The 51,319-nt window shown below is 63.4% G+C and carries 52 protein-coding genes and 1 pseudogene (1 of these 53 running past the window's edge); 27 read left to right on the plus strand and 26 right to left on the minus strand.

Going from position 1 to position 51,319, the window contains the following annotated elements:
• From J2W49_RS22035 to J2W49_RS22075, 9 genes are all read left to right on the plus strand, one after another.
• Positions 1-307: the 3' portion of an MMPL family transporter gene (locus J2W49_RS22035; RefSeq protein WP_310321202.1), read on the plus strand. The gene continues 2,027 nt to the left of window position 1, outside the view; the window shows 307 of its 2,334 coding nt (coding positions 2,028-2,334); its start codon lies off the left edge, out of view; its stop codon occupies positions 305-307.
• The gene (locus tag J2W49_RS22040; RefSeq protein ID WP_310321204.1) at positions 304-957 is read left to right on the plus strand and encodes an alpha/beta hydrolase; all 654 of its coding nucleotides are present in this window, start codon (positions 304-306) and stop codon (positions 955-957) included. The genes J2W49_RS22035 and J2W49_RS22040 overlap by 4 nt, the downstream gene beginning before the upstream one ends.
• Positions 958-959: 2 nt before the next feature.
• Positions 960-1,760: a polysaccharide deacetylase family protein gene (locus J2W49_RS22045; protein ID WP_310321207.1), complete on the plus strand. Its 801-nt coding sequence runs from the start codon at positions 960-962 to the stop codon at positions 1,758-1,760.
• Positions 1,757-2,494, plus strand: coding sequence for a class I SAM-dependent methyltransferase (locus tag J2W49_RS22050; protein ID WP_310321208.1), 738 nt, complete (start codon positions 1,757-1,759; stop codon positions 2,492-2,494). The genes J2W49_RS22045 and J2W49_RS22050 overlap by 4 nt, the downstream gene beginning before the upstream one ends.
• Positions 2,495-2,521: 27 nt before the next feature.
• Complete coding sequence (locus J2W49_RS22055) at positions 2,522-3,712, plus strand: beta-ketoacyl-[acyl-carrier-protein] synthase family protein (RefSeq protein ID WP_310321210.1); 1,191 nt, start codon at positions 2,522-2,524, stop codon at positions 3,710-3,712.
• Positions 3,709-4,518, plus strand: a complete 810-nt coding sequence (locus J2W49_RS22060) for a beta-ketoacyl synthase chain length factor (RefSeq protein WP_310321213.1) — start codon at positions 3,709-3,711, stop codon at positions 4,516-4,518. The genes J2W49_RS22055 and J2W49_RS22060 overlap by 4 nt, the downstream gene beginning before the upstream one ends.
• Positions 4,515-4,994, plus strand: coding sequence for a hotdog family protein (locus J2W49_RS22065; RefSeq protein ID WP_473092266.1), 480 nt, complete (start codon positions 4,515-4,517; stop codon positions 4,992-4,994). Before J2W49_RS22060 ends, J2W49_RS22065 begins: the two co-directional genes overlap by 4 nt.
• Positions 4,991-5,710: a 3-oxoacyl-ACP reductase FabG gene (gene fabG / locus J2W49_RS22070; protein WP_310321215.1), complete on the plus strand. Its 720-nt coding sequence runs from the start codon at positions 4,991-4,993 to the stop codon at positions 5,708-5,710. Before J2W49_RS22065 ends, fabG begins: the two co-directional genes overlap by 4 nt.
• 89 nt (positions 5,711-5,799) lie before the next feature.
• Positions 5,800-6,288: a hypothetical protein gene (locus J2W49_RS22075; protein WP_310321217.1), complete on the plus strand. Its 489-nt coding sequence runs from the start codon at positions 5,800-5,802 to the stop codon at positions 6,286-6,288.
• Positions 6,289-6,436: 148 nt separating this feature from the next.
• Here J2W49_RS22075 and J2W49_RS22080 read toward each other — a convergent pair whose 3' ends face one another.
• Complete coding sequence (locus tag J2W49_RS22080; RefSeq protein WP_310321219.1) at positions 6,437-7,996, minus strand: ATP-dependent nuclease; 1,560 nt, start codon at positions 7,994-7,996, stop codon at positions 6,437-6,439.
• A 378-nt stretch (positions 7,997-8,374) separates the two neighbouring features.
• Here J2W49_RS22080 and J2W49_RS25780 point away from each other — a divergent pair, with 378 nt between their 5' ends.
• The 3 genes from J2W49_RS25780 (at position 8,375) to J2W49_RS22095 (ending at position 10,777) form a co-directional block, all read left to right on the plus strand.
• On the plus strand, positions 8,375-8,788 hold the full coding sequence (locus J2W49_RS25780) for an ankyrin repeat domain-containing protein (protein ID WP_405001069.1): 414 nt from the start codon (positions 8,375-8,377) through the stop codon (positions 8,786-8,788).
• A gap of 721 nt (positions 8,789-9,509) precedes the next feature.
• Complete coding sequence (locus J2W49_RS22090; RefSeq protein WP_310321223.1) at positions 9,510-9,905, plus strand: hypothetical protein; 396 nt, start codon at positions 9,510-9,512, stop codon at positions 9,903-9,905.
• 164 nt (positions 9,906-10,069) lie between these two features.
• The gene (locus J2W49_RS22095) at positions 10,070-10,777 is read left to right on the plus strand and encodes a tetratricopeptide repeat protein (RefSeq protein ID WP_310321225.1); all 708 of its coding nucleotides are present in this window, start codon (positions 10,070-10,072) and stop codon (positions 10,775-10,777) included.
• Between the two features lie 145 nt (positions 10,778-10,922).
• Here J2W49_RS22095 and ybeY read toward each other — a convergent pair whose 3' ends face one another.
• Genes ybeY through J2W49_RS22110 form a run of 3 tightly spaced genes read right to left on the minus strand, consistent with a single transcriptional unit; the run spans position 10,923 to position 12,886 of the window.
• Positions 10,923-11,384, minus strand: a complete 462-nt coding sequence (gene ybeY, locus J2W49_RS22100) for an rRNA maturation RNase YbeY (RefSeq protein ID WP_310321228.1) — start codon at positions 11,382-11,384, stop codon at positions 10,923-10,925.
• A 19-nt stretch (positions 11,385-11,403) separates the two neighbouring features.
• Complete coding sequence (locus J2W49_RS22105) at positions 11,404-11,865, minus strand: MliC family protein (protein ID WP_310321231.1); 462 nt, start codon at positions 11,863-11,865, stop codon at positions 11,404-11,406.
• Positions 11,866-11,899: 34 nt separating this feature from the next.
• Positions 11,900-12,886: a PhoH family protein gene (locus J2W49_RS22110; protein ID WP_310321234.1), complete on the minus strand. Its 987-nt coding sequence runs from the start codon at positions 12,884-12,886 to the stop codon at positions 11,900-11,902.
• Positions 12,887-12,972: 86 nt separating this feature from the next.
• Here J2W49_RS22110 and ruvA point away from each other — a divergent pair, with 86 nt between their 5' ends.
• The 12 genes and pseudogenes from ruvA (at position 12,973) to J2W49_RS22170 (ending at position 23,646) form a co-directional block, all read left to right on the plus strand.
• Positions 12,973-13,551 (plus strand): Holliday junction branch migration protein RuvA, encoded by a 579-nt coding sequence (ruvA, locus tag J2W49_RS22115; protein WP_310321236.1) that lies wholly within the window; start codon positions 12,973-12,975, stop codon positions 13,549-13,551.
• Between the two features lie 57 nt (positions 13,552-13,608).
• Positions 13,609-14,772, plus strand: coding sequence for an AAA family ATPase (locus tag J2W49_RS22120; RefSeq protein WP_310321238.1), 1,164 nt, complete (start codon positions 13,609-13,611; stop codon positions 14,770-14,772).
• Positions 14,769-15,392, plus strand: coding sequence for a hypothetical protein (locus J2W49_RS22125; protein ID WP_310321240.1), 624 nt, complete (start codon positions 14,769-14,771; stop codon positions 15,390-15,392). Before J2W49_RS22120 ends, J2W49_RS22125 begins: the two co-directional genes overlap by 4 nt.
• Positions 15,393-15,407: 15 nt before the next feature.
• Positions 15,408-15,515: pseudogene (locus J2W49_RS22130) on the plus strand (Holliday junction branch migration DNA helicase RuvB); the annotation flags it as partial.
• A gap of 88 nt (positions 15,516-15,603) precedes the next feature.
• Positions 15,604-16,452 (plus strand): VOC family protein, encoded by an 849-nt coding sequence (locus J2W49_RS22135; protein WP_310321243.1) that lies wholly within the window; start codon positions 15,604-15,606, stop codon positions 16,450-16,452.
• 16 nt (positions 16,453-16,468) lie between these two features.
• Positions 16,469-17,527 carry a Holliday junction branch migration DNA helicase RuvB gene (gene ruvB, locus J2W49_RS22140; protein ID WP_310321245.1) on the plus strand — a complete coding sequence of 353 codons (1,059 nt, stop codon included), beginning with the start codon at positions 16,469-16,471 and terminating at the stop codon, positions 17,525-17,527.
• Positions 17,524-18,843, plus strand: a complete 1,320-nt coding sequence (locus J2W49_RS22145) for an efflux RND transporter periplasmic adaptor subunit (RefSeq protein ID WP_310321249.1) — start codon at positions 17,524-17,526, stop codon at positions 18,841-18,843. The genes ruvB and J2W49_RS22145 overlap by 4 nt, the downstream gene beginning before the upstream one ends.
• 6 nt (positions 18,844-18,849) lie before the next feature.
• Positions 18,850-20,076: an ABC transporter permease gene (locus tag J2W49_RS22150; protein WP_310321251.1), complete on the plus strand. Its 1,227-nt coding sequence runs from the start codon at positions 18,850-18,852 to the stop codon at positions 20,074-20,076.
• Positions 20,077-20,092: 16 nt separating this feature from the next.
• A complete protein-coding gene (locus J2W49_RS22155) occupies positions 20,093-20,815 on the plus strand; it encodes an ABC transporter ATP-binding protein (protein WP_310321254.1) in 723 nt (240 codons plus the stop codon).
• 84 nt (positions 20,816-20,899) lie between these two features.
• Positions 20,900-22,051 (plus strand): SPFH domain-containing protein, encoded by a 1,152-nt coding sequence (locus J2W49_RS22160; RefSeq protein ID WP_310321257.1) that lies wholly within the window; start codon positions 20,900-20,902, stop codon positions 22,049-22,051.
• A gap of 21 nt (positions 22,052-22,072) precedes the next feature.
• Entirely contained in the window at positions 22,073-23,383 is a 1,311-nt protein-coding gene (locus J2W49_RS22165) for a TFIIB-type zinc ribbon-containing protein (RefSeq protein WP_310321259.1), read from the plus strand.
• A complete protein-coding gene (locus J2W49_RS22170; protein ID WP_310321262.1) occupies positions 23,380-23,646 on the plus strand; it encodes a hypothetical protein in 267 nt (88 codons plus the stop codon). Before J2W49_RS22165 ends, J2W49_RS22170 begins: the two co-directional genes overlap by 4 nt.
• A 17-nt stretch (positions 23,647-23,663) precedes the next feature.
• Here the strand turns inward: J2W49_RS22170 and J2W49_RS22175 are convergent, their stop codons facing one another.
• Positions 23,664-24,242 carry an NADPH-dependent FMN reductase gene (locus J2W49_RS22175; protein WP_310321264.1) on the minus strand — a complete coding sequence of 193 codons (579 nt, stop codon included), beginning with the start codon at positions 24,240-24,242 and terminating at the stop codon, positions 23,664-23,666.
• The gene (locus J2W49_RS22180; RefSeq protein WP_310321266.1) at positions 24,235-25,023 is read right to left on the minus strand and encodes an antibiotic biosynthesis monooxygenase; all 789 of its coding nucleotides are present in this window, start codon (positions 25,021-25,023) and stop codon (positions 24,235-24,237) included. The genes J2W49_RS22175 and J2W49_RS22180 overlap by 8 nt, the downstream gene beginning before the upstream one ends.
• Before the next feature lie 99 nt (positions 25,024-25,122).
• On the opposite strand from J2W49_RS22180, the gene soxR reads away from it, so the two are divergent.
• Positions 25,123-25,560, plus strand: coding sequence for a redox-sensitive transcriptional activator SoxR (soxR, locus tag J2W49_RS22185; protein WP_310321268.1), 438 nt, complete (start codon positions 25,123-25,125; stop codon positions 25,558-25,560).
• Positions 25,561-25,710: 150 nt separating this feature from the next.
• Here the strand turns inward: soxR and J2W49_RS22190 are convergent, their stop codons facing one another.
• From J2W49_RS22190 to J2W49_RS22210, 5 genes are all read right to left on the minus strand, one after another.
• Entirely contained in the window at positions 25,711-26,163 is a 453-nt protein-coding gene (locus J2W49_RS22190) for an SRPBCC family protein (RefSeq protein ID WP_310321271.1), read from the minus strand.
• Complete coding sequence (locus J2W49_RS22195; RefSeq protein WP_310321274.1) at positions 26,160-26,531, minus strand: ArsR/SmtB family transcription factor; 372 nt, start codon at positions 26,529-26,531, stop codon at positions 26,160-26,162. Before J2W49_RS22195 ends, J2W49_RS22190 begins: the two co-directional genes overlap by 4 nt.
• 86 nt (positions 26,532-26,617) lie before the next feature.
• Entirely contained in the window at positions 26,618-27,418 is an 801-nt protein-coding gene (locus J2W49_RS22200; protein WP_310321277.1) for an ABC transporter ATP-binding protein, read from the minus strand.
• Complete coding sequence (locus tag J2W49_RS22205) at positions 27,411-28,478, minus strand: FecCD family ABC transporter permease (protein WP_310321280.1); 1,068 nt, start codon at positions 28,476-28,478, stop codon at positions 27,411-27,413. The genes J2W49_RS22200 and J2W49_RS22205 overlap by 8 nt, the downstream gene beginning before the upstream one ends.
• On the minus strand, positions 28,475-29,578 hold the full coding sequence (locus J2W49_RS22210) for an ABC transporter substrate-binding protein (RefSeq protein WP_310321283.1): 1,104 nt from the start codon (positions 29,576-29,578) through the stop codon (positions 28,475-28,477). The genes J2W49_RS22205 and J2W49_RS22210 overlap by 4 nt, the downstream gene beginning before the upstream one ends.
• 380 nt (positions 29,579-29,958) lie before the next feature.
• Between J2W49_RS22210 and J2W49_RS22215 the strand changes: the two genes are divergently transcribed.
• On the plus strand, positions 29,959-31,212 hold the full coding sequence (locus J2W49_RS22215) for an amidohydrolase (RefSeq protein ID WP_310321285.1): 1,254 nt from the start codon (positions 29,959-29,961) through the stop codon (positions 31,210-31,212).
• Here the strand turns inward: J2W49_RS22215 and J2W49_RS22220 are convergent.
• The 13 genes from J2W49_RS22220 to J2W49_RS22280 all read right to left on the minus strand — a co-directional run bounded on the left by J2W49_RS22220 (position 31,184) and on the right by J2W49_RS22280 (position 47,043).
• Positions 31,184-31,684 (minus strand): Lrp/AsnC family transcriptional regulator, encoded by a 501-nt coding sequence (locus J2W49_RS22220; protein ID WP_310321288.1) that lies wholly within the window; start codon positions 31,682-31,684, stop codon positions 31,184-31,186. The genes J2W49_RS22215 and J2W49_RS22220 overlap by 29 nt on opposite strands.
• Positions 31,685-31,859: 175 nt before the next feature.
• Positions 31,860-33,212 (minus strand): aspartate aminotransferase family protein, encoded by a 1,353-nt coding sequence (locus J2W49_RS22225; RefSeq protein ID WP_310321291.1) that lies wholly within the window; start codon positions 33,210-33,212, stop codon positions 31,860-31,862.
• Positions 33,209-34,315 (minus strand): phosphotransferase, encoded by a 1,107-nt coding sequence (locus J2W49_RS22230; protein ID WP_310321294.1) that lies wholly within the window; start codon positions 34,313-34,315, stop codon positions 33,209-33,211. Before J2W49_RS22230 ends, J2W49_RS22225 begins: the two co-directional genes overlap by 4 nt.
• Positions 34,315-34,980, minus strand: a complete 666-nt coding sequence (locus J2W49_RS22235) for a haloacid dehalogenase type II (RefSeq protein ID WP_310321296.1) — start codon at positions 34,978-34,980, stop codon at positions 34,315-34,317. Before J2W49_RS22235 ends, J2W49_RS22230 begins: the two co-directional genes overlap by 1 nt.
• A gap of 292 nt (positions 34,981-35,272) precedes the next feature.
• Positions 35,273-37,276 carry a 4-oxalomesaconate tautomerase gene (locus tag J2W49_RS22240; RefSeq protein WP_405001065.1) on the minus strand — a complete coding sequence of 668 codons (2,004 nt, stop codon included), beginning with the start codon at positions 37,274-37,276 and terminating at the stop codon, positions 35,273-35,275.
• 163 nt (positions 37,277-37,439) lie between these two features.
• The gene (locus J2W49_RS22245; protein WP_310321301.1) at positions 37,440-38,354 is read right to left on the minus strand and encodes a porin; all 915 of its coding nucleotides are present in this window, start codon (positions 38,352-38,354) and stop codon (positions 37,440-37,442) included.
• 132 nt (positions 38,355-38,486) lie between these two features.
• Complete coding sequence (locus tag J2W49_RS22250) at positions 38,487-39,440, minus strand: LysR substrate-binding domain-containing protein (protein WP_310321305.1); 954 nt, start codon at positions 39,438-39,440, stop codon at positions 38,487-38,489.
• A 53-nt stretch (positions 39,441-39,493) separates the two neighbouring features.
• The gene (pcaB, locus tag J2W49_RS22255; protein WP_310321307.1) at positions 39,494-40,846 is read right to left on the minus strand and encodes a 3-carboxy-cis,cis-muconate cycloisomerase; all 1,353 of its coding nucleotides are present in this window, start codon (positions 40,844-40,846) and stop codon (positions 39,494-39,496) included.
• 24 nt (positions 40,847-40,870) lie between these two features.
• Positions 40,871-41,692 carry an HpcH/HpaI aldolase/citrate lyase family protein gene (locus tag J2W49_RS22260; protein ID WP_310321309.1) on the minus strand — a complete coding sequence of 274 codons (822 nt, stop codon included), beginning with the start codon at positions 41,690-41,692 and terminating at the stop codon, positions 40,871-40,873.
• A complete protein-coding gene (locus J2W49_RS22265; RefSeq protein WP_310321311.1) occupies positions 41,689-42,870 on the minus strand; it encodes a CaiB/BaiF CoA transferase family protein in 1,182 nt (393 codons plus the stop codon). Before J2W49_RS22265 ends, J2W49_RS22260 begins: the two co-directional genes overlap by 4 nt.
• A gap of 10 nt (positions 42,871-42,880) precedes the next feature.
• Positions 42,881-43,738, minus strand: coding sequence for an HTD2 family dehydratase (locus J2W49_RS22270; RefSeq protein WP_310321313.1), 858 nt, complete (start codon positions 43,736-43,738; stop codon positions 42,881-42,883).
• A gap of 51 nt (positions 43,739-43,789) precedes the next feature.
• Positions 43,790-45,805 carry a tripartite tricarboxylate transporter permease gene (locus tag J2W49_RS22275; RefSeq protein WP_310321314.1) on the minus strand — a complete coding sequence of 672 codons (2,016 nt, stop codon included), beginning with the start codon at positions 45,803-45,805 and terminating at the stop codon, positions 43,790-43,792.
• A gap of 125 nt (positions 45,806-45,930) precedes the next feature.
• Positions 45,931-47,043: a Bug family tripartite tricarboxylate transporter substrate binding protein gene (locus J2W49_RS22280; RefSeq protein WP_310321316.1), complete on the minus strand. Its 1,113-nt coding sequence runs from the start codon at positions 47,041-47,043 to the stop codon at positions 45,931-45,933.
• A 207-nt stretch (positions 47,044-47,250) separates the two neighbouring features.
• On the opposite strand from J2W49_RS22280, the gene J2W49_RS22285 reads away from it, so the two are divergent.
• Positions 47,251-48,153: a LysR family transcriptional regulator gene (locus J2W49_RS22285; RefSeq protein ID WP_310321318.1), complete on the plus strand. Its 903-nt coding sequence runs from the start codon at positions 47,251-47,253 to the stop codon at positions 48,151-48,153.
• Positions 48,154-48,208: 55 nt separating this feature from the next.
• Here the strand turns inward: J2W49_RS22285 and J2W49_RS22290 are convergent, their stop codons facing one another.
• Positions 48,209-48,703 carry an Lrp/AsnC family transcriptional regulator gene (locus J2W49_RS22290; protein ID WP_310321320.1) on the minus strand — a complete coding sequence of 165 codons (495 nt, stop codon included), beginning with the start codon at positions 48,701-48,703 and terminating at the stop codon, positions 48,209-48,211.
• 105 nt (positions 48,704-48,808) lie between these two features.
• Complete coding sequence (locus J2W49_RS22295) at positions 48,809-50,212, minus strand: aspartate aminotransferase family protein (RefSeq protein WP_310321322.1); 1,404 nt, start codon at positions 50,210-50,212, stop codon at positions 48,809-48,811.
• Between the last annotated feature and the right edge of the window lie 1,107 nt (positions 50,213-51,319).

Raw genomic sequence — 51,319 nt, forward strand, 5'->3', positions numbered from 1 at the left:
GCTGGCCATCGTGTTCGTGATCGCCGGCCTGCAGCTGGCGGGCGAAACCCTGCACCTGCTGCACCTGGTGGGCCTGCTGCTGGTGGTGGCCGTGGGCTCCAACTACGGCCTGTTTTTTGACCGCGCTGAAGGGCAGGCCGATCTGGAACCCTCGACCGTGGCGGCCATGGGCGTGGCCAACCTGACCACCACGCTGGGCTTCGGCGTGCTGGGCTTCTCCACCGTGCCGGTGCTGCACGCCATGGGCGTGACGGTGGGGCCGGGGGCCGTGCTGGTCCTGTTGCTCGCGGCGATGTTCAAGCGATGACGCAACCCCTGCGCTGTCTTCGCGCCGAACGCGGCGCTGCCGACCTGCTGGTGTTGCTGCCGGGCGCCTACATGCGGCCCGAAGACTTTGTGGAGGCGGGGTTCTTTGCCGAGGTGGAACGGCGCGACCTGGCCCTGGACCTGTGTGCCGTGGCGGTCGACATGGCCACGGTGTCCGACGGTCGTGCCGCTGAGGCGGTGCGCCAGCAGTTGCTGGCGCCTGCCCGCCAGTCGCACGAGCGCGTCTGGCTGGGTGGCATTTCGCTGGGTGGCTTGATGACGCTGGAGATCACCGCCGGCCATCCGGACCTGGTCGATGGCCTGTGCCTGATTGCGCCTTACCCCGGCAGCCGGCTGGTCACCAACGCCATTGCGAGCGCTGGCGGCATCGACAACTGGGCCCCTACCGCAGAGGCGCTGCGCGACCCTGATGCGCGCGTGTGGCACTGGCTGAAGGCGCCACCACCCGATCGCCCAGTGTTCGTGGGCCATGGCCGACAAGACCGTTTCGCCGAAGGCATGGCGCAGATTGCCGAGCGCTTCCTGCCAGCCTCAAGGCACGAAGTGGAAGGCGATCACGACTGGCCGGCCTGGCGCGCTTTGTGGTCGCGCTTTCTGGACACCGGGCATTTCGCCACCCGGAGCCACTGACCATGACCACCCGCTGGAACCCATCCCCCTTCATGAAAGCCAGCTTTGCGCTGCACGGCGCGGCCGCGCTGGGCACGCTTGCGGTGCCGGCCGCATGGCCCTGGGCGCTGGGCGCGCTGGTGCTCAACCACGCGGCCCTCACCACCGCCGGGCTGTTGCCGCGCACCACCTTGCTCGGCCCCAACCTAACCCGCTTGCCGGAAGCAGCCGCCGCGCGGCGCGAAGTGGCCATCACCATCGACGACGGTCCCGACCCGGACACCACACCGCGCGTGCTCGACCTGCTGGACGCAGCCGGCGCCAAGGCCAGCTTCTTCTGTATCGGCTGGCGCGCGCGCGAGAACCCCGCGCTGTGCCGCGAGATCGTGCGCCGTGGCCACAGCGTGGAGAACCATGGCGACGCGCATTCGTGGGCCTTTTCGCTTTACGGCTACGGCCGCTTGATGGCCGACATCGCCGCCGCTCAGGCCACGCTGTCCGACATCACCGGCCAGGCACCGCGTTTCTTCCGCGCCACCGCCGGGCTGCGCAACCCCATTCTTGATCCGGTGCTCAGCCAGCTGGACCTGCGCCTCTCGGCCTGGACGCGCCGCGCTTTTGATACCCGCACCGGCGACCCCGCCCTGGTGCATGCGCGGCTGGTGCACGGCCTGGGGCCGGGCGACATTCTGCTGCTGCACGACGGCCATGGCGCGCGCGACGCCGATGGCCAACCCGTGATCCTGGCCGCGCTGCCGCGCCTGCTGGGCACACTGAAAGCACACAACCTCACCACCACCACCCTGCCACAAGCCTGCCCATGAGCGACTCCGTGTCTGAAAACACCTTCCTGAAACGCCTGCTCGATGACGCCACCCGACCCTTCCTGGGCGGTGGCCGCTTTGCCTACCACTACGCACGCGGCAAGCTCGGCGGCGACCCCATCTTTCGCGAACTGCTGCGCCAGGGCCTGCTGCCCGAGCGCGGTCGTTTTCTCGACCTGGGTTGCGGCCAGGGCAGCCTGTTTTCCTGGCTGCTGTCTGCCCGTGCGCTGTTTGAAAAAGGCCACTGGCCCACCGGCTGGCCCACACCGCCCATGCCTGATCAGTTGCGTGGCGTGGAGTTGATGCAGAAAGACGTGGAGCGCGCCGCCCGCGCCTTCGGTGTGGACCACCCGGTGGTGCGGGTGGAGCAGGGCGATATGTGCCGCACCGACTTCGGCAAGGTCGACCTGGTCACCATCCTCGACGCGCTGCATTACTTTGACCACGCCGGCCAGGAAGACGTGCTGCGCCGCATCCACGCCGCGCTGCCGCCCGGCGGGCTGTTCCTCACCCGCATTGGCGACGTGAGCGCCGGCCTGCCGTACCACATCAGCAACTGGGTCGACCATGTGGTCACCTTCGCCCGTGGCCACCGCCTGCCCAAGTTGTACGCCCGCCCACTGGCCGACTGGCGCACACTGCTGCAACGAGTAGGCTTCGAGGTCACGTCGCAGAACATGAGCGGCGAAAAACCCTTTGCCAATGTGATGCTGGTGTGCCGGGTACCGTCCTGACGCGACACCCATAAAAACGGAGACCCCATGACCCCGGTGCAACTCACCGCCTACACGGCCACCACCTGCCTGGGGCAAGGCCTGGCCGCCACCCGCGCGGCCCTGCGTGAAGACCGCAGCGCCCTGGCACCCTGCGCCTTTGAGTCGGTGAAGCTCGACACCTGGATCGGCGAAGTGGCCGGCGTGGACGAGCAGGTGTTGCCCAGTCATGTGGCCGAGTACGACTGCCGCAACAACCGCCTCGCCCTCATGGGGCTGGAGGCCGACGGCTTCGCAGACAAGGTGCGCGAGGCCGCTGCCCGCTACGGCAAGGCCCGCGTGGGCGTGTTCCTGGGCACCAGCACCTCCGGCATCCTGCAGACCGAACTCGCCTACCGAAAGCGCGACGCTGACACCGGCGCCCTGCCGGACGACTTCAACTACCGCACCACCCACAACGCCTTCTCGGTCGCCGAATTCACGCGCGACTACTTTGGCCTCGAAGGCATGGCCATGGCCATCTCCACCGCGTGCTCGTCCAGCGCCAAGGTGTTCGCCGCCGCGCAGCGCCAGCTCGCGCTGGGCACCATCGACGCAGCCGTGGTGGGCGGTGTGGACACGCTGTGCCTCACCACGCTCTACGGCTTTGCCTCGCTGGGGCTCACATCGGTCCAGCCTTGCCACCCGTACGACGCCGCGCGTGACGGCATCTCCATCGGCGAAGCCGCCGCCTTCGCTCTGCTGGAACGCGCCGACGCCCCCGCACCCGGCACCGTGCTGCTGCTGGGCGCCGGTGAGTCCAGCGACGCGTACCACATGTCATCCCCGCACCCGGAAGGCCTGGGGGCTGAACTGGCCATGAGCGCCGCCCTGCGCGCCGCCGGCCTGCAAGCCAGCGACATCGACTACATCAACCTGCACGGCACCGCCACCCCGGCCAACGACACGGCCGAAGGCCAAGCCGTGGCCCGTTTGTTCGGCGACCGCGTGCCGTGTTCGTCCACCAAAGGCGCCACCGGCCACACACTGGGCGCCGCCGGCGCGGTGGAAGCCGTGGTGTGCGCCCTGGCCCTGACCGACGGCTTTTTGCCCGGCAGTCCCGGCACCGCTTCGTTGGACCCGTCCATTCCCCTGCAGTACGTGACTCAAGGCCGCAACGCCACCGTGCGCCACGCGCTCACCAATTCTTTCGGCTTCGGCGGCAGCAACTGCGCCCTGGTGTTCGGTATCGCGCCATGAACCAAGCAGCTTCCCAAACCCTCACCGCCTGGATCGACGGCATCGGCCTCATCGCCCCCGGCCTGCCCGACTGGGCCACCGCCAGCGCAGTGCTGCGCGGTGAACAGGCGCTGGTGGCCGCACCCACCGTGCTGCCCGTGCCCACCAGCCTGCCGTCGGCCGAGCGCCGGCGCGCCAGCCGCGTCATCAAGCTCACGCTGGGCGTGGGGCTGGAAGCCGTGGCCCATGCCCAGGCCAATGTGTCCACCCTGGCCACCGTGTTTTCTGCGTCGGGCGCCGACGGCCACAACTGCCACGCCATTTGTGAACAGCTCGCCACCAACGACCGCCAGATCTCGCCCACCCGGTTTCACAATTCCGTGCACAACGCCGCCGCCGGCTACTGGGGCATTGCCACCCGCGCCATGGCACCGTGCCAGGTGCTGTGCGCCTTCGACGCCAGCTTCGGCGCCGGCCTGATCGACGCGCTGGGCCAGGTGGTGCTGGACCGCCAACCCACCCTGCTCATCGCCTACGACAGTGAATACCCCGAACCGCTGCGCGCCAAGCGCGACACGCCCGACTGCGGCGGCGTGGCCCTGCTGCTCAGCCCTGAACGCGGCCCGCACTCGCTGGCATGCATCCAGGTGTCGCCCACCACCACCGCTACGCAGACCATGGGTGAACCCACCCTGGAAACCCTGCGGCAACAGATCCCGGCGCTGCGTGCGTTGCCCCTGCTGCGCGCCCTGGCTAAAGGGTCAACAGAAACCGTGGTTCTGGACTACCTGGCCCCCATGCAACTGCAGGTGGAGGTGAGCCTGTGAGCGCTGTTGTTCCCGGCCAAGTGATTGACCACGCCGGCATCGCCGCGCGCATCCCGCACCATGGCAGCATGTGTTTGTTGGACACCGTGCAGTCCTGGTCGGAAGCCGCCATTGAATGCCGCGCCGTGAGCCACACCGACCCCACCAACCCCCTGCGCTCAAACGACCAACTGGGCGCCGCCCACGGCATCGAATACGCCGCACAGGCCATGGCGGTGCACGGCGCGCTGCTGGCCGGCGTGGAAGGCCCCCCGCGCCAGGGCTACCTCACCAGCGTGCGCGGCGTGAGCCTGCACGTGACCCGGCTCGACGACCTGCCCGGTGAGCTAGATGTGCGGGCCGAACGCCTCTCTGGCGACGACCGCAACATCCTCTACCAGTTCTCCGTCAGCCACCAGGGCCGCTGCCTGCTCGAAGGCCGCGCCGCCGTGGTGATCGACGCCAGCGCCCTCGCGCAGAAGGAACCCCTTAAATGAAACGCGCCCTCGTCACCGGCGGCAGCGGCGGCATTGGTGCTGCCATCTGCCGCCGCCTGGCCGTTGACGGCCGCCACGTCGTCGTGCACGCCAACAGCGGCCTGGGCCGCGCCCAGGCCGTGGTCAATGAAATAGTGGCCGCAGGCGGCAGCGCCGAAGCCGTGGCCTTCGACATCACCAACCGCGAAGCCACCCAGGCCGCGCTCGATGCCATTCTGGCCAGCGGCCCCATTCAGATCCTGGTGAACAACGCCGGCATCCACGAAGACGCAGTCTTCCCCGGCATGAACGGCGGCCAGTGGGACCGCGTGGTCGACGTGTCACTCAACGGCTTCTTCAACGTCACCCAACCCCTCACCATGCCCATGATGCGCACCCGCTGGGGCCGCATCATCAGCATCACCTCAGTGGCCGCCGTCACCGGCAACCGGGGGCAGGTGAACTATTCGGCCGCCAAGGGCGCGCTGCACGCCGCCTCCAAGTCCCTGGCCCTGGAACTCGCCAGCCGCGGCGTCACCGTCAACGCCGTGGCCCCCGGCATCATCGCCACCGGCATGATCGAAGGTGCCTTCAACGCTGAGGCCATCAAGAAGGTCGTGCCCATGCAACGGGCGGGGCAGCCGGAAGAGGTGGCGAATCTGGTGGCTTTCCTGGCTTCTGATGAAGCGGCCTACATTTCGGGGCAGGTGATTTCGATCAATGGGGGGATGATTTGATTTTGTGTACCGCGCGCCAGAGGTGTTCGATCACAAGATAATCGCGAATTCCCCCAGTTTTAATCAACGGATATATTCTGGAGCTTCAAATGAGTGAGGTCTTTGCCGAGCTTTCTAGACCCGTCTGGTGGGTCAGCGTTGTGGCAGCAGGGATCGCGATTAACCTATTGTCTTCATACTTGAAAGGTGCGGTAGACGGGGTTTTTTCCAGCACATCATCATGGTGGAGGCGAAGATCTAGCGCCCGCCAACGTGCTTGGGCATCGCGGGTTGAACGCTTGGCTTCGAGTGAAAAAGAGAGAAATTGGGCTGCTGCCTCCGAGGTTCGAAATCGACTTCAGTCAATTCACTTACTGCTTCTGTCTATGATCGCGATTCTCTTGCCGGCATTCGCAAACACCTCTGGTTTTGTTTTTTCGAATATTGCGTACTTTTTCGTTCTGGGGTTCAGTTCGATAATCTTCTTTATGTCATTTCTCGCTTTTCGCCAAGCGGCCGAAACGGCTGCTGTATTGCGCGCTGCAGGTCGCAAAGAGGGCCTTATCGATACGGATGACGCGTTGGCGACGAGAGACTGATCAATGGTGGTTCATGGGAGAAAGTGTTTGTCCGGTCTTGCGCGTCGGTGATAAGTCTACCCTTTGTACGTCAGACCAACAGCTAGTTCTGATCCCGCTCTCACATAGAAAAAATGAGTATGTATGGTGACCTAAGCGGCGCTTACGTTTATCGATCTAGAGCTAAATTTACAGACGCAAGTATGTGTGTTAAGTCATCTTGAAAATGGGTACATATGACTGTCGAAAAATGAGCTAAGCACTGATCCTGTTCAAGGCCTAGATGCTTTGCCATCTCATGAAATTCATTGTGTTTGCCTGCTTGGAGGCCATATTCAAGGATATCAACTAATTCCCCTGCATCAGCAGATAGAACGGCTGAGAGGGGTGCGATAGCCTCGGAGGCTTTTTGTAGGAGCCAAGCTTCTGGCCAGGTGTCTCCCGGTAGATAGCATATTCTGTCACTTATCCATTGATCGAAATCAGGGCGAGGATTCTCAGTCATTTTTGTGGCGTGACTCTTGATGTCAGCCTCTTTGGCGCGCTGATCTCCATCAAAAACGGCCAAAACAGATCTTCTATCTTTGCGAACATAGCATGCCGCCAATTGACGCGCAAGTGCATTGGCGGATCCTACGACAGTAAATTTGGTTCTGGCTCTTACTGCTGAGGGAAGTGTTTGCATCAATATGGATTTGGCGACGTCATCTTCAAGGAAAATTTCAAGCTCGTTTCCGTGGATTGCACTTAGTTTGGTAAATGCAAATTCGGGAGATATGCCTTGAGTTACTTTGGTTTTTCCTGCTACTGATTCGACGTAAAACCTTGCTTCTGGTGGGAGCTGGTCAAAAATCTCTTTTGAGTGAGTGGTGCAAATTATTTGCGTGTGGGTTTCTAGGCATACCTCTTTTAGTTTGTCAACCAGCTTTCTTTGTGCCTCGGCATGTAAGCCAAGCTCGATTTCATCGAGGACAAGGAGAGCGCCGTCTCCTGCAGAATAGATCGCAGAGAAGATTTCAAAAAGCGCATTCTCTCCAGCTCCCATGTTGAATCCGGAATAGACTATGCCCCCAACTTTGACTACAGGAAGGCTGTACTTGGAGTGTTCTAGAAATCTGAAATCGTCGTAGTTTTTTCCAAGAATATATCCAACTATATCCTTCACTTTACCTTCCCAGCCTTTTGGTTTTATATCTTTAAAAGACCTGGCGTACGATTTCGACTGACTTCGCTCGGCGTGCGGTACAATCCTTTCGATGCCGAGAAAAACTACTGTCCTATTGACTCTTAAGTCATAGTCGTTCCATTTTCCTCCTGCGTTTTTCTTTCGCGATTGAATGCCGATTCCAATTCCTTCGGGAAAGGCTGTAGATTTTTTCCAATTGTTATATGCAATGGTATAGTTTATGACCAGCCCCTGAGGGGGAATCTCCTCAGAATGTTGGATAAAAAAATCCGAAAATGTGTAGTATGGAAGTTTTCTTTTTGGTAGCTTGTAATAGCTGGCTCGGCCGTGGTAGGCGCAGCAAGCAAGCGCAAGTATTGTGGATTTTCCGGCGCCGTTTTTTCCGGCAATTGCTGTGATTGGGTATTCGAAGACAATTTTTAATGAGTTTAATCCTCTAAGTCTGCCGCTTGAAAATACTATTGACTTCAGAAGAGCTTTCGTCATATCCGTCGAAAACCAAAGTCGGAGCTTCTTGTCTTTCTGGCTTTCTCTGTATTTCATTCGAAGGTTATGTGATGCATCTTTGAAGGGAGGCGGGAGGAGTCGCTATGGCACTGATCGCTCCCCGACAGGTCCGTGCGAAACGACCGCAGTGTTTGCGAAATGTCGGTTTCGGTGAAAATTTGTAATGAGCTCCAGTTTCGCGACTCTTTGGCGCGGGGTCTTCATCAGTTTGGGGGATGCGCTTACTGGGTGTAGGGAGCAGAGCTTGGCTTTTTTGCTAAGCCAGTGCAAGCGGCTGCCTACGAGTGTTGGCGGTCAGGTAGCGCCGCCACGGTGTTTACACCCTGCGCTACATTGCACATACCGCACAACATCACTCTGTCTGTGAAGTTCCTTGCAGTTTGCTGCCCACAGTTGAGTTCCAATGCCATCCCTATGACGTCAGTTCCTCTCACCGCAAACGAAGGAGCGCCGGAGTCAGCGCTCCACGCAGTCGCATGGGCTGGAGACGTTGAGGAAGCGAAGAAGCTGATTGAGGCAGGCGCGGATGTGAATTGGTCCGACGCTGCGGGTGAGACGGCCTTGTTTGGAGCTGCGGCTTGGGGACACTCTGAGATGGTCGCGTTCCTTCTTTCCTGCGGCGCGGAATGCAACCGACGCGAAAAAACTGGATACACCCCCCTGCATTGGGCTGCGAGTCACGGCAACGTTGCGACCATCGAAATCCTCCTTGCTGCAGGTGCCGAACGGGACGCCGTCGATGATCGTGGCCGACGCCCCATCGACGTAGCACGCGCAAGTGGCAAAGGGGCACACGTGGTGTCCCTCAGGGTGAAAGGTGGAGCATGAGGCATCACTTGGCAATAGACACGGGCGTCCGATGCCGTGCATTCACACGCCTACGATCCGCCGGGCATTTCTAACCGATCAATTTCTTGTCAGGTGCCGCAGAAACACCCATGAGACCATCCCGTCGCACTTTACTCATTTTGTTCGGCCTCTACATAGGTGCCGGTCTCGTTCTGCCATTCCTAACTCAAGCCCGGCATGGTGAATTCCTTATGCAGTTCGGGCTAGGCATCCCCACAGCCGCCGCCATCTACATTTGGTGCCGCCAAGAGGCACTAGAAAGAGGCGCCATTCCGCCAGGGAGGTCTGCGTTGTGGGCAGCGCTTCTATCTCCGATCTTCGTACCGGTCTATTTCTTCAGAACTCGACCCGCTGGTTCTGCATTCAAGTCGAGTGCAAAGGCATATGGCTACTACATTGGCATATCCATTCTCATGTTGGTTGCCGCAGTGCTGGTGAGTCTTGCACGCAGTATGTAGCTCTTTGCGTGAACTCTCCACGCAGCAAGTCTCGTGCTTTTTATGGTGCTGTTCATGCCATAGTTTTTTACCGCGCGAGATAACATTCATAGGCAAGCCTTTCCTCACAAACATCCCGACCATGCGCATAAGCACTTGTCAATGGAACTCACGTCTGCACATCAGGGCTGGCTGGTCGCGGCTATCTCAGTGCCCACGTCAATCTTTCGGAACGTGCCGATGCCGACGAGTCCGACAATACTTTGAACCTTGTAGCTATCGAGACTCATGAAGAAGAGTCGATCTATCTCGACTGGCCGACGGTGGTGCTTGCGGAGGGTGACATCGTCACGCTCAAGTTGCTCCCTGACGGCGAAACGTCCGAGCCGGTCTCTACACGAGCGGGTTCCGAGTCTCCAGAGAACTTGCTGACAGACGTGCTGCTCGCGCAAGAACTCGTCTCCGCTTGTGCGCGCTTTGACACCGACCTTCTTGCTATCCTCAGCAAAGCCAAGACTGCGGAGCCACCAGAAGAGCACGCGAAGTTACTCCGTACTGTTGCTGATGTCGCTGCTCATCTCGGCGACAAGGTTCTTTATCCTGTTTATCGTCGCCATCCTTCTCTCATCCCTGAGCAGTTGCGCGGCGAAATACTGTGAGGCTATGCCGCTTCAGATGAGGGGTGGTGAGGTCGGGCCCAGCCTTTTCCCGGTCCCAGTAAAAGCAAGACTTGGTCCCCGCGTCACTCTTCTCTTCATTGGCTGAGATTGCGGGGTATTCTGCATTTTGCTGTTTAAGCCAAAAAGCGAACGCTTCGTCACCCATGGAAATCATCACCCGAAAACATTGGTCAAGCCTCAACTCATGTGCCGAGAATGGCGACCCAGAGGCTCAATGGGAGGTCGGCTACTTCCACCAGTCTGGCGTAAGAGAAAAATCCGGGAACGTCTTAGCCGCGTCGAGCCTTGCCACGGCAATGAAGTGGTATCAAGCGTCCGCTGCTCAGGGAAATGCTCGGGCTCAATGTGCATTGAGCACAATTCTGAGTTCCGGTGAAGAAATCGACCGAGACTTTCCGCTGGCAATCGACTGGGCTAAAAAGGCGGCTGCACAAGGCGATTCATCGGCTGCATTCAACCTTGCGACCATTTACCGAGACATGGGAAAACCGAAGCTGGCGTACCGTTGGTACCAACGTGCTGGCACCATGGGTGAGACGGATGCATTCTTGCAAATCGGCTTGTGCCACTTCTTTGGTTTCGGTACCAAGCAGGATTTTGACTCCGCACTGGCGGCTTTTGAGCACATCATCACTTGCGACCCGGCCACCTCCTGCCAACGCTCGAAGGAGAATGCGCGGTACTGGATTTCTGTGCTCCGTCTCGTCCGTGGACCGGGAACAAAGAAGACCATTGAGCAAGTTCGGTCGCTCCTTGAGATTGCGAATGCTGACGAAGATCACGAGCAAGCCAATGAACTTCTCAACCTTATCGGGAAGAGCCGCTATCTCACTACCCTCTCGAACTGCTGACGAGATGACAGGGGGTGAAAATGGAAAATGTCCGTAAACATATCCGTTTATGTCCATTTTCTGTCTGTTTCTCTCCGCAGGGACTCTCCCCAAGGCGCGATGGCAGGACCGGTGAGGCAGAAACTGCGGTCGACCATGCTGGCGCTCAACCCCGCCCGTAAGGATCCGCCACCCCCAGCCCAGCCAGAATCTCCGTCTCCCGCGCCTCCATCGCCTCGGCATCTTCCTCCCCCGTCTCATGGTCCCACCCCTGCGCATGCAGGGTGCCATGCACCAGCAGGTGTGCATAGTGGTCGGCCAGTGACTTCTTCAGCTCTTTGGCTTCGCGCGCCACCACCGGCGCACACAGCACCAGGTCGGCCATGACCATGGGTTCGGTGGCGTAGTCGAAGGTGAGCACGTTGGTGGCGTAGTCCTTGCCGCGGTAGTCGCGGTTCAGGGCCTGGCCTTCTTCGGCGTCGACGATGCGCACGGTGATTTCGGCGTCTGCTTCCAGTGCGTGGCGGATGCAGCGAATCACCTTGTGGCGGGGCAGGGCGGCGCGGTGCAAGGCAGCGTCTGGCAGGTCGCCGAACTGGAGGGACAGGCTGAGGGCGGGCAGGGGCATAGATAGGGTCAGGGTGCGCTCAAGGCGTCGGCAAGGCGCGGCAGTCGCTCAGCAGCACCTGTTCCTTGGCGGTGTGGTCGGCGGCCATGAAGGCCAGAAACCCTTCGCTGCCTTTGGTGTGCCAGCGCAGGCTGTGCTGTTCGTCCAGTGCCACATAGCGCGCGCCGGAAGCGGTGGGCCGGTTCTGCAGCAGGGCGGTTCGGCCGTTGTGGTGCAAAGCAGCAAGCGCCAGATTCTCTGGCAGGTTGAGGTAGACCACATCCAGCTCGGTGCCACCTGTGCAGCGGAAGCGCACGGTCTGGGTGGAGAAATCCGGGCCCACGATCAGGGGGGTGCCGGTAAGGGCGCTGGGGTCTGCCTTCTTCTCGGCTGGCATGGCGGGCGCAGTGTCCAGCGGGACCTTGCCGGTGCCTGCGCACGCGCTCAGGGTGAGCAGCAGTGCAGCCAAAGCGGGCAAACGAAGTGACGTGGGCAGGTGCATGGGAATGGGTCTCAGTGGCGGAGCGTTGGCGGGATCAAGTGGCGCCCGTGGATTTGCGCGCAGCACGGCGCGGGGCAGGTGCCGCGTCTTCGGCAGCACCACGTGCGTCGTAGGCATCCACAATGCGTGCCACCAGCGGGTGGCGCACCACGTCGGCGCTGGTGAGGCGGTTGAATGCGATGCCGTTCACGCGTTTGAGCACGCGCTCGGCGTCGATCAGGCCGCTCAGTTCGGTGCGCGGCAGGTCGATCTGGCTCACGTCGCCGGTGACCACGGCCTTGCTGCCGAAGCCGATGCGGGTGAGGAACATCTTCATCTGCTCCACCGTGGTGTTCTGCGCTTCGTCGAGGATCACGAACGAGTGGTTCAGCGTGCGCCCACGCATGAAGGCCAGTGGCGCAATCTCGATCTGCTGGCGTTCGAAGGCCTTCTGCACCTTGTCGAAACCCATTAGCTCGTACAGCGCGTCGTACAGCGGGCGCAGGTACGGGTCCACCTTTTGGCCCAGGTCGCCCGGCAGAAAGCCGAGCTTTTCGCCGGCTTCCACGGCCGGTCGGGTGAGCACGATCTTTTGCACCGCGCTGCGCTCGAGCGCGTCCACCGCGCAGGCCACGGCCAGGTACGTCTTGCCGGTGCCGGCCGGGCCAATGCCGAAGGTGATGTCGTGCATGGCCATGTTTTCCAGGTAGCGCGCCTGGTTGGGCGTGCGCCCGCGCACCTCGCCGCGCCGCGTCTGCATGGCAATGGCGTCTTCGCCACCGGGCAAGGCGGTGTCGCCGCTGAGCATCAGCTGCACCTGCTCGGCCGGGATCGGCTTTTTCGCCATCTCATACAGCGCCTGCAAGGTTTCCAGCGCCTGGGTGGCCTTGGGCTTGGTGCCTTCGATGCGGAACTGCTCGAACCGGTGCGCCACCTTCACGTTCAAGGCCGCCTCGATGCTGCGGATGTGGCTGTCCATGGGGCCGCACAGGTGCCCCATGCGGACGTTGTCGGGCGGCGAGAAGGTGTGTCTGAGAATCAAACCGATAATCCGTGAGCGTGAAGGCAAGCGGTGTTCCGACGCTGCATGTGCCAGACTGGCGCGATCGAAACCCGAGGAAAGACCCGATGATAGGCAAGTTGACCGGCGCATTGCTGGAAAAAAGCCCTCCCCAGATCCTGATCGACTGCCACGGCGTGGGTTACGAGGTCGATGTGCCCATGAGCACCTTCTACAACCTGCCCGCCACGGGCGAAAAAGTGTCGCTTCTTACCCACTTCGTGGTGCGGGAAGACGCGCAGATTCTTTACGGCTTTGGCACCGCGCCGGAGCGCGAGGCCTTCCGCCAGCTCATCAAGATCTCAGGCATCGGCCCGCGCACCGCGCTGTCGGTGCTCTCCGGCATGAGCGTGGCCGACCTGGCCCAGGCCGTGACCGCCCAGGAAGCCGGCCGCATCGTCAAGGTGCCCGGCATCGGCAAAAAGACCGCAGAGCGCCTGCTGCTGGAACTCAAGGGCAAACTGGGCGCCGACCTGAACCTCCCCGGCGCCGGCCCGGCCCAGAGCGAGGTGCAGAGCGACATCCAGCAGGCGCTGATGGCATTGGGATACAGCGAGAAGGATGCAGCTGCTGCGCTCAAGCCCCTGCCGGCTGACGTGGGGGTGAGTGAAGGCATCAAGCTGGCGTTGAAAGCATTGGCGAAGTGAGTACAAGTTTGGCGACGACTTGAAAGTCGCTGAATCGCAATTGATGAGGAACCCGACATGTTGATCACCCGGCTAAGGCTTAAGAACTGGCGAAACTTTCGCGATGTGGATGTCGCGCTTGGATCGAGGGGCTACGTGATTGGCGCCAATGCATCAGGCAAATCCAACCTGCTCGATGTTTTCCGGTTTTTGAGAACGATCGCCCAGAGTGAAGGAGGCGGCCTGCAGAAGGCATTGAAGGACCGGGGGGGCCTAAGCAAGCTGCGCAGCTTGCACGCCCGGAAGGACTCCGAAGTCCGAATTGAGGTGGATGTGTCTGGATCGTCATCGGATGCCGTGCCGCAGTGGCGCTACATCCTGGCATTTCAGTCAGGGGGAAGAAAGACCCCAGGCGTTCTGATTCAACAAGAAGCTGTATTCCGGGATGGGGTTGAGCTCTTCAGTCGGCCGCTGGAAATCGATAGAGCCGATGAGGTTCGCCTCACTCAAACTTACCTGGAGCAAATCAACAGCAACGCGGATTTTCGTGAGCTGGCCGACTTCCTGGCTGCCACCACCTACATGCATCTGGTGCCGCAGCTTCTCAAGCACAGCGACGAGATCAGTGGCCGGATCATCGAAAACGATCCCTTTGGACAGGGTCTGTTGCACAGAATCGCCAAGACCAACGAGAAAACACAGAAGGCGCGATTGAGCCGAATCCAGAAGGCACTGGAAGTGGCTGTGCCCCAATTTTCAGAGTTGCATTTCGAGCAGGACGCCGTGACAGGTGTGCCCCACCTGAAGGCCAACTTCAAGCATTGGCGGGTGCATGGCTCTTGGCAGCGAGAGGATCAATTTTCGGATGGGACGCTCCGATTGATTGGTTTTTTGTGGGCACTGCAAGAGGGCGATGGTCTTTTGCTTTTGGAAGAGCCAGAGCTTTCTCTCAACGACGCGATCACTCAGCACATCCCCCTGATGATTGACCGAGTGCTCAGGCTTCGAAAAAAGGGCGGGCCTCTGAGACAGGTGCTCAGCACCACGCACAGCGAAACGTTGATTTCGTCAGTATCAGACCCGCAGTCCATATTGTTGTTGGAGCCGGGTGAAAACGGGACGACAGTGCGAACTGCTGATGAACAAGAACGCCAGGAAATGGAGCATGGGTTGAACCCGGCAGAAGTACTGCTGCCTAAGACGCGGCCTTCCAACATCGAACAGATGGGTCTGTTCTCGTGAAACGGATGCTGGTGGTAGGAGAAGACGAGCTGAGTTGTTCCCTGGGTCAGCAGCTCGTGGCGCAAGTCTTGCCAGAGTGGGCGCTTTCTAGGGCCCCGATCAACAAGAGGGGCGTCACAAAGCTCATACCTGAGCTCCACAGGTTTGTCGAGCAGTCCCGCTTTCAACCTGTGCTGTGCATTGCCGACACTGATCGGATGTGCCCAGTGCAATGGCTGAAAAAATGGTCGCCCAAAGTCTCGCATGAACGGTTTTTTCTGAGGTTGGCAGTGCCCGAGGCTGAAAGCTGGGTGCTCGCAGATCGCAAAGGAGTGTCCGAATTCTTTAAGGTATCTGCTGCGCAGATCAAAGCCGACCCCGAGCAACTCGATGATCCCAAACGAGAAGTACTGCGTTTAGCGCTGAAGTCCAAGGTGCGTCGATTGCGCGATGAGATGGTGTCGACAATGGACATCACCAAGACCGGTTCTGGGTACAACGTTCACCTGAGTACGTTGGTTCGCGAAAACTGGCAAGCCATGAGGGCTTCCGAGCGATCATCCAGTCTGGAACGTGCCATTCGCCGTTTGACGGAGTTTGGCGACGCTCACCGAGCACCTACCGAACGGCCCCGAAAATGACAACCCGACCTTGAAATGAGCATCCAGACCGACGATTTCGCCCCCGCGCCGCGCATGGTGTCTGCCGCGCCGGCTTCGCCCAAGGAAGAGGCGATCGAGCGGGCGCTGCGGCCCAAGCTGCTGGCGGCCCCGTGCTGGAAAAGCCCAAGGACCTGGCGGCTGAGGTGGGTGTGAGTGAAGGCATCAAGCTGGCGTTGAACGCATTGGCGAAATGAGTGGCGCCCCGGGTATCCAGTCGATCTGTCGTTCGATCGACCATGTCATGCTGCGAACAGAAAACACGGAGCCTCTGTTTTCGCTGCTCGCCGAAACCCTTTGCCTCCCGGTCACGTGGCCACTGCAGCACAGCGAATTCGCCAGCTTTGCCTGGGTTCATGTCGGCAACACGCATCTGGAGATTTGGGCGGCCAAGAACAATGCCGACTTGCCGGCAGGCTGTCGTTTGCCCTTGATCCATGGTCTGGCGCTGGAGCCTGATGAACTGGTGTTCAGCATTGCCGAACTGGAGCGACAGGGGATGGCCTGCAAGCAGCCTCGTCCGTTTCAGACGGTCAATGCCGATGGTCGATCGGTCACGAACTTCACCAACGTCGTGGTTCTGGACCTGTCATCACCGGCCTGCTGCAACTTCTTCTGTGACTGGGGCACGGAGGCCAGCATTGTTCCCTGGGCCACAGGCATTCGCACCAGGGAGCGCCACGAAGTGGAGCAGCGCCGGTTTGCAGAAGTGGGGGGTGGGCCGCTGGGTGTTGTTCGATTGGCGCGCGTGGGGATGACCTGTCCCGACGTTGAAAGAACGACGGGGCATTGGCGCACAATTGCTCAGATTGCTGCAAACGAGCCTCTGAAGATCGACGGCGTCGCGTTCGATGTGTGGCCTGGCGATCGGCACCAGATCGACAGCCTGAGCCTTGAAGTGCGCTCTTTGCCTGAAGCTCGGGCGTTTCTGGAACAGCGGGGTCTTCTTGGACGTGAGACTCCCCAGGACCTGACGCTCTCCGAGCGAGCAACGGGAGGCCTGGTTTTCCATTTGGTCGAGGCCGTAGCAGCCACGAATTGAAACTGACGATTGACCCATGAGCATCCAGACCGACGACTTCGCCCCCGCGCCGCGCATGGTGTCCGCTGCGCCGGCTTCGCCCAAAGAAGAGGCGATCGAGCGGGCGCTGCGGCCCAAGCTGCTGGACGAATACGTGGGCCAGACCAAGGTGCGCGAGCAGCTGGAGATCTTCATTGGCGCAGCCAAGATGCGCAGCGAGGCGCTGGACCATGTGCTGCTGTTTGGCCCGCCCGGGCTGGGAAAGACCACGCTCTCCCACATCATTGCGCAGGAACTGGGCGTGAACCTGCGCCAGACCAGCGGCCCCGTGCTGGAAAAACCCAAGGACCTGGCCGCGCTGCTGACCAACCTGGAACCCAACGACGTGCTGTTCATCGACGAGATCCACCGGCTGAGCCCGGTCGTCGAAGAAATCCTGTACCCGGCGCTGGAGGACTACCAGATCGACATCATGATCGGCGAAGGCCCGGCGGCGCGCAGCATCAAGCTGGACCTGCAGCCCTTCACCCTGGTGGGCGCGACCACGCGCGCCGGCATGCTCACCAACCCGCTGCGCGACCGCTTCGGCATCGTGGCGCGGCTGGAGTTCTACACCTCTGAAGAACTCGCGCGCATCGTCAAGCGCAGCGCCGGTTTGCTCAACGCACCCATGGATGCCGAAGGCGGCTTCGAGATCGCTCGCCGTTCGCGTGGCACACCGCGCATCGCCAACCGCCTGCTGCGCCGCGTGCGCGACTTCGCCGACGTGAAGGGCAGCGGCACCATCACCCAAGACATCGCCAACCGCGCCCTGGCCATGCTCGACGTGGACCCGCAGGGCTTCGACCTGATGGACCGCAAGCTGCTGGAAGCCGTGATCCACCGCTTTGACGGCGGGCCGGTGGGGCTGGACAACATCGCAGCCAGCATCGGCGAGGAGCGCGACACGATTGAAGACGTGATCGAGCCGTATCTGATTCAGCAGGGTTTTCTGCAGCGCACGCCGCGCGGGCGCATCGCCACGCTGGCGGCCTACCGCCACCTGGGCGTGGTGCCGCCCAAAACCGACAGCGGTCTTTTTGAGCCAGAGCTGTGACCCGTGTCACGACCGACCCCAGGAAGCGCCTCTGGCTGGGCGTTGCCTTCTGGGTGGTGGTCGTGGTGGGCGGCTACGCCGCCTGGTTCTTCCTGCGGGCACCGGTGGTGGAGTCCGTCACCGTGCAGGCCGCACCGCTGGTGCGCACGCTGCAGTTCTCTGCCCGGGTGGCCGCGCTGTCGCGTGTGGATGTGGGCAGCACCATCACCGGGCGCGTGGCCCAGGTGCGGGTGGACGAGGGCGCTACGGTGCAGCAGGGCGACGTGTTGTTGCAGCTGGAATCCGACGAGCTGGACGCCGCGCTGGCCCAGGCAGAGGCCGCAGAAAAGCAGGCCCAGGCGCGGCTGGCCGGCCTGCGCAGCACCGGCCGCGTGGCGGCCTCTGCGGCCACGGCCCAGGCGGCGGCCAACCTGCGCGCGGCGGCGGCCGAGCTGGCCCGCACCGAACAGCTGGTGGCGCAGGGTTTCCTGAGTGCGGCGCGGCTGGACGACGCGCGACGCGCGGTGGCGGTGGCGCAGGCCCAGCAGGACAGCGCGCAGGCGCAAGGCCAAGCCATCGGTGAGAGTGGTTCTGACCTGGTGCAGGCACAAGCGCAGCTGGCGGTGGCACAGGCGGCCACCGCGGCGGCGCGGGCGCGCCGGGCCCAGGCGAGCGTGCGCGCACCGGCCGACGCGCGCGTGCTGGCGCGCGACGTAGAGCCCGGCCAGATCGTGCAACCCGGCCGGGCGTTGCTGACGCTGGCGCTGGCCGGCCCCACGCAGCTGAGCGCGCAGGTGGACGAACGTTTTCTGGACCAGTTGCGCCCAGACCAGGTGGCGGCTGTGGTGGCCGACGCGTTTCCTGCGCAGCGCTTCATGGCCCGGGTATTGACCATCGCGCCGGCCGTTGACGCCCAACGCGGTGCCATCGAGGTGCACTTTGCGCTCGAGCAGGCCGCGCCGGCCTACCTGCGCGAAGACATGACGCTTTCAGTGGAGGTGGAAACGGCCCGACGCGACAGCACCCTGGTGCTGCCGCTGGCGGCGCTGCGCGAAGACCTGCCCGCTGCAGACGGTGATCCCCCGGACACGGTTCGTGTGCTGGTGCAGTCGCAGGGCCGCACCGAGGCGCGCACCGTGCGCCTGGGGTTGCGCAATCTGGCGATGGTGGAGGTACTGGAAGGTCTGGCCGAGGGTGACGAGGTGCTGGTGGGGGGCGAGGTGAAGGAAGGCCAGCGCGTGCGCACGCGGCCCATGAGCGCAAGCACCGCTCGACGTGGCGCAGCGGCCGAAGGGCTGGACGTCGGATCGGCCCTCACCAACGCCATGGGGCGCTGAGCGCGCATGACCACCCTGCTCGGCTTTGAACTCCGGGTGGCCCTGCGCTTCCTGCGTGAAGGCCGCATGCAGACCCTGCTGATCATGGTGGGCGTGGCCGCGGGCGTGGCGGTGATCGCCTACATCTCGGCGCTCATCAGTGGCCTGCAGACCAACACCTTGAACAAGACCCTGGGCGCGCAGGCGCACATCACGCTCAGCTCACCCGACGACGTGGTCACGCCAGCCGCTGCACGCCAGCCCGGCACCACCGCGCTGACCGAAACCCAGCCACGCGTCCAGCGCCTGCGCTCGGTGGCGAACTGGCAGGCCCTGCTGCCGCTGCTGGAAGCGCTGCCAGACATTGCGGCCGTCTCGCCCATGGTGTCGGGGGGTGGGCTGGCCCTGCGCGGCGAGGCCACGCAGGCGATCGCGCTCATGGGCGTGGAGCTGGACCGCTACGACCGCATCGTGGGCCTGCGCGGCAAGGTGGTCAGTGGGGTGGCCCGGCTGGCACCCGGCGAAGCCATCGTGGGTCGCGAACTGGCGGCTGATCTGGGCGTGCGCGTGGGTGATCGCCTGACCGTGCAGACCGCGCTGGTGAGCGAGCCGGTGCGCGTGACCGCCCTGGTGGACCTGGGCGTGCGCGATCTGAACCGCCGCACCGTGATCGTGCCGCTGCGCGCCGCACAAAGCCTGTTGGGCTTGCCGGGCGGAGCCACAACCATCGACCTCACGGTGCGCGACGTGTGGACGGCGCAGGCGCTGGCCGACGACCTGCGCCGACGCTTCCCCTACCAGGTGGAAAGCTGGCAGGAGAGCAACGCGCAACTGGTCTCGGCACTCAACGCGCAGTCGGTCAGCACCAGCCTGATCCGCGGCGTGGTGCTGGTGGTCGTGGTGCTGGGCATTGCCAGCGTGCTGGTGGTGTCGGTGGTGCAGAAGGGCCGCGAGATCGGCATTCTGCGCGCCATGGGCGCCACGCGAGGGCAGGTGCTGCGGGTGTTTCTGCTGCAGGGCGCGGTGGTGGGGGCGGTGGGGTCGGTCGCGGGGCTGGCGCTGGCGGTGTTGCTGATCTGGCTCTTTACCAACTTCGTGCGTGGGTCCGACGGCCTGCCCTTGTTCAACATCACGCTGCAGCCCGCGCTGGCGTTGCGCATCGCGCTGCTGGCCACGGTGTGCGGCGTGCTGGCGGCCATGGCACCGGCCAGGCGCGCGGCCGCGCTGGACCCGGCGCAGGCCATCCGCATCTGACGGTGTACCGTTTGAAATGACCGACGCCACACCACAGCCCCTGATCGAACTTGACGGCCTGCGCAAGACCTATAACGCCGGCCTGCCCGCCGAGGCCGAGGTGCTACACGGTGTCTCCTTGCGGGTGAACGTGGGTGAATTCATCGCGCTGATGGGGCCATCGGGTTCCGGCAAGAGCACGCTGCTCAACATCCTGGGCCTGCTCGAACGCATGACATCGGGCAGCTATCGCCTTCAGGGCGAGCCGGTGCAAGATCTGGACGACACCGAACTCACGCTGCGCCGCCGCCACCTGCTGGGCTTCGTGTTCCAGTTCCACCACCTGCTGCCCGCGTTCTCCGCACTGGAAAACGTGACCATGCCCTTCCTCATGACTCACGGGCATGTGAACGATAAACAACTTGCGCATGCGCGCGAACTGCTGGACGCGGTGGGTCTGTCGCAGGCGATGAAAAAGCGGCCGTCTGAACTCTCAGGCGGCATGCAGCAGCGGGTGGCTATCGCGCGCGCACTGGTGATGTCGCCCCCGCTGGTGCTGGCCGACGAACCCACCGGCAACCTGGACACCGCTTCTTCCGACGAGGTGTTTGTGCTGCTGCGGCGCATGCACGCCGAGCGCGGGGTGTCGTTCGTGGTGGTCACCCACGATTCGCGGCTGGCGGCGCGGTGTGACCGGTTGGTGGAACTCGTGGATGGGCGGATTGCGCGGGATGAGGTGACGCCACCGTCTGGTGTTTGAGATTGCCAACCAGACCGTTCTGGGCGGTATAGTCTGGCGGCTGTGGCAGGCACGGTAGCCCGCCAGGAATCATGGAGAAATGTCATGGGTCTTGTTCAGGCAGTGGCGGGTTCGATTGGCGGCACGCTGGCCGATCAGTGGAAGGATTTCTACACCGTACCGGCCGGATTGCCGGCCACGGCGGCCTTGTTTGCGGCCGTGCCACAGGGAACCAACGCCGGTCGTGGCTCGAACACCAAGGGTTCCTCGAACATCATCACCAACGGATCGAAGATCGTGGTCCCCGAAGGCTATGGGCTGCTGCTGTTTCAAGATGGGGCGATCACAGGCTTCGCTGCCGAGCCAGGCGGGTACGAATGGCGATCGGACGATCTCAATTCCAAGTCGATCTTCGCGGGCGATGGTCTTGTCGACCCGCTGATCAAGCAGAGCTGGGAGCGTTTCAAGTTCGGCGGCCAGCCGGGTTCGCAACAGGCCGCGTTCTTCGTCTCGCTGAAGGAGTTGCCGAACAATCGCTTTGGCACGCAATCCGAGATCTACTGGGACGACGGTTTCCTGAACACCCAGGTGGGCGCGGTGACCCGCGGCTCCTACACGCTGAAGATCGTCGATCCGATCCTGTTCGTGAAGCATTTCGTGCCGGCCGCCTACCTGCAGGCCGGCAGGGTGTTTGATTTCACCGATCTCGACAACGACGCTGCCAGCCAGCTCTTCAACGAAGTCGTGGGTTCGCTCGCCCCGGCTTTCAGCCTGTACACGAACGACCCCGGCAAGGGCAATCGCATCACCAAGCTGCAGCAGGATTCGGTGGGTTTTGCCCAGAGCCTGTCCGCTGCGGTGGAGAGCGCCTACCAGTGGAAGTCCGATCGCGGGCTGGCCATCGTCAAGACCGCCATCGTGTCCATCGAATACGACGCGAACACGCGCGAACTGCTCACCAAAGTGCAGCGTGCCGATGCGCTGGCCGGTGCGCGGGGCAATTCCAACCTGCAGGCCAGTGTGGCTTCGGGCATTGAATCGGCGGGCGAAACCGGCGGCTCGGCGGGTGTGATGGGCCTGGGCATGGCCACCGGCATGCTGGGTGGCATTGGCAGCTTGCAGCAGCCTGTGGCACCGGCCGCGCCGGTAGCGGACGACCCGATTGCCAAGCTGAAGAAGGCCAAGGAAATGCTCGATCTGGGCCTGATCACGCAGGCCGATTACGACGCGGTCAAAGCCAAAGCGCTGGGCCTGTAAGCAGCGGGCGGAGCAGACGGCTTGAGCAATTCGCGCGTTCCTTCGACGGAGCCTCAGAAAATCGGTCCGGGCTCGCCGCAGGAGGTGCCACCGGCGCCGGGCAGCTTCCCGATCGACCCGGCGACCCTGCCCGAAGCGATCCGGGACGAGCTGCTGGCGCCCGATCCGGTCGCCATCGACACGTCGGCCGAAAAGCTCAAGGATGGCCTGAACCGCTGCCCGAAATGTGGCGCCACCGACATCCGGCACAAGCCCGGCACCGACCTGCTGATCTGCCTGTACTGCCGCCACGAATGGCACGGCGAGCGGGTGGAGGAGGCGTTCGGGTTCGGCGAAGGCATCGACCAGCTCAGGGACACGGTGGTGGCATCCGGTGCCCGGGACATCGCAGCCGATGCCGCCAGCCTGATGAGCTTCAAGTGCGCGGGGTGCGGGGCCGAGGTGACGGTCAACACCGAAAGCACCATGACAGCGCGCTGTCACTGGTGCCGACACGTGTTTGGGGTGAACGAACAGGTGGCCAACGGCGCGGTGCCTGACGCCATTCTTCCTTTCCGAGTCAAGAAAGACGACGCGGTCGCACGCATCCGCCAGTTCGTGGACAAACGGCGTTTGTTCGCACTGAAGGCGTTCAAGGACGAGTTCACGCCCGACAACGTCACCTGCGTGTACCTGCCGTACATGATCGTGGATGCCAATGCGAGCGCCGATGTGGCCGGGCAGGGCGAGATCGAGACGCGCCGCTACACACGCGGCAGCGGCAAGGACAAAAAGACCTATTACGACGCCGATGTGTACCAAGTGCAGCGCCATGTGGATTTCACCGTGGACGACCTGCCGCTGGAGTCCTCCGCCCATCGCCGCAATCTGGATGTGCGCAGCAACACCAACAACATCATCAACACCATCCTGCCGTTCGACACCAAGAACGCGGTGAAATGGAACGCGTCGTACCTGATCGGTGTCACGTCGGAGAAGCGCAGCATGGATGTGGCGCACCTGCGCCCGCACGTGGAAGACCAGTTGCTGTCGATCGCCCGTGCGCAGATCGTGTCATCGGTGAACCGCTACGACCGCGGCGTGCGCTGGGAGCAGGAGCAGCTCAGCGTGCACGGCACGCGCTGGGTGTCGATGTACCTGCCCGTGTGGCTGTATTCGTACCACCAGCAGGGCAAGAACGGTGGCCTGCTGCACTACATCGCGGTGAACGGCCGAACCGGCGAGACCATGGGCAGCGTGCCCGTGCAACAGTGGAAGCTGCTGACGGCTGCCCTCGCCGTCGGCACCTTTCTTGAAGCCATTGCACTCTGGATCATAGGGAATTCGGCATGAACGACGACGGCGGACTGTGGCTGCTGCTGTTGGGTCCGGCCGGTGCCACCGCCCTGTACTGGGCCTTGTACCGGTACTACCGCAACACCGACAAATCGCATGCCTTTGAACACGAAACCGACGTGAAGGCCGAGCCTGTGACCGGTTCAGACCGGAAGGTCAACGAGGTGAAGGGCACGCAACAGCCGCGCATCTCTGGCGACAACGTGCGTGACTACCGCAAGCGTGTGCGGCGCATCGAGAGCCCTGACCAGGCCCGATAGGGTGGACTGCCAGGGGCTCAAGCCGAGGTTTGGTATGGCCGTTTCAATCGGGCTTCGCGCAACGCTTCGCTCCACCATGCCAGTCGATCGAGCAATGTTTTTGCGCGCTTTGCCCAGGCTTGGGCCTGCACGGGTACATGATCACCTCCAAAGGCCTCCCAGGCGTTGGTGAAGCTGACCGCATCGCGCACCGTGGTCGCATGGACCTCGGCAAACACCTGCCGCAGTTGTTCGATCGCCCGGGAACCGCCCGAGGCACCACCGTAGGAAACGAAGCCGACCGGCTTGGCGTGCCACTCCTCCTGATACCAGTCGATGGCCGTCTTGAGCGCGGCAGGGTAGCCGTGGTTGTATTCGGGCGTGACCACCACGAAGGCGTCGGCGGCGCGCAGGCGGGCACCGAGGTGTGTCACGGCGGGGGGCTCCTTTTCAGTGAAGGCTTCCGGCAGGCCAGCCTCGGCCAGATCCACCAGGTCAATGTCCATGTCGCCCCGCTGCGTGGCCTGCTGGATCAACCATTGCGCCACGGTGGGGCCGAAACGGCCTTCGCGCGTGCTGCCGATGATGACGGCGATGCGATGTGCACGCTCATGCATGGGGAACCTCCGTGCGGCGAGTGCTCGCCTGACTGGCTGCGCCGATGACGTGCGGGAGACGGAAGCGCTGCAGGCCTCTTTGTGTGATGCCAGGCATGGTGCGCACGCGGTGCCAGGCAGAAGACTCGTGCTGGGCGATGCCTGTTCCACCGGCCATGGCCTGGAGATGCGCTGCTTCGCTTTCCCATTGCGCGATGTTGGCGATCCGGCCATCGTCACAGACATGGAAATGCGCCGCGATCAAGCCGGGTACGCGGTCGCCTTCCAGAGCGGCGCACACGGCATCGATCCACGACTGCTGCAGTGCTGCGGTTGCCGCCTCCACGCGCACCACCACGAAACAGCCGGTGGGGGCAGGCGATGGCTGCGCAAGGTGGCTGCGGTACAGCTTGAAGCGACCCAGGCCGTCGCGCACGATGCCGGGGACTTCGGTGTCGATCAGGTCAACGCGGGCATCGCGATGACGTGCCACAAACGCTTCGAACGCTGCGTCCTCGGTCCAGCGTGAGTGGTGCAGCAGCGTGGTGCCATCGATGGACGGGAAGACGTGGTATGACCGCAGACCGTCCGGCCAGGGGCGCTCGTCCCAGGCGCGTTCGATGGCCTGCAGGACAGCCCATTGTCGCGATTGAGTCTGCACTCCCCATTCGCTGATCATGGTGCTGCCGGTTTCGGCAGGGTCGAAGCGGGGCAGCCCGGACTCCTGATGGAGGCTGCGAGGCGCCGGGAACGGTCCGGCACGGGGGGCGAGGGCGGCTGGGGGAGTGGTTGGGGGATTCATGAAAGGCTTCTCCTTGAGTGGGCGGTAAATACCGGCAACACAGATGCTAGAAGTTCAAGTTAACTTGAAGTCAAGCCCCCAATGCGATAAGGTGCCCCCATGTCACCCTTGATCACCATTTCCGAGGTGTCCCGCCGCAGCGGGGTGCCGGCTTCTGCGCTGCGGTTCTATGAAGACCGAGGCTTGATCAGCTCCGAACGCAGCGGCGCAGGGCATCGGCGCTACCCGCGCGCCGTGCTGCGGCGGGTCGCCTTCATCGTCTTTGCGCAACGGGTGGGTCTGTCGCTGGAAGAGATTGGCGCGGAACTGGCGCGGCTCCCGCCGAACACGGCGCTCAAAGCGGAGGACTGGGCCGTGCTGTCCAGCAACTGGGCCAACCGCATAGAGGCGCGCATCGCCGAGCTGGAGCGGCTGAAATCCGGCCTGACGGATTGCATTGGCTGCGGATGCCTGTCTCTGGAACATTGCAAACTGGTCAATCCCGAGGACCGGGCGGCGCGCTATGGGCCCGGGCCGGTGCGCTGGATCACGGCATAAATTGCGCAAGGTCATGGTGGCCTCGCTGGTATCAACTCCCCCTGGAAGAAGCAGGGCTTCGGGCCATGATCGTGGGCGATGCTGAACTGGCGGTAGACGCGGCTTTGTTGCGGCGCGCTCTCCCATCTTTTGCCAGACGCCGTCAATGGGTCAGGGCCGGGTCTCAGTCAGCGCCGCGTCGAGGCTTGCAAGGATCTGCGTCCAGCCCTGGCGTGCACGGTCGGCGTAGTCCTTCCACTCGGGTTGCATCTCTGCGGTGAGACGCAGCGTGCAACCGCCATCGCTTTCTGGCGTGATCTCGATGGTCACGATGTCGAAGGTCGGCGATGCGGCCGGAATGCCGAAGGTGAACACCAGCCGTTGTGGCCGCACAATGACAAGGTATTCCCCGGTGTGCTCCACATCGCCGTCGGGTCGCCGGTCGGTCAGCACGAACTGCCCACCGACGCGCGGGTCGATGTCGCAGCGCACCATCTCACCGGTTTCCGTCGAGAACAAAAATCGGCTCGCCAGGCGCACGTCGAGCCAGGCATCGAACACCCTCTCGGCCGATTGGCGGAATCGGTGATGAACAATGATGTCGAGACGGTCTTCGGTTTTCATGGTCGACGAGCTCCTTTGGTTGGCTGGGTTGAACTTGCGTCCTCCTCGTCCAGCAGCGCCTGCATACGCTGCAAGCTGCCCAACCAGAAGCGTTGGCGCGACTGAAGCCAGTCCGATGCCTCTGCCAGCGGCCGCGGCTCAAGACGAAGGAGATGTTCGCGGCCGAAGCGGCGGCGCGTGACGAGGCCGGCGCGCTCCAGGATGCGAATGTGTTTGGACACGGAGTTGAGCGAGATGTCAAACGGCGCAGCCACGTCGGTCACACGAGCCTCGCCGGTGGACAATCGCGCCAGTATGGCGCGGCGAGTCTCGTCGGCCAGGGCGACGAACAGGTCGTCGAGTCGGTCTGCGGTCAACGCGTTTTTCATTCACCTATTTTGGTGAATATTCGATGGCGCGTCAACAACAGCCGTTTTTTCTTAGGTCGGCCGTCGGAACTTCTTACCCTCTCAGTTCACCTGCTTGCCAGCGCCGGGTGTGGTTCCATGCGTGTTGCGCGCAAGGTGCGCACATAGGGCAGGCCATCCAGATCGTGGAGCACATCCACCGGCACGTGGTACAGGCGGTGGACGAGTTCGCTGCTCAGCACCTGGGCCGGGGGGCCGAAAGCCTGCAGGCGTCCATCGCCGAGCACAATCAGCTGGTCGGCAAACTGCGCCGCCAGGTTCAGGTCGTGCAGCACGGCCACGCTGATCCACCCTTGGGCCGCCGTCTGCGCCTGAAGGTGCTCCATGAGCTGCATCTGGTGCTTCAGGTCGAGCGCGCTGACGGGCTCATCCAGCAGCATCAGCTGCGGCTGGCGCAGCAGCACCTGGGCAAACAGCACCATCTGGCGCTGGCCGCCGCTGAGCGTGTGCACCGGGCGGTCGGCCAGGTGGGCGATGTCCAGTGCCTGCAAGGCCGCCAGCGCGGCGTCCAGATCGTCGTCCGACAGGCGCATGGACAGCCGCTGCAAGCGCCCCAGCACCACCACTTCGAGCGCACTCAGGTCCAGATCCAGCTGGGTGTTCTGCGGCATGTAGCCAATGCCTTGCCGCCACGCCGACAAGCTGTGCGGCTTCATCGGTGTTCCACGCAATTGCACCCTCCCTTGAGCCAGCGGCAGCTCACCAAACAGGGCACGCAGCAGGCTGGTCTTGCCGGTGCCGTTGGGGCCGATGATCACGTGCAGCTGCCCGGCGCGCAGCTGCAGGTTCAGCCCTTCGACCAGGGTCAGATCGCCGATGCGCAGGGTCAGGTCGTCCAGCTCAAGCATGGCGGCGCTTTCGGTTGCCCAGGATGAGCCAGATCATGAACGGGACTCCGATCAGCGCCGTCACGATGCCGATGGGAAACAGCGCGCCTGGCACGATGGACTTGGACAGCACGGAAGCGACAGAAAGCATCAGCGCGCCGCACAGCGCCGATTGCGGAATCAGGAACCGCTGGTCTTCGCCGACCTGCATGCGCGCGATGTGCGGCGACACCAAGCCGATGAAGCCGATGATGCCCACGAAGCTGACGGCGGTGGCGGTCATCAGCGCGACCAGCACCAGGGTTCTCAGACGCAGCCGGGTGACGTTCACACCCAGGCTGCGAGCGCGTGCTTCGCCCAGTCGCAGGCAGGTCAGCTGCCAGGCGTCGCGGTGCAGCAAGAGTGCGCACGCCAGGGTCACGCCGGCGGTGATCGCCAGCATCGGCCAGGTGGTGCGCATCAGACTGCCGAACAGCCAGAAGATGATCTGCTGGTTCAATTCGGGGGAAGAAAGGAACTGCAGCAGCGACAGCAGCGACTGGAACAAAAACAGCAGCGCGATGCCGGCCAGGATGAGGGTCTGGCTGTTGACATGGCGCATCAGCGCCAGCCCGAACAGAAAGCTGGCCGCCAGCATGCAGAAGACAAAGGCGCTGAGGGGAATGGCCACCAGGGACGGCAAGCCCAGGCCGCCGGTCACCAGCGCCAGTGCCGCACCGAAACCGGCCGCCGCCGCCAGCCCCAGCGTATAGGGGCTGGCCAGGGGGTTGTCCAGCAGGGTCTGCATCTGCACCCCGCCGAGCCCCAGCGCCGCCCCCACCACCAGCGCCATGAGCGCGATCGGCAAGCGCATGTCCATCACGATGGCGCGCGTCGTCGGGTCCGCCGCCGCAGGCGCCACCAACGTGCGCAGCACGTCGCCCAGCGCCAGCAGCGAAGGGCCGGTGGCCACGTCCAGCGTCAGGCTGCACAGGCTCAGGCCGACGAACAGGGCCAGCCAGCGCCACCGCAGCGCCTCGCGCCGACGTTGGCGTTGCAGAACATGGACGCCCGACTCAGGCGCGGCGGTGGTGTCGGTCATTGCCCGTTCAGCACGAAGGTGCCGCTGGCCGGGATGGGCAGGTAGCGGCGGTAGAAGTCGCGGTAGGTGGCGCCGGGATCAATGTCGGCAAACAGCGTTGGGTACAGCGCCTTGGCCAGGTACTGCAGCTGCGCCGCATCCAGGATGCTGCGCGTGGCGCCGTGGTAGACGCCGTGCAGGCGGCCGTCCTGGACCGCGGGCAGGCCGCTCCATCCCTTGCGCTGGGCGAAGCCTCGCAGGCGCCGGCGGGCCTCGTCGCCGGGCACGCCGAAGCCCATCTGCATGGCGTCGGGCTGGCTCACGCTTTCATAGCCTGCGATGAACACCACCTGCGGTTTCGAGACCAGCAACTGCTCGGGGTTGATTGGCCCCCAGTCCTTGATGAAAGGCGCGGCCACGTTGTCGCCTCCGACCAGATCGACCATGGCGCCCCACATGTTCTTTCCGTAGGTGTAGCTGTGTTCGGCAGGCCCCTTGTCGCCCAGTTCGATGTACGTGCGCGGGCGAGGCAGCTTCGCCTGGGCGACGCGCTGCTGAATGGTCTGCACGATCTGCTGGTAGCCATCCGCAATGCGCTGCGCGCGCGCCGTTTCGCCGGTGATCTGGCCCAGCACCTTGGTGCTGGCCAGGTGGCGCTCCAGGGTCTGCGCGTTGTAGTCCACCACCACCACCGGAATGCCGGCGGCTTCCAGGCGGGGGATTTCAGACGCCAGCGCCTTGAATTGCCAGTCGGCCAGGACTGCCACGTCCGGCTTCGTGGCCAGCGCCTTCTCCAGCGAAAAGCTCTGGAACTGCACGCTGCCCACGTCGACCACGTCGCGCAGCGTGGGCCGCGCGGCTGCATACGCTTCCCATACCGCAGGCCGCGACTTGACGAACCAGCCGAGTGACAGTCCCACCAGGCGCTCGAAGGCCTGGTCGCCGCCCACGGCCAGATAGTCCTCGAGGTAGAACCCCAGCAGCACCCGCTTGGCCGGCAGCTCTAGCGTGACCTTGCGGCCCAGCACGTCTTCGATGGTGCTGGGCGCGGCCCAGGCACTGAGCGCGCTCAGCGCGAGGGCGGCGGTCAGCGCCAGCTTTTTCCAGGGTGTGTGAGTCATTCGCATTTCCAGCGTGAAGCTGCCCTTGATGTCTTCGAGCCTTCCGAAGCCGGCCGGCCCAGACGGGTGTGGGCGATTCGCATCAACATTCCTTTGGTAGACCGGAAAGATCCCGGCGAAATGCACGATCTTACATGCGAATGATTCGCATAACATGTATCGCTGTGTCGCAAAACCTGCAAGCGCTTGCCATGGCGCTGGGCAAAAGAAGCATCTGCTTTTCCCTGCCATCAGAACCACATTTGCTGTGGCTGCGCAGCATACAAAAAGCGCCTGCGCGAAGGTGTTTGCTCCTAATCTTGCTTCATGCTTGCCCCTTGCATTCCCCCATCCCATGCCTTTTCACGGCTCAGGCCTTGTGCCTTCATGAAGGAGGGGTCATGACCTCATGCGGTATCAGTGGGATGAAGAACGTCTCACCCGCCACCATCGCCGCGCCTGTGTCCGACCTGCTTCCGGACCTGATTGCCCTGCGCCGCGACCTGCATGCCCATCCCGAGCTTGCCTTTGAAGAGCGACGCACCGCCGGCATTGTGGCCAGCGGGCTGCGATTGCTGGGTCTTGAGGTGCAAGAGGGCGTGGGAGGGACCGGGGTGGTGGGCACGCTGCGGTGTGGCAAGGGCAGCAGCAGCGTGGGCCTGAGGGCCGACATGGACGCCCTGCCCATGGTGGAACTGGGTCAGCGCGCCTACGCCAGCCGTTCGCCTGGCAAGCACCACGGCTGCGGGCATGACGGCCACACCAGCATGCTCATGGGCGCCGCACGGCACCTGGTGCGCAGCCACCGGGCGCTGGGGTTGGAAGGCACCGTGCATTTCATTTTCCAGCCCGCAGAAGAGGGCAAGGGTGGCGCGGCCCGCATGATCGAGGACGGGCTCTTCGAGCGCTTTCCCTGCGACAGCGTTTATGCCCTGCACAACTGGCCCGACCTGCCTCTCGGCCATGCACAAACCCGCCCCGGTTCCATCATGGCGGCGGCCGACCGGTTCGACATCACTGTGCGAGGCAAAGGCGGCCACGCCGCGCAACCCCACCACACGCCCGACGCGATCCTGGCCGCCAGCCAGCTGGTCACCCAGCTCAACACCATCGTGGCCCGGCGCATCGACCCGGGCGAGTCGGCCGTGCTGTCGGTCACGCGCATCGAAGGCGGCCACAGCCACAACGTGCTGCCCGCCGAGGTGCAGATCACCGGCACGGTGCGCAGCTTCGACCCCGCCGCGCAAGACCGTATCGAAGCCGCCCTGCATGCCGCTGCCCAAGGCGTGGCCTTGGCCAGCGGCACCGAGGTGCAGGTGGACTACTTGCGCTATTACCCCGCCACCATCAACACGGCGGCAGAGGCCAGGCTGGCGCTTGAAGCCGCCCAGGCGGTCGGTCTGCAGGCCCAGGTCGCGCCGCGCGCCGCGTTCACCTCGGAAGACTTTGCCTTCATGCTGCAGCGCAAGCCGGGTGCCTACTTGTGGCTGGGCCAGGGCCGCGCCGACCCCGGTCCCGAGGGCGAACGCGCCCTGCATCACCCCTGCTACGACTTCAACGACGACGCACTGCCGCTGGGCGTGCGCTGGTTCTGCGAAGTGGCAGCGCGTGCACTCGCCGGCGCCATCACGCCCACCGCTTCTGCGCCGCGATGATGCTCAGCGGGTACTCGCGCCGGTCCAGCGGCTGGCGCAGGACGATCCGGCAGGCGAAGCGCTCGATGCCGATGTCGTCTTCCAGCATCCTGTCCATCAGCGCCTGGAAGTAGCCGACGCCGGGCGCCACGATCTTCAGCAGGTAGTCGTAGCCGCCGCTGACGTTGTAGCACTCGATGATTTCCTTGTACTTTTCGGCGCCTTGCTCGAACAGGCGAAAATCAGGCGGCCGGTGACTGCCAAGGGTGATCTCCGCGAACACGATGACGTGTTCGCCCAGCATGTTCAGCGCGATGTCGGCACCGAAGCCCCGGATCAGCCCAATCTCTTGCAGCCGCCGGGTGCGCAGCAGACACGGGCTGGCGCTCAGGCCCACCGCATCGGCCAGATCGACGTTCGAGCAACGGCCTTCGCGCTGGAGATGCACGAGGATCCTGAAGTCGATTCGGTCGAGAGAAACGGCAGCGCTCATCGGGCCATCCTACTGCTGGATGCGTCTAGGGCGACGCTGAACAAGTCTCACGTGGCGTGCGCATCCCGCCTGCGGGCGGTCTGCTGCGTTGCAAATCCTCGCGATACCGCCCGGTATCGCTGTGGTTTGCGCCTTGCATCCCATCCCGCAGCCGGGCGCGCACATCCACGAAGACTTATTCAGCGTCGCCCCAACGCGCCTCGGTGAGCGATTGGTCCAGCACATCGATCACCATGCCGGCCTGCTCGGCCGACAGCACCAGCGGCGGACGGATCTTGAGCACGTTGTGGCCCTGGGCGCAGGCGCTGAGCAGCACGCCTTTGTCGCGCATCAGGTTGACCACCTTGCTGGTCAGGCCGCGGTCCGCCGCCCGCGTGGTGCGGTCCGACACGAGTTCGACGCCCACGAAGAGCCCCGCGCCCCGCACATCGCCAATGGCCTCGTGCTTGGCTTTGAGTCCGGCGATGCCGTCGAGCAGCAGCTTGCCGACCTGGGCGGCATGTGGCATCAGCTGTTCCCGTTCAATGGTCTCCAGCACCGCCAGGGCCGCTGCGCAAGAGACGGTGTTGCCGGCGAAGGTGTTGAAGTAGCGCGAGTATTCGCCGAACTCCGCCAGGGCGTCGGCGGTGGCGAGCAGACCGGCGATGGGCTGGCCGTTGCCCATGGGCTTGCCCAGGGTGACGATGTCGGGCATCAGGCCGTGGCGCTGGAAGCCCCACATGTGTTCGCCGGTGCGGCCAAAGCCGGGCTGCACCTCGTCGGCGATGAACAGGCCACCAGCGCGTTGGATCGCTTCCACCGCGCCCTTCAGGAAGCCTGCGGGTTCGGGCAGGATGCCGTCGCTGGTGAAGAGCGAATCGACGATCAGGGCCGCTGGCTTGATGCCGTGGCGCTGCAGGTCGGCGATGGCCGCCTCCACGTCGCGCGTGAAGCGCTCACCCAGGTCGGCGCCTTCGGCGTGGTACTGGCGGGGCGCCGCCACCAGGCGAACGTGCGGGCCAAGGTCGACCGTCGGGCCCAGCGACGGCGAGAACTGCGACACCGCGTCGGTGATGCCGTGGTAGGCCGTGTCGGTGACGATCACGCCCGTGCCACCGGTGCGCACCTTGGCGATGCGGTAGGCCAGGTCATTGGCCTCGCTGCCGGTGCAGGTCAGCATCAGGTGGGCCAGGTCCGTGCCGGGCACGCTGGCGAGCAGGCGCTCGGCCAGCTCCAGGATGGTGTCGTGCAGGTAGCGCGTGTTGGTCGCGAGCGTCTGCACCTGACGGCAGATGGCTTCCGCCACAGCGGGGTGGCAGTGCCCGAGCGAGGTGACGTTGTTGTACGCGTCCAGGTAGCGGCGACCTTGCGGGTCGATCAGCCATGCGCCTTCGCCACGCACGATGTGCAGCGGGTGTTCGTACATCAGCCGGTAGGCCGGGCCAAGCAAGGCATTGCGCCGCGCGATCATGGCCTCGGTGGCGGGTTCGATGTTGGCGCGCCCGGGAATGTAGGCGTTGACCATGTTGAAGTCTGCGGTGGTTTTCATGAGGAAATTCCGTTTCTGTTGGGAGTCAATAGACGATCGCGCGCTTCGTGCCGCGGGATGTCCGCCATCTGCGACAGCGCCTCCCATGCCGCAGGGTTGTGACGCATGATGTACGCCCGGTTTTCGGGGTAGCGCAGCGCGCGCCATTCCGAGATCAGGGCGGTGATGAGGTGGCGCGTGACCATGAGGTCGGCGACGATCTCCTGCTCCGGCTCGGTCAGCTGCAGCACGGCCTGGTAGGCGCCGACGAACTGCGACGGTCCCTCGAACGGGTCGGCGTTGCCGGTCATGTGGAAGGCGGCCGCGGTGGCTACCTCGCCCACCAGCGGCGCATGGAGCATGTCGCCGAAGTCGATGATCCCCGTGATGCGCGCCTGGTCGTCCGGTGCCACCAGCACGTTGTAGAAGTGGTAGTCGTTGTGGATCACCTGCGCCCTCAAGGACGCGAGGCGTGGCAGCACGTGGACGATGAAGCGCTTCATGAACGACTGAGCCAGTGCGCGCCGTGGCCCTTCGGGCAAGCTGTCGAGTTGCACAGTGAGCCGGTGCGCGGCCGACACGTTCCACAGCAGCTCGTGCTTGGCCGCAGGGTGCGTGAAATCTTGCAAGGCAAGGTTCAGTTCAGCCAGTGTCCGGCCCATCGCCACGCGCTGCGCAGCGGTGCGCGGCGTCTCCCGGATCTGAGTGCCTTCCAGGTAGGTGAGCATGCGCACCGACGTGCGGGCACCGTCGGCGAGCACCACAGTCTCACGCGTTCGACCATCCAGCGTGCGCACCACGCGGGGTACCGGCTGGCCGGGCGATGTGCGGGCGATGTGCTCCAGGGCGGCGATCTGGAATTCGACCAGCGGCACCGGCTCGGAGGGGTTGCTGATCTTGAACACGTAGCGCGTGCCATCGGCGGTTTCTACGGCGCAGTTCTGGTCACGTTCGCCAGCCAGCGGTTTGATGATGCTGCCGTCGATGCCGTAGAGGCGCGCCACCAGCGCCTGCACCTCGGCCGGAGCGAGATTGGGCGCTGCGGTGCTCAGCTCCGCAGCCTCGTTCGGGCCTTCCGGTGCCGCCGCCCCGGGTGGACCACGGTGTGCATCGGGGCTGAACATCACAGACCCAGCAGAGCCGGCAGTTGACGAACGTCGGTCAGACGGCTCACGCCGTAGTTGGTCGACGTGGGCTCGTGACCCCGGTCGATGAAGGCCTTGGCCATGAAGCCCAGGTCGGAGGCCGTCATCAGGTCGTAACGGAAGCTGGACGAGACATGCATCATCTGTTCGGGCCCACAGCCGAGCTGGTCGAACATGTACTCGAAGGTCTGCATGCGCGGCTTGTAGGCGCGCGCTTCCTCGGCGGTGTAGACCTTGTGGAACGGTGCCTTGAGGTGCGCGACGCTGTGGGGAATGAGATCCACCATCGAGTTCGACAGGATCACCAGCGGCACATGCGGCGCGATGGCTTCCAGCACTTCCACCACGTTCGGATGGGGCTGAAAGGTTGGCACGGCCGCGTACAGAGCGGCCGCGTCCGATGCCAGGCACTCGATGCCATGCTTCTTGCACGCGCGCTGAATGGAGTTCTCCACCACGTCGTAAAACGGCTTCCAGTCGCCCAGTACCTCGTCGAGGCGATAGGCACGGAAGCTGTCCAGGAAAGCCGGCATCCGCTCGGCCGGTACACGGTCCTTGAACAAGACCTTTGCCGTCGGACCCATCTCGAAGTTGATGAGGGTGCCGTAGCAATCGAAGCTGATAAATCTTGGTGTAAATATCATGGACTGACCCACTGCGTTAAGGTGGATCAAGTCTAGGATGAGCATGCCTGAAAGCGATGCTATATCGCATCGGAATCCAAGCAGTTTCTTGGTCATTCCACGGGGCCCGCAGCATTTTTTTTGTGCTGTTGGGGGGCGCCGGACCGACGCCTGGACCACAAAGACCTTTCTTCGGTATTCCTGGGTGGGTCACTCACCAGCAGTGCCCACAGGTCAGAACAAGGTGTCGCTCGCAGGGATCTTCGCCGGCTCCCGGGCCCTGGATTTCTGGCCTCGAAAGAGGCTCAGCCTCTCAGTCCATGCTTAGGTCGGGTCGCAGACCGGCCTGACGCACCACACCCTGCCAGCGTTCTCCTTCCGCCATCAGCAGATCGTGCAGCTGGCCGGGGGTGGAAGTCTGCACCTGGGCACCATCGGCTTCCATGCGAGCCACAATCTCTGGATCCTTCAACACGCTGTTGAGTGCAGAATTCAGTTGCCTCACTACAGTGGGGGAGGTCTTGGCCGGCGCAAACAAGGCATACCACTGCGTCATCACCACGCCAGACACACCTGCCTCCTGCAGCGTGGGAACATCGGGAAGGCTGGGCAAGCGATCCGATCCGGCAACTGCCAGCGCCTTCAGGCGTCCGCAGCGCAGATACGGCAGTGCCGTGAACAGGCTGGGGAACATCAATTGCATGAACCCATTGGCCACCTCGGCAATCGCAGGGGCAGCGCCTGAGAAATCCATCCGCTGCAGCCGGGAGCCGGTCTGCAGACGGAACAGCTCGGCCGCGAAGTGTGGCACCGTGCCCTCACCAGCCGATGCGTAGCTCAGCGGTTCACTCGACTCACGCAGCAAACGCACCAGGTCCTGAACGCTGTCCACTTTCAGGGAGGCTGGCACCACAAGCAGCGTGGGCGAATAGCCGATCAGGCCAATCGGCGAGAAGTCGGCCACCGGGTCGTAGCGCAATTTCTGCAGAGCAGGGTTGATGCCATGGGTGGCGATATAGCCAAACATCAGCGTGTGGCCGTCAGGCTGGGCTGCGGCCACATACTCGCAAGCGATGCTGCCATTGGCACCAGCCCGGTTGTCCACCACCACTGACTGACCGAGCAGTGGACCGAGCTTTCGCATGAGGGTTCGCGCCATGGTGTCGTTACCACCACCTGCACTGGTGGGAACGATCACGTGTACGTCGCGCTGAGGGTAGTGCCGCGAAATCATCAGCTCTGGTATGGCCTCGGTTGCAGCAGGTGCGGGAGGAAACACATATCCGGGGAGATGCAAGATGCCCTGCATGATCTTTCGCGCCGTGCGCACCAACGATGCTCTCTGCACGGTAGCCGCGTCACCCATGCCATCAAGCTCAACCTCTACATCAATCTGCCCGGCTGGGTGCAGGACAACAAGCGGATGGCGCCCCGGCACCCGAGCTTCGCCACTGGCCACGGTACCTGGGAGTGCAAAGGCGGTAGCGACGCCAATGGCGCCGGTGACAGCGTGTGAGGCGTGACATCTATGCGGAGTGAAATAGCGTGAGGTGATGCTGTTGGGTGTATCCCCTGCGCTGACCAGAACCGGCTTGGGGATCACACTGCCCGAGACGTCGCCCAACCCCATGCGCTCCCCGACTTGCAAGCGCAAGAACTCGATCCGTTCAAGAAGCCAGGCATTTGCGTCGAGTTCTGCTGGACGCTCCCGGCCAGTCAGACCCAGATCGGCGGCTCGCAGGATCATCAATGGCATCGCCGCATCAATGCACGTCACATCCAGACCGTCGATTTGGTCAATGCGGCGCCCCGTAGGAAACAGCTGACCTGTCACCGCACCCCATGCATCCAGAAAGTTCAGGAGCACGGGCGCCGCTGTACCCGCCACCCCATCGATTCGGGCGTCACCGTCGTATGTCACCTTGCCGCCAGGCGTACACACAGCAACCTCAATTTTCGATCCGGTATTGACGTTGTAGATCCGAACCGTCGTGATGCCATCTTGTGCCGGCAGCAAACCTTGATCGAGAGCGAACGGGGCAACCCCCGACAACATGTTTCCGCAGTTGGGGCGGGTATCCACCGACTGGTGACCCACGCCCACTTGGGCAAACAGATAGTCCAGGTCGCAGTCCGGTTGCGACGAGCGCGACACGATGGCCACCTTGCTGTTGAGCGTGCTGCCACCACCCAACCCATCGAGCTGCAGAGGATCCGATGCACCAATGGCACCGATCAAGGCGTGATCTCTAGGTCCGTCTCCCTCCGGCAGCCAGTCGCGCAAAAAGAACGGGCCGCGTGAAGTGCCGGCTCTCATGAGAACGCAAGGAATGGACAAGGTCATGGCGGAATCAAGAACTCAATTACCAGAAGGAGCACGCTGATGTCTGGCACAGACAGGCATTGCGGTCTGCACCAACAGAAAAAAGGAGGTCTCCAGTGGAGACCTCAACCATGAAGAAACAAACCTCCCTGGAAACTCAGAAGTTGTGACGGACGCCAAACATGGTCGCGTTCACGTCCGTGGGTGCCTTGCCCTTGCCGTTGCGGGTATGGGCGGCATAGAGAAAGGTGCGCTTGGACAATGGATAGCGCCCCTCCAGCAGAAGGTCTGTGTCTTTGTTCTCTGTGTCGCGGGCTGCATCGACGATCACCAGGATGGGGCCCGTGTTCACGGACGCTCCAAGCGTGAACCCCTTTCCCCGACCTGCATCGGTCACATCGTGGTAGCTCGCTGCGAGCTTGACGGTGCCGAAGTTGTAAGACACGCCCACCACCTGGTTGCTTCCTTTGTCCCTCAGCTTGTTGTAGGAAAGCCCCCCGGACCATGGACCATTCTTGTAGATGAGGTTCAAGTCCATCTTGCCGACGCCCTCGTTGTCACCCTTCAATACATGACCGAGCGTGACCGTAAACCCTCCCATGCTGGGGGAGGTGTAGCTGATCTCGTCGCTGTTGCGGGCGTTCAGACCCGCGTACTGAAACTGGCTGCTCACCACGTTGTAGTTCGCGGCGCTGGTGAGTTCCCAGGCACGAACACCCCAGTAGCTGGGCGTCAGCGTACGGCCAAACTTGAGTGCACCAAACCCACCAGCGATTGAGAGATTGGACGCGCGAATGAACCCACCGCTGCCCGTCCCGGTGGTGGGATCGAGTTGAGCCTCCAGATTGAATGAGGCTTTCAATCCACCCCCCAGATCCTCCGTGCCGCGCAGGCCCCAACGACTGCTGCCATTCGTCAACGGCGCGCCACCCGCAAGTTCAACCGGCTTTCCGGTCGCCTTTGCCAAGGAGATGTCGACGACACCATAGAGCACAGATGTGGACTGCGCATAGGCGAGACCTGCTGTACCCAGTGGGACAAAGGCGAAAAGGGCGACGGATAGTTTTTTCATTCTGTAGGTCTCCATAAGGTTAGGAACTGCGAAACACCGGACAACAAAGGGCTGTCTCGCGCGGTGCGTGGTCATTCTGGTGGGGCTGTGACGCAAGGAAAAGCAATCATTTGCCACGGTGTCCATCGCGTTTCAAGAAACCAGCGCCAGACTCCCACCGAACGGCTGCTGCGGGCAGTCGTCCAGCAAGTGATTGAGCAACTTACGAGCAGCGTGCGGTAGCGTCTCTGTCGCGCGGACACAAATGACGAACTGCTGAAGCGCCCAGGCATCGGACAAGGGAACCAGGGTCAGCCCGAGCTGCTGCGCATGCCCACGCGAAGCCTCCATGGGCAAAATTGCGAGGGATTGTGTGCCTCTCAAGAGCCGCAGCGCCGCGTGGTAGCTCACCACTTGAATGCGGCAAGCTGGATCCCGTCCCAAAGAGACCGCATGCTCATGCATCATGGCTTGCATGGATGGCGTGTTGTTTGAACTCATGGTTAACCCGACCCGTTCAAACATCAAGGTCTGTTCAAACCATATTTCGCTGGAGGCGGCGAGCGGATGCTCGGGATCCATTGCGACCGCGAAGTGGTCGTGGCGGAAGGGAAATGTCTGCAACCCCCTCGTGGGCACAAATGAACGGCTGATGCCGATTTCAGCCATCCCGTCTTCAATGCCTCGAACCACCTCTGCACTGCGACGCTCTTCCAGGCTCACTGTGATACCCGGCTGCGCTCGGGCGAAATCCTGGATGATCTCTGGAACAAATTCAGCCATGGCGGACACGTTGACCAGCAGACGCACATGTCCGCGTTCGCCTTCACGGTAGTCGACCAGTTCCGCCTGTAGCTCCTGCAGGCTTCGCAAAATCTGCCGTGCATGACGCAGCAACGCGCTGCCAGCGGGCGTCGGTCTCACGCCGCGCTGGCTCCGGTACAGCAAAGGCGTACCCGTCCATTGCTCCATCTCGGCAATCCGCTTGCTGATCGCGGAAGCAGCAATGCACTCCCGCTCTGCGGCCGCGACTATGGTTCCGTGGTCACAAGCCGCGACAAACAGCCGCAGACTGACCGGGTCCACTCGTGCGTTAAGGCCAATCATTTCTTGCGGTCTCAGTGTAAGACTGCTCAGTCGCCACCCGGTGCCAGCGTTGTTCAGCTGCGCTGGCGCGCAGCCAGAACGCGGTCCACCATCACGCCGGCCTTCCCCAGGTGGTTCTCCGGGTTGCACAGCGCTTCGAGCTGGGTCCGGTTGACGTGGCGGTTGATCTCCGGGTGCGCTTCGAGCACGCCGATCAGCGGCCGGTTTTCGGCCAGCGCCTGACGGCACAGGTCGTACACCAGGTCGTGGGCGTACTCGCGGCCGAGGTAAGGCCCCAGGCCCATCATCACGGCTTCGGACATGACCAGCCCGTGGGTGATGTCCATGTTGGCGCGCATGCGGGTGGCGTCCACCTCCAGGCCCTGCAGCACGAACTTGGTCTGTTTGAGCGCGCCCGACATGAGGCAGAAGATCTCGGGCAGTGACACCCATTCGATTTCCCAGGGGCCGGTGGATCGCTCGTGGTCGGCCACCATCGCATCCATCAGCGCAGCGGCGTGCTGGCGGGCGACGGAGATGTTGGCGTGGATGTAGAGACAGGAGATCGGGTTGCGCTTCTGCGGCATGGTGCTCGAAGACCCTCGGCCCGGCGCGAAGGGCTCGAACACCTCGCCCACCTCGGTCTGCATCATGAGCTTGACGTCCATGGCGATCTTGCCCAGCGAGCCGCCCACCAGACCCAGAAACGCCCCCACCTCGGCGATGGTGTCGCGCACGGTGTGCCAGGAGATCAGGGGTTGCGCCAGGCCCAGCTCCTTCATGAGCGCGGCCTGGGTTTCCATCGCACCCTTTTCCAGCGACGACAGCGTGCCCGAGGCACCACCGAACTCGCCCATGAGCACGCGCGGCTTGAGTTGCTGCAGGCGCTCGCGGTGGCGTTCGATGCCGGCCAGGATGCTCGCCATCTTGTAGCCGAAGGTGATGGGTGTGGCCTGCTGCAGGTTGGAGCGCCCGATGACGGGGGTGTCGCGGTACTTCTGTGCCAGCGACGCCAATGCGTCTGAAATGTCTTTCAGGTCCTGCTCGACCAGTGCCAGCCCTTCGCGCATCTGCAGCACCGCGGCCGTGTCGGTGATGTCCTGCGTGGTCGCGCCCCAGTGGCAGTACTCGCCCAGGCGGTCGCGGCAGTTGGCGTTGATCTGGTTGACCACCGCGATGATCGGATAGCCGATCTGCTCGGTCTTGGCCTTGAGCTGGTCCCAGTCGATCATGGACAGCTCGCAATGCTGGACGATCTCGTCGGCGGCTTCCTGGGGGATGATGCCCAGCTCGCCCTGGACCTTGGCCAGCGCGCGTTCGATGTCCAGGTACTTGGCGGTGCGGTTCTCGTCCGACCAGACCTGGCGCATGCGCGCGTCGCTGAAGATGTCGCCGAAGATGCGCGAATCGATGATGGTGGCAGCCATGGTGTTCCTCGGTAAAGCTGGGGTTCAGATGGGAAGGCCCGCCAGGGCCAGAATGCGTTGGGCGCGCAGCGCCACGGGCTTGTCGACCATGCGGCCGTCGACCTGTATGGCGCCCTGGCTGTTCGCGGCCTGCCAGGCGCTGTGCACGCGCGATGCCCAGGCCAGCGTCTGGGCATCGGGCCGCATGGCTTCGCGCACCACGCCCACCTGGGTGGGGTGAATGCACAGCTTGGCGCCGAAGCCCAGGCCGCGCGCGTGCAGCAGGTCGGCGGTCACGCGTTCGGCGTCCAGCTCGGGTGTGACGCCAGCCACCGGGGCCGGCAGCTCTGCGGCCCGCGATGCCATGGCGATGGCCGTGGCGGCCGCGTCGAGCGCGAAGCCAGGACCGGGCAGGTCAAGGTCCAGCAAGTAGTCGATGGAGCCGAAGGCCAGGCGCGAGACATGGGGTGCAAGGGCAATCTCGTTCAGGCCCATCACGCCGCGCACGGTCTCGATCAAGGGCAGGACCCGAGCGCTGGGGGCGATCCGTGCATGAACGGTGGCGATCTGAACCGCCGACTCGCACTTGGACAACATCACCTCGTCCACCGCGTGTACAGACAGCCATGCCAGGTCGTCGGCGTGCCATGGGCTGAGGGCATCGTTGATGCGCACCATCACCCGGCTGTGCTCGGTGGCCGAAAGCTGCGGCAGCCACGCGCCCAGGGCGTTCCTCGCCGAGGCCTTGTCCGCGGGCGCCACCGCGTCCTCCAGGTCGACGATGACCCGGTCCGCGGCACTCGCCAGCGCCTTGGCAAACCGCTCGGGGCGGTTGCCGGGCACAAACAGGTAGGTGGCCGGGATCACAAGGCCCCCGCTTCGCGCAAGGTCTGGATCTGCGCGGCGCCGTAGCCGAGCTTGCCCAGAATGCTGTCGGTGTGCTGACCCAGTGCGGGCACGGCCTCCATGCGCGGCGCACCCTGGCTCCAGGACCCCGGGGGCAACAGGGCAGGGACCGAACCGACCGAGGTGTCCACCTGGGTCCAGCGCTGGCGCGCCTGCAACTGAGGGTGGGCCCAGACCTCGGCCATGGTGTTGACCTGCGCGTTGGCGATCTGCGTCGTTTCCAGGCGCTGCACCACCTCGGCGGCCGTGAGAGCGGCAAAGGCGTTCACGATGATGTCGTAGAGCGCTGCACGCGCAGCCACGCGCTGCGGGTTGCTGGCGAAGCGCTCGTCCGTGGCCAGCGCGGGCTGCAGCAGCACCTGCTCGCAAAAAGCCTTCCATTCACGCTCGTTCTGCAGGCCCAGCATCACGGTCTTGCCGTCCCCGGCGGGGAAGGGGCCGTACGGGTAGATGGTGGCGTGGCTGGCGCCGGTGCGCCTGGGCGGCGCCGCGCCGTCGATGCTGTAGTACAGCGGGTAGCCCATCCATTCCGTCAGCGACTCCAGCATCGAGATGTCGATGTGCTGGCCTTGTCCGGTCTGCTGGCGGTGCAGCAGCGCGGCCAAGATGTTGGTGTACGCGTACATGCCAGCGGCGATGTCGGCAATCGACGGTCCGGCTTTCGACGGCGTGTCTTCGGTGCCGGTGACCGACACGAAGCCGGCCTCGCTCTGGATCAGCAGGTCGTAGGCCTTCTTGTCGCGGTAGGGGCCGCTATCGCCATAGCCCGAGATGTCGCAGACGATGATGCCCGGCTTGGCCGCGCTCAGGACTTCGTAGGACAGGCCCAGGCGAGCGGCGGCACCGGGCGCGAGGTTCTGCACCACCACGTCGGCCTCGTCCTCGATGATCCGCTTGAGAATCGCCTGCGCCTCGGGGTGCTTGACGTCCAGCGTCAGGCTTTCCTTGCTGCGGTTGGTCCAGACGAAGTGCGAGGCAATGCCCCGCACGCGGGTGTCGTAGCCGCGCGCGAAATCGCCCACGCCGGGGCGTTCGATCTTGATCACGCGAGCGCCCAGGTCGGCGAGCTGGCGGGTGGCGAACGGCGCCGCGATGGCGTGTTCGAGCGTGACAACGGTGATGCCGTGGAGCGGTTGCATGGTGGGTCCTTCAGCGCAGCGTGGCCACGGCATCCATGGTCAGCCAGCCTTCGTGGTCCTGGGCCCAGAGCTTCACCGTCTTGCCATCGGCCTGCGGCGCGCCGTTGACACGGAACGGGTGCAGGTCGAACGTGGGTCGCACGGCCTTGAAGCTGAAGCCCGCTACGTCGGCGTCCGGCAGGTGGCGGCGAATCTGGTCCATCAGCAGCGTGGCGATCAGGGGCCCGTGCACGATCAGGCCGGGGTAGCCTTCGACCTCGGTCACGTACTTCCGGTCGTAGTGGATGCGGTGACCGTTGAAGGTGAGCGCGCTGTAGCGGAACAGCAGCACGTCGTCCGGCACGATCTCCAGCTGCCACGGCGCACCCGTGGGGGCGGCCACCGGCGGCGGCTCCACGTCGCTCGGCTGTTTGGCCTCGCGGTAGACGATGTCGTGAAACTCGACGACGGCGGGGTCCGTGGCTCCGTTGCACCGCAGTTCGTGGCGCACCTTCACGAACACCAGCCGGCCCGTGCGACCGGCCTTCTCGGTGACGTTGGCGATGGTCGAGGTGCGCTGCACCTCGTCGCCCACACGCACCTGGGAACGGAACTCGAACTGGCTGCCCGCCCACATGCGACGTGGCAACGGAACGGGCGGGAGGAAACCGCCGCGCTTGGCGTGACCGTCGGCGCCGATCTCGCTCTGCCGGTGCAAGGGCAGAAAGTACAGCCAGTGCCACAGCGGTGGCAGCGGTGTGCTATGGGTCACCGCCATGTCGGGGTGGTCCAGGGTGGCGTTCAGGGCCTTGACCGGCGTGGCACCGATGCGGTCGTTCAGCACTTCTTGGCGACCGATCCAGTCGGTCAGCGGGGCGGGATGGGACATGTCAGCTCCTGCTTGCGCTGTGAAACGGTGGGAGAGGTTGCAGCCTGTGCATCACTTCAGCGGCCAGGGCAGTTCGACAAAGCGTTGCAGTACGCCGGCCGGAAAATCCAGCGTGAGGAAGTGGCCCAGGGTGACCATGAAACCAATACACACCGCCATGTACACCAGGCTCTTGATCCAACCCATAGTGGTGCGCGTGACCAGGAAGGCGGTGATGAAGATCGCCAAGGACAGGATGAAACCGATCAGCGCGTTCATGCCGAAGAGAAAGGCGAACCAGCCCACCGAAGGCCATACGCTGCTGCCGTCGTGGCTGTTGCCCACCCGCGCCGCCACCTCCTGGTCACAGTGGGTCGAATGCCCGGGCGCGCCACTGGCAAGCTTCCAGACAATGAAGCCGGTGAACAACAGCATCAGCAGCGAAGTGGACAGCGGGAACACGGCACCCAGAAACGACAAGGGATAGCTACTGGCTGCGCCATATACAAAGAGTGCGAGCACCAGTACGGCAAACACGAGTTGGGGCATGCGCTCGGAAACTGTGCGACCACCGGCGGGCTCTGTGGGGACTTGTACGAGCGAATGAGAGCCCGTGGCGACGGCGCCGTCTTCCGACACCCGGCTGCGCACTGCCATCAGCAAGGAGGCCACCGCCAGCGCCCCGATGATGAGCACGCCCGGCCGCTGCAAGAAGCCCCAGCTGTAGAACTGCAGCGCCTGGTAGAGGTAGTTCTCCACCTGACCCGACAGGACGAACCCGATCAGGAAAGCAGGGCGTGGCCAGCCAAAGCGCCGCAAGAAGATGCCCAGGATACCGATGGCAAACAGCACCAGCAGGTCGGTGAGGTCGCGCCGGGCCTGGAATGCAGCGAAACAGATCAACATGATCATCGCTGGCGCGATCAGGTTGAACGGCACGAAGGTGAGTCGTGCAATGGGGGCGGCCAGCAGAAAGCAGATGAAGGCGCCCACGATGCTGGCGATCGCCAGCGTCCAGGCGATCGTGTAGGTCAGCCCCAAGTCCGTGGTGACCATGTTGGGGCCCGGCTGCAGACCCAGCAACACCATGCCCCCGAGAAAGACCGCCATCGAACCGGAGCCTGGAATGCCAAAAAGCAAGGTAGGCATGAGCGCACCGCCCTGCAAAGCGTTGTTGGCCGACTCCGGCGCGATGACACCACGGACGTCACCCTTGCCAAACTGGGTGCTGTCTTTGCTCGACTGCACCGCATGGCCGTATGCAATCCAGTCCACCACCCCGCCGCCCAGTCCGGGTATGGCGCCGATGAAGGTGCCCAGGGCCGAACATCGAATGACTAGAAACCAGTGCGTGAACGTGTCCTTGACGCCTTGCAGCCAGCCAGCCCCCAAGGTGGCGCCCGATGCAATCGGGCGATGCCGGCGCATGAGTTCGGCAAGCTCGGGAATGGCGAAAAGCCCCAGGCCGATGATCACCAGGGGAATGCCGTCCTGCAGGTAGTCCAGCTTGAGGTCAAAGCGGCTTTCTCCCGTGGCTGGGGCGGCACCGATGGCGCCGAACATGATGCCCAGGCCGCAGGCAGCCACGCCCCGCACGATGCTGGCACCTGCCAGCACCCCGACCACCGACAAGCCCAGCACCGCAAACATGAACAGTTCGGCGGTGGAGAACATCAGGATGAGGGGCTTGGCCACCACCACGAAACCGGTCAGCAGAATCGCCCCGGACACGCCCCCCAGCAGAGATGCCGAGAAGGCCGCACTCAACGCCCGCGCCGCCTGGCCTTTCTTGGCCAGCGGGTAGCCATCCAGCACGGTGGCCTGGCTGGCACTGGAGCCAGGTATGCCCATCAGCACAGAGGTGAATGTGTCGCCGGTGGGAATCACCGCCACCATGCCCACCAGCATGGCAATGGCCGAAACGGGATCCATGCCATAGATGAAGGGCATCAGCAACGACATGCCGGCAATGCCTCCCAGGCCGGGGAGAATTCCGACGCCAAGGCCCACCACAATGCCCAGCAGCATGTAGGTGAGGTGCTGCAGGCTCATGAGGCTGGCGAAGGCACTCTGCATGGTTTCGAGCATGGATGTCTCCAGACAGAGCCGTCGTATGCGGCCTGTTTACACAAAGAGAGCAAGGGGAAGGGCACACCCCTGTCGGCGAATGACAGCCGACGGGACAGGAACCCTTGAGAAAGAAGGCGCCAGCGTCAGAAAGCGACGTTGTAGTTCTTGCCCAGGTGGTAGCGCACCCAGTCGCGTGCGTGCGGTGTGATGGAGGTGGCTTCGCGGAACAGTGCGTCGCCCGCCTTGTCGGTCACCTGTTCATAGCCACCCAGTGCTTCTTCCTTGCCTGCCTGGTAGGCCGGGTCCTGGATCATCTTTCGCACCGCCTCGCGGTAGGCTTCCACAACTTCCTTCGAAGTCCCTTTGGGCAGAACCAGGAGTTTTTGTGCAGGAAAGCCTGCGATCAGGAACGCCTTGAACGCCTCCCATTCGCCGCCTGAGGGGGTCTTGCCTGTGGCCATCTGAATCGCCTCAGCAATGTGAGGAAGATCGGGGAAGGCAGGATCGCGGATGATGTTGCCGTTGTCGTCGGTCACGCCCCAGCTGAACAACGGCACTGCCTTGCCTTCCTTGACCAACGGCAGAGAGCTCTTGATGTAGGCCGAGCTGGTCTGGTGATCGAGGTTGGCCTCGCCGCGTTCGAACGCCAGGCGACCTTCGCCACGGCTCTTCATGCCGAAGACGTGCTGGACTTCAAGCCCCAGCAGACGAAATCCCAGCAACGGGACCAGGTCCAGCGAGGTGGCACCCTGGCTGCCAAACACCAGCTTTTGGCCCTTGAGCTTGCCCAGATCTTTGACGGACTTCACACCGAGCTTGGAACTGATGTAGGCCACGCCCCCTGTGGGCGCAGCCATAACCACCTGCCAATCCTTGTAGTCGTAGCGAACCCTTGGATCTCCCAACAGGTAGGGAAATTGCGTGGAGGCCGAGGTACCGAGCACAGTGAGGCCATCGGGCTTGGCGTTTGACGCAAACTGGTTGCTTCCCGTGATGGATCCTCCCCCAGGCACGTTCTTGACGACCACGTTAGGGTTGCCAGGCAGGTACTTCGACAGGAAGGGAGCATTGAAGCGCGCCCACACATCGGAGCCCCCACCTACGCCAAAGGGGATGACGAGTTCGACTGTTTTACCGGCAAAGTTGACGTTCTGCGCCATCGAAGCTGCGGGCAGGCACAAGGCCGTAGCAGCCAGCGAGGCGCTCAGAAAAAAATAAGTGGATGCGAAGGTCCGGCGGGTCGTGTGGATCGTCATGTCATGTCTCCTGGCTCGTTCTAAAAGGGTTCGAAAGGCTTCGGCGATTCAGTCCGCATGGTTTTTCTTGAATGAGAACCTGACTGGGCGGTGATGAATGATCCCGGAGCTCACGCTTTCTGTAAATTGCATATTTCTGATGTATTGATGCATCAGGCTGATCAATACCAGGCCACAATCCCCACCAATCAAGCATCAAGGCCACCCATGCCCATGAACTTCGATCTCAACGATCTGCTGGCCTTTCGTGCGGTGGCCGAGCTGGGCAATTTCCGCAAGGCCGCTGAGTCGATCCATATCTCTCAACCCGCCTTCAGCCGACGCATTGACAAACTGGAGCAAGCCTTGGGCGCGCGCCTTCTGGAGCGCACCACGCGGCGGGTCAACCTGACCGCAGTGGGCCGGGATTTCGACCGGCAGCTGCGCCAGATCCTGGATGCGCTCGACACCACGCTCCTGGGCATTCGAGGGGTAGCCGCCACGCACATGGGCGAGGTCACAGTGGCCTGTGTTCCATCGGCGGTGAACTACTTTCTCTCCGGCGTGATTGCGCGCTTCCACGAACGATATCCCCGCATTCGCGTGAAGATCATCGATGACAGCGCCAACGGCGTGTTGCTCGCCGTCTCCCGTGGAGAAGCTGATTTTGGCTTGAACTTCATAGGCTCCCAGGAGCATGAAGTGGAGTTCGAGACCTTGCTTGAGGAGCGGTTTGTGGCCGCGTGTCGGCGCGACCACCCTCTGGCGAAAAAGAAGAAGGTCACCTGGGCGGAACTGGCAAAGTACGACTACATATCCGTGGGAAAAACGTCGGGCAATCGTCTGATCCTGGACCAGGCACTGGCGGGTCTGGCAGGACAGCCCCAGAGCCTGTATGAGACCCAGCACGGCACCACGATGGTGGGGCTGGTGGAGGCGGGCCTGGGGGTGGCTGCATTGCCGTCGATGGCCATGCCGGGCGCAGATCATCCGCTGCTGGTCAGCGTGCCGCTGGTCGATCCGGTGGTCACGCGCAAGATGGGGCTGATCAAACGCCGGTCGACGGTGCTTTCGCCAGCTGCACAGCAACTCTATGCCCTGTGCTCGGACCGGCAGGTGAAGTCGAAATGAATTCCTCGCAAGCGCCAAATTCGCCATGGACGTTGAACGTACCCGAGCCCGCTCATCAGTGCTGATGCGGAAACAGGCGCTCGACAGGGCAGTGGGTCTTGATGAACGGCGACTTGATGACGATGTAGCTGAAGTACTTGGAGATGCCGATGTTGCTCTGCAGCAGCTTTTCGATCACTTCCTGGTAGTGGTTCACGCCCCGGGTCAGAAAACGCAGCAGGTAATCGTAGCCGCCGCTGACCAGGTGGCACTCCAGCACCTCGTCCACTTCGCGGATCGCGGCTTCAAAACGGGCGAAGTCTTCGCGGCGGTGGTCGGAGAGCGTGACTTCGGTGAACACGGTGAGCGTGTCGCCGAGTTTTTCGAGGCGCAGGTGGGCGCCATAGCCCGCGATGTAGCCCGCCTGCTCCAGCCGCTTGACGCGAATGAGGCAGGGGCTGGGCGAGAGGCCCACGGCGTCGGCCAGGTCCACATTGGTCATTCGCCCGTTTTTCTGCAGCTGCGCCAGGATGCGCAAATCCAGGCGGTCGATCTTGAAGGCTTCGTTCATGTTGATGTGCGAGGGCGTGAAGACGTGAAGACGTGAAGAAAAAGTGCATCCATTCTGAGGCTTCGAAGGGAGCGCCCGGCTCATGGATTACACGGGCACAGTCCATCAGCCTCTCAACGCGGTCCGCACCTCCGGCACGGCCAATACGTCGTCCAGCGTTTTCTTCAGGCGCTCGAACATCTGGTCGAAGTCCGATTCGGTGAACGTGAGGGCGGGTGCAAAGCCCAGGATGTTGTCGCCGAACGCGCGGAACGTGATGCCGTTGCGGTAGCTGGTGGCGGCCATGCGGCCGGGCAGGTCCAGCGCGGGGTCGAAGCCGGCCTTGGTGGCCTTGTTGCTGACCAGTTCCAGCGCACCCAGCAGACCACGGTGGCGTGAGTCACCCACCAGCGGGTGGGCCAGCAGCTCGTCCAGGCCCTGCGCAAAGGTGGAGGCCACGCGCTGGCCGTTGGCCAGCACGCCGCCGTCTTCGTACAGGCGCAGCACCTCCAGCGCCACCGCTGCGCTCACGGGATGGGCCGAATAGGTGGCGCCGTGGCCGATGGGGGTGCCCTTGGGGGCACCGTCGGCTATGGCCGAGTAGACCTTGTCGCTCATCAACGTGGCGCCCATGGGCACGTAGCCAGAGGTCAGGCCTTTGGCCAGGGTCATGAGATCTGGCTCCACGCCCTCGGCATCGCAGGCGAACATGGGGCCGGTGCGGCCAAAGCCGGTGATCACTTCGTCCACCACGAACAGGATGTCGAGCGCACGGGCGGCTTCGCGCATGGCTTTGAGCCAACCCTTGGGTGGCACGATCACGCCGCCCGAGCCCTGGATGGGTTCGCAGAAGAAAGCGGCCACGTTCTCGGCGCCCAGCTCGGCCACCTTGGCCTTGAGGGCGGCGACCGATGCCTCGATGATGGCCTGGCCGTCTTGCGGGTTGGCGGCACGGTAGGGGTTGGGTGATGGGATGTAGTGCTGGGTGGGCAGCGGCAAGTCAAAGCCCCGGTGGAACACGGGCAGCGCTGTCAGGCCCGCGCCGGTGGACGAGGAGCCATGGTAGCCGCGCTCCAACGCGATGAAGTGCTTCTTGGCCGGCTTGCCGATGGCGTTGTGGTACTGGACGATGAAGCGCACCGCCGCATCGACCGATTCGGAACCGCCCAGCGTGAGGTACACGTGTTGCAGCGAAGCGGGCGTGATCTGCACCAGCTTGTCGGCCAGGCGGATGGCGGGCTCGCTGCTGAAGTGGAAGTAGCCGGTGGCGTAGGGCAGCTTGCGCATCTGATCGGCGGCGGCCTGCACCACGCTTTCCTGCCCGTAGCCCACGTTCACACACCACAGGCCCGCGAAGGCGTCGAGCAACTGATGACCCTTGCCATCAGTCAGCCAGATGCCCTGGGCGCTGGTGAGGATGTTGGGGCCGCGCTCTTCGTGCGTGCGCCATGGGGCCACGGGGTGGATGAGATGGGCGCGGTCCAGCGCGTCCAGCGCGGCGATCTGGGGAAGGGCTTCAGAGTGGGTCATGGCGGCATCCGTTGGTGACAGGGGGCAAGGGCACGAGGGGCGGTACGACCTGTACCGCCGCACCTCTTCATGTGCTCAAGGTTAGGGGGAATGCCCGCCAAGGTGATGCTGCTTTGAGGGGCTTGCACGCAGCAGCCTGCGGTTGTTGGCGGCCAGACAGCACATCGTTTTGTCGCGGCCGCTTGAGCGCGCTTTTGGAGCACGCGGCGCACATTCAAGAAGCACGGCATCGAATGCCTGCCGTCGGACGCGGGTGCCTTGTGCGCTGCGGTGCCGACCTTTCAGCCGCACCCGAACGTCGTGGAAGTGCTGGAAGCCATCGCGCCGCACGTGCCGCGGGTGAGCCACGGCACGATCTCTTCCAACGTCGCCAAGAACGTATTGCGTCGCGTCGGCTTGCGGTATTGCTGGGATAAGCCAGATTGGCCGACTGCCAGTGCAAGGGTCCGTCGCTTCAATTTCCTGCACCGCTCTGCTGCTCTCAATTCGCACGCAAATCGCAGACCAGGGCGGCCGTGCTCAGCGTTGCCTGAATCAAATTAATTGTTTGTTAATATATTGCCCGCGCGACGCCCAGGGCGCGCGCTGCCCCAAATCAGGTGTGAACAGAGTCCACGGTCCTGCACAACACTTGTTCTTCATTGCCGATTTCTCCCATCGCAGCTTGGCGCCCCCTCCCAGGGCCACGAGACCATGTACGACAACGACAACGACAAGGGTTTCCTGGCCCGACGCCAAGTGCTCAAAGGAATGGCCGCCATCCCGCTGGTTGGCACGCTGGCGGCCTGCGGCGGCGAACCCGGGAACACCAGCACCAGCACGCCGCTCCCTGAGGCCCCGTTGCCCGACAACCCTGCCACACCTGCGCCAGCGGCACCTTCGAAACCATCTGTTCCCCCGTCGGCGCCCCCACCTTCACCCTCCCCCTCGGTGCCACCATCGCCACCTACGGGGACGCCACCCGCTGCACCGCCGCCGCCCTCTGCACCTGCACCTGCACCTGCACCTGCACCACCACCACCACCACCACCACCACCACCACCACCACCACCACCACCACCACCACCACCACCACCACCACCACCACCACCACCACCACCACCACCA

The organism is Hydrogenophaga palleronii (assembly GCF_031457455.1).
GTDB classification, from domain to species: Bacteria; Pseudomonadota; Gammaproteobacteria; order Burkholderiales; family Burkholderiaceae_C; genus Hydrogenophaga; species Hydrogenophaga palleronii_A.

Coding starts and splice junctions, on each gene's coding strand:
- J2W49_RS22055 (WP_310321210.1), top strand. CDS start 2,522: ATGACCCCGGTGCAACTCACCGCCTACACGGCCACCACCTGCCTGGGG.
- ruvB (WP_310321245.1), top strand. CDS start 16,469: ATGAGCATCCAGACCGACGACTTCGCCCCCGCGCCGCGCATGGTGTCC.
- J2W49_RS22220 (WP_310321288.1), bottom strand. CDS start 31,684: ATGAGCGCTGCCGTTTCTCTCGACCGAATCGACTTCAGGATCCTCGTG.
- pcaB (WP_310321307.1), bottom strand. CDS start 40,846: ATGGCTGCCACCATCATCGATTCGCGCATCTTCGGCGACATCTTCAGC.
- J2W49_RS22275 (WP_310321314.1), bottom strand. CDS start 45,805: ATGCTCGAAACCATGCAGAGTGCCTTCGCCAGCCTCATGAGCCTGCAG.
- J2W49_RS22205 (WP_310321280.1), bottom strand. CDS start 28,478: ATGACCGACACCACCGCCGCGCCTGAGTCGGGCGTCCATGTTCTGCAA.
- J2W49_RS22250 (WP_310321305.1), bottom strand. CDS start 39,440: ATGATTGGCCTTAACGCACGAGTGGACCCGGTCAGTCTGCGGCTGTTT.
- J2W49_RS22245 (WP_310321301.1), bottom strand. CDS start 38,354: ATGAAAAAACTATCCGTCGCCCTTTTCGCCTTTGTCCCACTGGGTACA.
- J2W49_RS22230 (WP_310321294.1), bottom strand. CDS start 34,315: ATGTTCAGCCCCGATGCACACCGTGGTCCACCCGGGGCGGCGGCACCG.
- J2W49_RS22270 (WP_310321313.1), bottom strand. CDS start 43,738: ATGTCCCATCCCGCCCCGCTGACCGACTGGATCGGTCGCCAAGAAGTG.
- J2W49_RS22105 (WP_310321231.1), bottom strand. CDS start 11,865: ATGCACCTGCCCACGTCACTTCGTTTGCCCGCTTTGGCTGCACTGCTG.
- fabG (WP_310321215.1), top strand. CDS start 4,991: ATGAAACGCGCCCTCGTCACCGGCGGCAGCGGCGGCATTGGTGCTGCC.
- J2W49_RS22215 (WP_310321285.1), top strand. CDS start 29,959: ATGACCTCATGCGGTATCAGTGGGATGAAGAACGTCTCACCCGCCACC.
- ruvA (WP_310321236.1), top strand. CDS start 12,973: ATGATAGGCAAGTTGACCGGCGCATTGCTGGAAAAAAGCCCTCCCCAG.
- J2W49_RS22265 (WP_310321311.1), bottom strand. CDS start 42,870: ATGCAACCGCTCCACGGCATCACCGTTGTCACGCTCGAACACGCCATC.
- J2W49_RS22180 (WP_310321266.1), bottom strand. CDS start 25,023: ATGAATCCCCCAACCACTCCCCCAGCCGCCCTCGCCCCCCGTGCCGGA.
- J2W49_RS22170 (WP_310321262.1), top strand. CDS start 23,380: ATGAACGACGACGGCGGACTGTGGCTGCTGCTGTTGGGTCCGGCCGGT.
- J2W49_RS22040 (WP_310321204.1), top strand. CDS start 304: ATGACGCAACCCCTGCGCTGTCTTCGCGCCGAACGCGGCGCTGCCGAC.
- J2W49_RS22060 (WP_310321213.1), top strand. CDS start 3,709: ATGAACCAAGCAGCTTCCCAAACCCTCACCGCCTGGATCGACGGCATC.
- J2W49_RS22225 (WP_310321291.1), bottom strand. CDS start 33,212: ATGAAAACCACCGCAGACTTCAACATGGTCAACGCCTACATTCCCGGG.
- J2W49_RS22095 (WP_310321225.1), top strand. CDS start 10,070: ATGGAAATCATCACCCGAAAACATTGGTCAAGCCTCAACTCATGTGCC.
- J2W49_RS25780 (WP_405001069.1), top strand. CDS start 8,375: ATGACGTCAGTTCCTCTCACCGCAAACGAAGGAGCGCCGGAGTCAGCG.
- J2W49_RS22050 (WP_310321208.1), top strand. CDS start 1,757: ATGAGCGACTCCGTGTCTGAAAACACCTTCCTGAAACGCCTGCTCGAT.
- J2W49_RS22235 (WP_310321296.1), bottom strand. CDS start 34,980: ATGATATTTACACCAAGATTTATCAGCTTCGATTGCTACGGCACCCTC.
- J2W49_RS22200 (WP_310321277.1), bottom strand. CDS start 27,418: ATGCTTGAGCTGGACGACCTGACCCTGCGCATCGGCGATCTGACCCTG.
- J2W49_RS22175 (WP_310321264.1), bottom strand. CDS start 24,242: ATGCATGAGCGTGCACATCGCATCGCCGTCATCATCGGCAGCACGCGC.
- J2W49_RS22240 (WP_405001065.1), bottom strand. CDS start 37,276: ATGAGAGCCGGCACTTCACGCGGCCCGTTCTTTTTGCGCGACTGGCTG.
- J2W49_RS22195 (WP_310321274.1), bottom strand. CDS start 26,531: ATGAAAAACGCGTTGACCGCAGACCGACTCGACGACCTGTTCGTCGCC.
- J2W49_RS22080 (WP_310321219.1), bottom strand. CDS start 7,996: ATGAAATACAGAGAAAGCCAGAAAGACAAGAAGCTCCGACTTTGGTTT.
- J2W49_RS22290 (WP_310321320.1), bottom strand. CDS start 48,703: ATGAACGAAGCCTTCAAGATCGACCGCCTGGATTTGCGCATCCTGGCG.
- J2W49_RS22285 (WP_310321318.1), top strand. CDS start 47,251: ATGCCCATGAACTTCGATCTCAACGATCTGCTGGCCTTTCGTGCGGTG.
- J2W49_RS22135 (WP_310321243.1), top strand. CDS start 15,604: ATGAGTGGCGCCCCGGGTATCCAGTCGATCTGTCGTTCGATCGACCAT.
- J2W49_RS22150 (WP_310321251.1), top strand. CDS start 18,850: ATGACCACCCTGCTCGGCTTTGAACTCCGGGTGGCCCTGCGCTTCCTG.
- J2W49_RS22155 (WP_310321254.1), top strand. CDS start 20,093: ATGACCGACGCCACACCACAGCCCCTGATCGAACTTGACGGCCTGCGC.
- J2W49_RS22120 (WP_310321238.1), top strand. CDS start 13,609: ATGTTGATCACCCGGCTAAGGCTTAAGAACTGGCGAAACTTTCGCGAT.
- J2W49_RS22210 (WP_310321283.1), bottom strand. CDS start 29,578: ATGACTCACACACCCTGGAAAAAGCTGGCGCTGACCGCCGCCCTCGCG.
- soxR (WP_310321268.1), top strand. CDS start 25,123: ATGTCACCCTTGATCACCATTTCCGAGGTGTCCCGCCGCAGCGGGGTG.
- ybeY (WP_310321228.1), bottom strand. CDS start 11,384: ATGCCCCTGCCCGCCCTCAGCCTGTCCCTCCAGTTCGGCGACCTGCCA.
- J2W49_RS22190 (WP_310321271.1), bottom strand. CDS start 26,163: ATGAAAACCGAAGACCGTCTCGACATCATTGTTCATCACCGATTCCGC.
- J2W49_RS22280 (WP_310321316.1), bottom strand. CDS start 47,043: ATGACGATCCACACGACCCGCCGGACCTTCGCATCCACTTATTTTTTT.
- J2W49_RS22295 (WP_310321322.1), bottom strand. CDS start 50,212: ATGACCCACTCTGAAGCCCTTCCCCAGATCGCCGCGCTGGACGCGCTG.
- J2W49_RS22075 (WP_310321217.1), top strand. CDS start 5,800: ATGAGTGAGGTCTTTGCCGAGCTTTCTAGACCCGTCTGGTGGGTCAGC.
- J2W49_RS22160 (WP_310321257.1), top strand. CDS start 20,900: ATGGGTCTTGTTCAGGCAGTGGCGGGTTCGATTGGCGGCACGCTGGCC.
- J2W49_RS22045 (WP_310321207.1), top strand. CDS start 960: ATGACCACCCGCTGGAACCCATCCCCCTTCATGAAAGCCAGCTTTGCG.